50 protein-coding genes and 1 pseudogene are annotated in these 52,676 nt (G+C 37.5%); 33 read left to right on the top strand and 18 right to left on the bottom strand.

From position 1 onward, the window contains the following. Positions 1–117: 117 nt before the first annotated feature. The 4 genes from FFO06_RS14225 (at position 118) to wecB (ending at position 3,213) form a co-directional block, all read left to right on the top strand. Positions 118–384 (top strand): hypothetical protein, encoded by a 267-nt coding sequence (locus FFO06_RS14225; RefSeq protein ID WP_137908617.1) that lies wholly within the window; start codon positions 118–120, stop codon positions 382–384. A 113-nt stretch (positions 385–497) separates the two neighbouring features. Next, complete coding sequence (locus FFO06_RS14220) at positions 498–1,676, top strand: tetratricopeptide repeat protein (RefSeq protein WP_137908616.1); 1,179 nt, start codon at positions 498–500, stop codon at positions 1,674–1,676. An 81-nt stretch (positions 1,677–1,757) separates the two neighbouring features. Beyond that, the gene (locus FFO06_RS14215) at positions 1,758–2,036 is read left to right on the top strand and encodes a hypothetical protein (RefSeq protein ID WP_201275463.1); all 279 of its coding nucleotides are present in this window, start codon (positions 1,758–1,760) and stop codon (positions 2,034–2,036) included. Between the two features lie 52 nt (positions 2,037–2,088). Further along, positions 2,089–3,213, top strand: coding sequence for a non-hydrolyzing UDP-N-acetylglucosamine 2-epimerase (wecB, locus tag FFO06_RS14210; protein ID WP_137908615.1), 1,125 nt, complete (start codon positions 2,089–2,091; stop codon positions 3,211–3,213). Here the strand turns inward: wecB and FFO06_RS14205 are convergent. The 5 genes from FFO06_RS14205 to FFO06_RS14185 all read right to left on the bottom strand — a co-directional run bounded on the left by FFO06_RS14205 (position 3,202) and on the right by FFO06_RS14185 (position 7,672). Next, entirely contained in the window at positions 3,202–3,813 is a 612-nt protein-coding gene (locus tag FFO06_RS14205; RefSeq protein ID WP_028083254.1) for a peptidoglycan-binding domain-containing protein, read from the bottom strand. The genes wecB and FFO06_RS14205 overlap by 12 nt on opposite strands. Before the next feature lie 168 nt (positions 3,814–3,981). Further along, positions 3,982–4,830, bottom strand: coding sequence for a M23 family metallopeptidase (locus FFO06_RS14200; RefSeq protein WP_137908614.1), 849 nt, complete (start codon positions 4,828–4,830; stop codon positions 3,982–3,984). Between the two features lie 251 nt (positions 4,831–5,081). After that, on the bottom strand, positions 5,082–5,747 hold the full coding sequence (locus FFO06_RS14195; protein WP_137908613.1) for a DUF2834 domain-containing protein: 666 nt from the start codon (positions 5,745–5,747) through the stop codon (positions 5,082–5,084). A gap of 121 nt (positions 5,748–5,868) precedes the next feature. After that, on the bottom strand, positions 5,869–6,945 hold the full coding sequence (gene hrcA / locus FFO06_RS14190; RefSeq protein ID WP_137908612.1) for a heat-inducible transcriptional repressor HrcA: 1,077 nt from the start codon (positions 6,943–6,945) through the stop codon (positions 5,869–5,871). Positions 6,946–7,312: 367 nt separating this feature from the next. Further along, on the bottom strand, positions 7,313–7,672 hold the full coding sequence (locus FFO06_RS14185) for a rhodanese-like domain-containing protein (protein ID WP_137908611.1): 360 nt from the start codon (positions 7,670–7,672) through the stop codon (positions 7,313–7,315). A 76-nt stretch (positions 7,673–7,748) separates the two neighbouring features. Here FFO06_RS14185 and FFO06_RS14180 point away from each other — a divergent pair, with 76 nt between their 5' ends. Together FFO06_RS14180 and cysE are read left to right on the top strand one after the other, a co-directional pair. After that, a complete protein-coding gene (locus tag FFO06_RS14180; RefSeq protein ID WP_137908610.1) occupies positions 7,749–9,398 on the top strand; it encodes a DUF3352 domain-containing protein in 1,650 nt (549 codons plus the stop codon). Positions 9,399–9,699: 301 nt separating this feature from the next. After that, positions 9,700–10,452 carry a serine O-acetyltransferase gene (gene cysE, locus FFO06_RS14175; RefSeq protein WP_137908609.1) on the top strand — a complete coding sequence of 251 codons (753 nt, stop codon included), beginning with the start codon at positions 9,700–9,702 and terminating at the stop codon, positions 10,450–10,452. Positions 10,453–10,489: 37 nt separating this feature from the next. Here the strand turns inward: cysE and FFO06_RS14170 are convergent, their stop codons facing one another. Then, complete coding sequence (locus FFO06_RS14170) at positions 10,490–11,071, bottom strand: Npun_F5749 family FMN-dependent PPOX-type flavoprotein (protein ID WP_137908608.1); 582 nt, start codon at positions 11,069–11,071, stop codon at positions 10,490–10,492. A gap of 787 nt (positions 11,072–11,858) precedes the next feature. Here FFO06_RS14170 and nrdJ point away from each other — a divergent pair. Continuing rightward, positions 11,859–14,434: pseudogene (gene nrdJ / locus FFO06_RS22600) on the top strand (ribonucleoside-triphosphate reductase, adenosylcobalamin-dependent); the annotation flags it as partial. A gap of 147 nt (positions 14,435–14,581) precedes the next feature. On the opposite strand, the gene FFO06_RS14155 reads toward nrdJ, so the two are convergent. Then, complete coding sequence (locus FFO06_RS14155) at positions 14,582–15,409, bottom strand: DUF3598 family protein (protein ID WP_137908606.1); 828 nt, start codon at positions 15,407–15,409, stop codon at positions 14,582–14,584. A gap of 246 nt (positions 15,410–15,655) precedes the next feature. Between FFO06_RS14155 and FFO06_RS14150 the strand changes: the two genes are divergently transcribed. The 3 genes from FFO06_RS14150 (at position 15,656) to FFO06_RS14140 (ending at position 20,888) form a co-directional block, all read left to right on the top strand. Continuing rightward, positions 15,656–15,874, top strand: a complete 219-nt coding sequence (locus FFO06_RS14150) for a ssl0294 family protein (RefSeq protein ID WP_137908605.1) — start codon at positions 15,656–15,658, stop codon at positions 15,872–15,874. Between the two features lie 1,971 nt (positions 15,875–17,845). Beyond that, positions 17,846–20,398, top strand: coding sequence for a cell division protein HetF (gene hetF, locus FFO06_RS14145; protein WP_137908604.1), 2,553 nt, complete (start codon positions 17,846–17,848; stop codon positions 20,396–20,398). Between the two features lie 151 nt (positions 20,399–20,549). Beyond that, the gene (locus FFO06_RS14140; RefSeq protein ID WP_028084597.1) at positions 20,550–20,888 is read left to right on the top strand and encodes a P-II family nitrogen regulator; all 339 of its coding nucleotides are present in this window, start codon (positions 20,550–20,552) and stop codon (positions 20,886–20,888) included. A gap of 231 nt (positions 20,889–21,119) precedes the next feature. Here FFO06_RS14140 and FFO06_RS14135 read toward each other — a convergent pair whose 3' ends face one another. Together FFO06_RS14135 and FFO06_RS14130 are read right to left on the bottom strand one after the other, a co-directional pair. After that, positions 21,120–22,025, bottom strand: coding sequence for an alpha/beta fold hydrolase (locus FFO06_RS14135; RefSeq protein ID WP_137908603.1), 906 nt, complete (start codon positions 22,023–22,025; stop codon positions 21,120–21,122). An 11-nt stretch (positions 22,026–22,036) separates the two neighbouring features. Further along, on the bottom strand, positions 22,037–22,525 hold the full coding sequence (locus FFO06_RS14130) for a HugZ family pyridoxamine 5'-phosphate oxidase (protein WP_137908619.1): 489 nt from the start codon (positions 22,523–22,525) through the stop codon (positions 22,037–22,039). Between the two features lie 167 nt (positions 22,526–22,692). On the opposite strand from FFO06_RS14130, the gene FFO06_RS14125 reads away from it, so the two are divergent. The 5 genes from FFO06_RS14125 (at position 22,693) to FFO06_RS14105 (ending at position 26,124) form a co-directional block, all read left to right on the top strand. After that, entirely contained in the window at positions 22,693–24,177 is a 1,485-nt protein-coding gene (locus FFO06_RS14125) for a CIA30 family protein (RefSeq protein WP_137908602.1), read from the top strand. A gap of 126 nt (positions 24,178–24,303) precedes the next feature. Beyond that, a complete protein-coding gene (locus FFO06_RS14120; RefSeq protein ID WP_236097150.1) occupies positions 24,304–24,612 on the top strand; it encodes a hypothetical protein in 309 nt (102 codons plus the stop codon). After that, positions 24,602–24,994, top strand: coding sequence for a GFA family protein (locus tag FFO06_RS14115; protein ID WP_137908600.1), 393 nt, complete (start codon positions 24,602–24,604; stop codon positions 24,992–24,994). The genes FFO06_RS14120 and FFO06_RS14115 overlap by 11 nt, the downstream gene beginning before the upstream one ends. A 113-nt stretch (positions 24,995–25,107) precedes the next feature. Further along, on the top strand, positions 25,108–25,542 hold the full coding sequence (locus FFO06_RS14110) for a CAAD domain-containing protein (RefSeq protein ID WP_306420229.1): 435 nt from the start codon (positions 25,108–25,110) through the stop codon (positions 25,540–25,542). 207 nt (positions 25,543–25,749) lie between these two features. Then, complete coding sequence (locus tag FFO06_RS14105; RefSeq protein WP_137908598.1) at positions 25,750–26,124, top strand: hypothetical protein; 375 nt, start codon at positions 25,750–25,752, stop codon at positions 26,122–26,124. Here the strand turns inward: FFO06_RS14105 and FFO06_RS14100 are convergent. Beyond that, positions 26,121–26,729 (bottom strand): Uma2 family endonuclease, encoded by a 609-nt coding sequence (locus FFO06_RS14100; protein WP_137908597.1) that lies wholly within the window; start codon positions 26,727–26,729, stop codon positions 26,121–26,123. The two genes, FFO06_RS14105 and FFO06_RS14100, sit on opposite strands and share 4 nt — an antisense overlap. A gap of 224 nt (positions 26,730–26,953) precedes the next feature. Here FFO06_RS14100 and hemC point away from each other — a divergent pair, with 224 nt between their 5' ends. The 9 genes from hemC to FFO06_RS14055 all read left to right on the top strand — a co-directional run bounded on the left by hemC (position 26,954) and on the right by FFO06_RS14055 (position 32,925). Continuing rightward, a complete protein-coding gene (hemC, locus tag FFO06_RS14095; RefSeq protein WP_137908596.1) occupies positions 26,954–27,922 on the top strand; it encodes a hydroxymethylbilane synthase in 969 nt (322 codons plus the stop codon). A gap of 44 nt (positions 27,923–27,966) precedes the next feature. Beyond that, entirely contained in the window at positions 27,967–29,382 is a 1,416-nt protein-coding gene (glgA, locus tag FFO06_RS14090; protein WP_137908595.1) for a glycogen synthase GlgA, read from the top strand. Between the two features lie 94 nt (positions 29,383–29,476). After that, positions 29,477–29,869 (top strand): deaminase domain-containing protein, encoded by a 393-nt coding sequence (locus FFO06_RS14085; RefSeq protein ID WP_137908594.1) that lies wholly within the window; start codon positions 29,477–29,479, stop codon positions 29,867–29,869. Positions 29,870–29,883: 14 nt separating this feature from the next. Beyond that, positions 29,884–30,348 carry an SMI1/KNR4 family protein gene (locus FFO06_RS14080; RefSeq protein ID WP_236097149.1) on the top strand — a complete coding sequence of 155 codons (465 nt, stop codon included), beginning with the start codon at positions 29,884–29,886 and terminating at the stop codon, positions 30,346–30,348. Positions 30,349–30,535: 187 nt separating this feature from the next. After that, positions 30,536–30,745 (top strand): type II toxin-antitoxin system HicB family antitoxin, encoded by a 210-nt coding sequence (locus tag FFO06_RS14075; protein WP_137908593.1) that lies wholly within the window; start codon positions 30,536–30,538, stop codon positions 30,743–30,745. 73 nt (positions 30,746–30,818) lie between these two features. Beyond that, complete coding sequence (locus FFO06_RS14070; RefSeq protein ID WP_137908592.1) at positions 30,819–31,037, top strand: type II toxin-antitoxin system HicB family antitoxin; 219 nt, start codon at positions 30,819–30,821, stop codon at positions 31,035–31,037. Then, the gene (locus tag FFO06_RS14065) at positions 31,034–31,255 is read left to right on the top strand and encodes a type II toxin-antitoxin system HicA family toxin (RefSeq protein ID WP_137908591.1); all 222 of its coding nucleotides are present in this window, start codon (positions 31,034–31,036) and stop codon (positions 31,253–31,255) included. Before FFO06_RS14070 ends, FFO06_RS14065 begins: the two co-directional genes overlap by 4 nt. Positions 31,256–31,325: 70 nt before the next feature. Beyond that, a complete protein-coding gene (gene aroC, locus FFO06_RS14060) occupies positions 31,326–32,414 on the top strand; it encodes a chorismate synthase (protein WP_137908590.1) in 1,089 nt (362 codons plus the stop codon). Between the two features lie 214 nt (positions 32,415–32,628). Beyond that, the gene (locus FFO06_RS14055; RefSeq protein WP_137908589.1) at positions 32,629–32,925 is read left to right on the top strand and encodes a hypothetical protein; all 297 of its coding nucleotides are present in this window, start codon (positions 32,629–32,631) and stop codon (positions 32,923–32,925) included. A gap of 147 nt (positions 32,926–33,072) precedes the next feature. On the opposite strand, the gene FFO06_RS14050 is transcribed toward FFO06_RS14055, so the two are convergent. Beyond that, positions 33,073–33,411 (bottom strand): hypothetical protein, encoded by a 339-nt coding sequence (locus tag FFO06_RS14050; protein ID WP_028084615.1) that lies wholly within the window; start codon positions 33,409–33,411, stop codon positions 33,073–33,075. Positions 33,412–33,542: 131 nt separating this feature from the next. After that, complete coding sequence (gene msrB, locus FFO06_RS14045) at positions 33,543–34,037, bottom strand: peptide-methionine (R)-S-oxide reductase MsrB (protein WP_137908588.1); 495 nt, start codon at positions 34,035–34,037, stop codon at positions 33,543–33,545. Between the two features lie 278 nt (positions 34,038–34,315). Between msrB and FFO06_RS14040 the strand changes: the two genes are divergently transcribed. Genes FFO06_RS14040 through FFO06_RS14030 form a run of 3 tightly spaced genes read left to right on the top strand, consistent with a single transcriptional unit; the run spans position 34,316 to position 36,599 of the window. After that, positions 34,316–34,561: a DUF7219 family protein gene (locus FFO06_RS14040; RefSeq protein ID WP_028084617.1), complete on the top strand. Its 246-nt coding sequence runs from the start codon at positions 34,316–34,318 to the stop codon at positions 34,559–34,561. 29 nt (positions 34,562–34,590) lie between these two features. Further along, positions 34,591–35,772 carry an acyl-CoA dehydrogenase family protein gene (locus FFO06_RS14035; protein ID WP_137908587.1) on the top strand — a complete coding sequence of 394 codons (1,182 nt, stop codon included), beginning with the start codon at positions 34,591–34,593 and terminating at the stop codon, positions 35,770–35,772. A 53-nt stretch (positions 35,773–35,825) separates the two neighbouring features. After that, complete coding sequence (locus FFO06_RS14030) at positions 35,826–36,599, top strand: class II glutamine amidotransferase (protein WP_137908586.1); 774 nt, start codon at positions 35,826–35,828, stop codon at positions 36,597–36,599. Between the two features lie 141 nt (positions 36,600–36,740). Here FFO06_RS14030 and FFO06_RS14025 read toward each other — a convergent pair whose 3' ends face one another. Beyond that, complete coding sequence (locus FFO06_RS14025; RefSeq protein WP_137908585.1) at positions 36,741–37,805, bottom strand: sulfate ABC transporter substrate-binding protein; 1,065 nt, start codon at positions 37,803–37,805, stop codon at positions 36,741–36,743. 508 nt (positions 37,806–38,313) lie between these two features. On the opposite strand from FFO06_RS14025, the gene FFO06_RS14020 reads away from it, so the two are divergent. From FFO06_RS14020 to FFO06_RS14000, 5 genes are all read left to right on the top strand, one after another. Then, positions 38,314–39,408 carry a sulfate ABC transporter substrate-binding protein gene (locus FFO06_RS14020; protein ID WP_137908584.1) on the top strand — a complete coding sequence of 365 codons (1,095 nt, stop codon included), beginning with the start codon at positions 38,314–38,316 and terminating at the stop codon, positions 39,406–39,408. Positions 39,409–39,418: 10 nt separating this feature from the next. Beyond that, positions 39,419–40,282 carry a sulfate ABC transporter permease subunit CysT gene (gene cysT, locus FFO06_RS14015; RefSeq protein ID WP_137908583.1) on the top strand — a complete coding sequence of 288 codons (864 nt, stop codon included), beginning with the start codon at positions 39,419–39,421 and terminating at the stop codon, positions 40,280–40,282. Beyond that, positions 40,269–41,108 (top strand): sulfate ABC transporter permease subunit CysW, encoded by an 840-nt coding sequence (cysW, locus tag FFO06_RS14010; protein ID WP_137908582.1) that lies wholly within the window; start codon positions 40,269–40,271, stop codon positions 41,106–41,108. Before cysT ends, cysW begins: the two co-directional genes overlap by 14 nt. A gap of 140 nt (positions 41,109–41,248) precedes the next feature. Further along, entirely contained in the window at positions 41,249–41,515 is a 267-nt protein-coding gene (locus tag FFO06_RS14005; RefSeq protein ID WP_137908581.1) for an NIL domain-containing protein, read from the top strand. A 122-nt stretch (positions 41,516–41,637) separates the two neighbouring features. After that, positions 41,638–42,420: a Uma2 family endonuclease gene (locus FFO06_RS14000; RefSeq protein ID WP_137908580.1), complete on the top strand. Its 783-nt coding sequence runs from the start codon at positions 41,638–41,640 to the stop codon at positions 42,418–42,420. Between the two features lie 61 nt (positions 42,421–42,481). Here the strand turns inward: FFO06_RS14000 and FFO06_RS13995 are convergent, their stop codons facing one another. The 5 genes from FFO06_RS13995 to FFO06_RS13975 all read right to left on the bottom strand — a co-directional run bounded on the left by FFO06_RS13995 (position 42,482) and on the right by FFO06_RS13975 (position 48,624). Then, positions 42,482–44,566: a TonB-dependent receptor plug domain-containing protein gene (locus tag FFO06_RS13995; protein ID WP_137908579.1), complete on the bottom strand. Its 2,085-nt coding sequence runs from the start codon at positions 44,564–44,566 to the stop codon at positions 42,482–42,484. A 231-nt stretch (positions 44,567–44,797) separates the two neighbouring features. Beyond that, positions 44,798–46,078 carry an energy transducer TonB gene (locus FFO06_RS13990; RefSeq protein ID WP_137908578.1) on the bottom strand — a complete coding sequence of 427 codons (1,281 nt, stop codon included), beginning with the start codon at positions 46,076–46,078 and terminating at the stop codon, positions 44,798–44,800. Positions 46,079–46,305: 227 nt separating this feature from the next. After that, entirely contained in the window at positions 46,306–46,644 is a 339-nt protein-coding gene (petJ, locus tag FFO06_RS13985) for a cytochrome c6 PetJ (protein ID WP_137908577.1), read from the bottom strand. A 205-nt stretch (positions 46,645–46,849) separates the two neighbouring features. Next, positions 46,850–47,344, bottom strand: a complete 495-nt coding sequence (locus FFO06_RS13980; protein WP_137908576.1) for a GNAT family N-acetyltransferase — start codon at positions 47,342–47,344, stop codon at positions 46,850–46,852. A gap of 110 nt (positions 47,345–47,454) precedes the next feature. Beyond that, positions 47,455–48,624: an RpoD/SigA family RNA polymerase sigma factor gene (locus tag FFO06_RS13975; protein WP_137908575.1), complete on the bottom strand. Its 1,170-nt coding sequence runs from the start codon at positions 48,622–48,624 to the stop codon at positions 47,455–47,457. A gap of 1,054 nt (positions 48,625–49,678) precedes the next feature. On the opposite strand from FFO06_RS13975, the gene priA reads away from it, so the two are divergent. Next, on the top strand, positions 49,679–52,147 hold the full coding sequence (gene priA / locus FFO06_RS13970; RefSeq protein ID WP_137908574.1) for a primosomal protein N': 2,469 nt from the start codon (positions 49,679–49,681) through the stop codon (positions 52,145–52,147). Positions 52,148–52,676: the final 529 nt, after the last annotated feature.

Below are 52,676 nucleotides of genomic sequence, written 5' to 3'. Positions count from 1 at the left end.
ACGTTTTTGGTGATTTACTGTTTCTCAAATGCCTTTTTTCACTTTATATGTTTGTTTTGATGCTCTCTTTAATTTTTTCTCTACGTAATTTACCTCTGTGACAGTTTGGGGTGCGGAATGTGGGTTGTTATAGTTTCGCCAATCAATGATCGAAAATGTCCCCAATGTCAAAAATTTACGCTGAAACGGAATTATAAAATATTAGTTCCGGCAACTACTAGCTTTCAAGGAAAGCAAATAGTAACCCACCACTGCCAAAACTGCTCATATCATAACGAATTTGAAGAAGTAATTCCAGTACGCAGCAGTGGCGGTGGCGGCGGTGGCGGCGGTGGTGGCGGTGGTGGCGGCGGTGGCGGTGGTGGCGGCGGTGGTGGCGGTTGATAGCCAGAATTTACACTTCATTACAAGTCCCGTTAGTAGCAATTCTCATGTTTTGCACCATAGCGAAGGTATTGATAAATCTGAAAAGTTCTTAATTGAAGAAGGAAAACAAAATGAAATTATCAAAATTAACAACTTTAGTTTTTGTACTAGGAGCAATATTATATAGCTCTAAAGTTGATGCTCAAAATGTGCCGAATATTTTAGAGTCAGCAAGAGAATCAAGATTACTGTTAGTACAAGTTAACCTTGAAAATGCAGAATCATACCATGACCAAGGTGTTGCTCGCTATGAATCAGGAGATTTGCAAGGGGCAATTGAAGATTACAACCAAGCACTGCGTATTAATCCTAACCATGTAGGAGCTTACATCAACAGAGGGAATGCCCGCCGTGAATTGGGAGATTTTAAAGAAGCGATTGAAAATTACAATCAAGCTCTACGTATTAATCCTAACCTTGCAGAAGCATACTATAACCGAGGTGTTGTCCGGTATGAATCAAGAGATATAAAAGGGGCAATCGAAGATTATAACCAAGCCATACGTCTGAATCCCAATCTTGCACTAGCCTACCTGAACCGAGGCGGTGTCCGCGCTCAATTAGGAGATATAAACGAGGCAATTGAAGATTTCAACCAAGCCTTACGTCTTGATTCTAACCTTGCACTAGCTCACTATAATAGAGGTCTTACCCGTGGGATGTTGGGAGATGTAAAAGGAGCGATTGAAGATTACAATCAAGCCATACGTCTGAATCCTAATGATGCAGATATCTACAATAATCGAGGTTTTGCCCGCCTACTATCAGGAGATTTAAAAGAGGCGATTGAAAATTTTACCCAAGCCTTGCGTATTGATCCTAGTCTTGCAATAACTCACAATAATAGAGGTCTTGCCCGTTTTAAAATAGGAGATTTAAAAGGAGCAATTGAAGATTTTACCCAAGCCTTGCGTATTGATCCTAGCCTTGCACTAGCTCAGAATAGCCAAGATTCTAACCCTGGTCAATTGGAAGATGTGAAAGGAACTATTGCCAAGTTACAAAAAGTAGCTAAACTATTTAAAGAAGAAGGAAAAATAGCTGAATATCAATATACTCTTGATTTAATTAAGAAGATAAACATTGAGCAATCAGGATTATATGAAAATGGCCAGCCATTTTTAGAAGTTCAAGCCAGAGAACAAGGAGATAATTACATTAAATTAAAATTTTGTGCTGAAATGGGTGAAAAATTCCAAATCCGGGTTACTCTAAATAATGCAACCATTACAGAAAAGTTTGTCATTTAACCAATACGGTTTAGTTAAGAAAATTGTTGGTTGGGTTTCATTCTTCAACCCAACCAATTCGCGTAGATGTTGGGTTTCACGTTGTTCAACCCAACCTACATAGACTATTATAAAAAGTTTGTCGATGCTACTAAAACAGTAGCTATTGCTATGGAAAAAAATGGTAATACTAAAATAGGTATTCAACAAGCTTTAAGTCATAATTTTGCTTTTTCAGGTGTGACAGGGACAATCAAATTTTTATCATGGGGCGATCGCATCAGTAAAGCTGTGTTATTTAAAATACGATTAGATACTCAAGCACTTACAGGCTATAATTTTGTTCGCAAATACTATAAACAATTTGGTATAATTAGGTAAAAAATTAATTACCGTCTAGGAAAATTAAAAGTAAATTGTAATTATTTGACTAATGACTAATCAACACCGCATTGGCATTATTTTAGGAACTCGTCCCGAAGCTATTAAACTAGCACCAGTAATTCAAGTTTTTCAAAATTCTCCAGATTTTGAATTGCAGGTAATTCTCACAGGACAACATCGAGAAATGGTTGAACAAGTAATGAAGTTGTTCAAACTCAAAGCTGATTGGAATTTGGAGATTATGCAGCGTCAGCAATCTCTTAGTGAGATTACCTGTCGAAGTCTACAAGGTTTAGAAGCATTATTTCAGGAACAAACTTTAGATTTTGTGATTGTTCAAGGAGATACGACAACTGCTTTTGCTGCAACTTTGGCCGCTTTTTATCAAAAAATTCCTGTTGGTCATGTGGAAGCTGGGTTAAGAACTGATGATTTATTTAATCCTTTTCCAGAAGAAGCTAATAGAAGATTAATTTCTCAGCTTACACAATTGCATTTTGCCCCGACAACTTTAGCGATGGAAAATTTACAAAGTTCTGGAGTGTTGGGAGAAATTCACCTCACAGGAAATACAGTAATTGACGCTTTGTTAAATGTGGCTGCAACTAAACCAGTTTGTCATATACCGGGTTTAGATTGGCATCAATATCGGACAATTTTAGCAACGGTTCATAGACGGGAAAACTGGGGAGAACCGCTGCAAGATATCGCTGAAAGTTTTTTACAGATTTTAGAGCAATTTCCCGATACAGCTTTATTATTACCATTACATAAAAATCCGATAGTTAGAGAACCATTACAAAAATTGTTGGGGAATCATCCCCGGATTTTCTTGACAGAACCTTTAGATTATGCAGAATTAGTGGGGGCTATTGAGCGATCGCATTTAATCTTAACAGATTCTGGTGGTTTACAAGAAGAAGCCCCCAGCTTGGGTAAACCAGTGTTAGTTCTCAGAGATACCACAGAGAGGCCAGAAGCTGTCACCGCAGGTACAGCCAAACTTGTAGGTACACAAACGGAAAATATTGTTGCAGCCGCTAGTGAACTACTCAGCAACCCAGCCGCTTATACCAAAATGGCCACCGCCATTAATCCCTTTGGCGATGGCCATGCAGCAGAACGCATTTTACAACTTGTCAAAAATTACTTGTCACCGCAGCTAAATACCTAAAGCCCTCCGAGTTTGATAACCAACAACACCATCTACACGCAGTCCGTTACGTCTTTGAAAGTGACGCACTGCATTAATGGTTCTTGAACCGTAAACACCATCAACCCTAATCCCTAAAGCCCTTTGGATTTCTCGCACTCGTTCGCCCCTTGTGCCATATCCTACAGTTACCCTACCGCCAACACCGTATCCAGAACGGTGTCTACGGGAAGAATAGCCAGGAGTGTTACCAATCCATCTTTCAGCAGCATAGTATCCCCGGTAACGTCCCGAGGAAATTCTTGCAAATCCATTTCTGACATTCCCAGTATCACCAATGTATGACCCATTTTGGACACAAGCTATGGATGAATTATCGGTGCTAGGTCCTGTACGAATATTCATACAACTACCATTAGTCCTGACATATTCTGCCGAAGCAAACTGCATTTGAGCAACTGTAGCTAGTAATATACTCACACCAGCCAAAGTTAACCATGCAGAAGATTTAAAAAACTGTCGCCAATTCAATACCTGCGCCAATTTAGGTAAATTTAATGGCAAATTTCCATTTGTTTCTTCATCTTCTATATACATATAGGAATAAGCCAAATATTCCATGATCATCTGCTCCTTTATGTGAAGTTTTGCAATACTTTTGTTTAGATCTAATCTTCATTGATTTTATAATTCTTTGCTGAAACACATTGGCTGCTATATTCCGCCATTTGAACTGTCACATCAGGTATTTGTAATGAAATCATCAATTACATAAAGTCATTAGTAGTTTTAGTTTCCCACACCATTAGCAGTGAGAAAATTATCGGCACGAATTGGATTACCATTACGCCAAATTTCTATTTTTTCTGGGCTAATTAAGTAGGAAAAAGTGCCATTATCTGCTCTATATCTGTTATTATTAACTTTCCAAGCTCGGATTTTTAAAATTTGATTTGGTGCTTGTTTTAATTTCCCCAAATAAAATAACTGATTATTTTCCTCACAAACTTTAATAGTCGCTGTTGCTGTCTCTCCAGTTATAACTGGAGTCCCATTACATTCAGTATTATTACTAATAGGTAAAACAGGCTTTGGAGTCAGGGAAATCGGTTCATTTATCGGTGTTTTTACCATAGTAGTTGACGGTAATAAACTAATAGGATTACTAGCTAAACGACCATCGGGGTAAAATTCAAAATGCAGATGAGGGGCGGTGCTATTGCCTGTTGAACCCATTTCGGCAATAATTTGCCCTTGTTTGACCTGTTGACCTTTATTGACCAGTAGACGGCTATTATGTCCATAAACGGTCACAATACCATGAAGATGTTTAATTTCGATAAAATTGCCTAATCCCCAATTGTCCCAACTAGCTTTTACCACTGTACCAGCAGCAGCAGCCAAAATCGGTGTACCTTTTGCTCCCGCAATATCAATTCCTTCATGTTCGTATTTACGAAAACCTTGAGAAATAATTCCTTGGGTCGGCCAAATCAAGCTAGTATCAGGTGCGGGTGCGGAGTTAATTAGAGAAACTGTCTGAGTCAAGGCCGGGGAAACCCTATTTAACACCAAACAGCAGGATATTAAACCTATTAAAGTATAATTGCAAAAGCGGTAAATATTAACTTTTTTCATCAGTTTCTAGCCTAGTAATTGCTATAGCAGCGAAAAGGAAGTCAGAGCCGACTGCTGTAAATGAAAAAATGCTATAGTTATTTCCTAGTTCAATCTCAAATGTGTCACATCAGGACAATTATTACAATTATTTGGTTAAATTTACAACTTATGCAACATCCCATTGGTAATCCGCTGTAAAATGTTGACAACCGGATATTTACCTTTTTAATTCCCACATCTTGATTAAGTAAAAATTGAACAATTAGGAATTAGTTAAATATTGTATTTTCAACTCCTTTCTTATTTTCTATTTCTATAGGTGGCCGGACACACAAATATATCAAAGATCCAAATAAAGGCATTGCAAATAACCAAAATAATTGATTATTTTGCCAACCCCGTCGCGTCATATCATCTCCTAATAACGTTGGAAATAATAAACTCAACATGATAAAGTCTAAACTCATGACATGAATAAACCTGTTATTTTGCCACTGTTCGACAAAATTACTCCAATTTCCTTGTAAACTAAAGGTAAATAAAACCGTTGCAGCTAAAGTTAATAAAATTCCCAAAATCCGGGAATCCAGTATTTTCAAAAATGATTTTTTTTCACCTATAAACTTTTGATTAGGTTCTCTTAAAGCCAAGTATGGTAAAAGTGCAAATGCACCTAAAGCAAAAGTACCAATAGCAAAAGGCCAAGCGGGGATTTTTTGACCTCTACCATCAAAAAAGACTACTGCACTATATATAAAAGGCCAAATCCCCATGATATTAAATAAACATATAATCAGGGGATTAATTTCTTGCCAATTTCCTGTAGAGAGATTTTTTATTAACTCAAAAGTATCAGGTTGTTCGGGAGGAGCAAAGAAAAAGGCATAGGAAATAAATCCTAGCCATAATAGACCAAAAGTAATTTTTCTCATCATGATTGAAATATAAAACCTTGAAAAAGCAAAAGCATTTAAAAATAGCTAAAGTCACCAAAAAACCAGTTCCCTATTCCCTTGTGATCATGGCAATTTTTCAGGCCAATTTCATGGAAATTAACTAACTAAAAGCTTCTGAGAGATAATCTGCTGCTGCTGCGACCACAGCGATCGCACTTTCATAGTCTAACCTAGTTGGACCCAAAACCCCCACACTTCCCACCGGCACAGAACCCCGACGATAAATAGCAGAAATCAAAGTACAAGTGCGAATAGGTTTGAGAGGATTTTCTGCACCAATTCTTACCGTTACCTTAGATTTACTAGTATCATCTATTTCCGGCTCTTCACAAATTAAATGCCAAAGTTGGTCTTGTTCCTCTTCCAACAATTGCATAATTGTTTGTACCTGTTGTACCTGAGAAAATTCTGGTTGTCGTAAAACCTCTCCGATACCCTTTACCATAATTTGTGTAGCTGTCGGTGCAAGAGCGCGATTAGTTAATTCTACCAGAGAACTTTTCAATAATTCGCCATAAACTCGAAATTCTTGATCTAATTCATTCCAATCAAGATAGCCTATTTCTAATAAACTTTGTCCTCGTAAGTGACTATTTAAAAAATTAGAAACAATCTGCAATTGATGATCAATCACCTCCTCATTCGGTTTAATTACTGATGATTCTGAAAATAAATCCATCACTTTAGAATGGGTTTCATAACTATCGGTAACCACAATTAACATAATCCTACCAGCTTCAATTTGCACCAATTGTAAATGGCGTAACTTTGCTATTGTAGTTTGCGGCATCGTAATTAAGCTAATACAGCCGCTTAATGTTGCTAAAATTTGTCCCGCACCTTGTAACAAAGCTTCTAAACTCCAATCTTCCCAGTGTAGACGTTTTTGTAATACCGCTTCTACTTCTTTCACTAACGTCTCTGATGGTACAATTAATTGATCCACATAAATCCGATAACCAGAATCAGAAGGAATTCTCCCCGCAGAGGTATGTGGTTGGTAAAGTAACCCTGATTTTTCTAAGCCCCCCATGACATTGCGAATAGTAGCCGAGCTAACACCTAAATCGAAACCATCAATTAGGGCTTTAGATCCTACTGGCTCTGCTGTAGCAATATAATGACGTACAGTGGCCGAAAGTATATTTTGTTGGCGATTAGTCAAATGGACTTGCATAGTTGATATTTTTACTGTAGGCAAATTTTAATCAAAAGTTGAAAAAATGCGTGGTTTGCACCACCAAAACCCCAAAAAAGAATTAATTATTAATTAATATAAGATAGCAAATTATATACACATATTGTGTTCATTAAACACAAAATTTACCTTAGGCATTTATTGGCTGTATTTGTTATCAACATATAGCTGAAAACAGAACATCAGGTAAATTCCCAACTTTTTCAGTAGTATCTCATAGTACTCTAACACAAGCTGTGGTTTTAGTTACAAAATATTAATATTTCTTTGTGAATATACAAACTGATAAACTGGAGGAATAGAAGGAAAGAATCTTCCCTCTTCCCTCTTCCCTCTTCCCTCTTCCCTAATATTGCGGAACTGAAGGATCAACTAAAATTGAGTAAGCATCAATACCACCCATAATGTTTTTAACATTTGTAAATCCTTGACCAACTAACCATTGACACATCTGAGCGGATCGCATACCATGATGGCAAAGAACCAGAGTTTCAATATGCGGATTAAAGCGAGTAGAGATTTGTTGACTCCATTGCTCATATTCACTCAAAGGAAGATTGACAAATCCCTCTATTCGTGATATGGCAAGTTCTTGGGGTTCACGCACATCTATTAACTGAATCGTGCCTTTATCCGCACTAAGGCATTGTGCTATGTATTCAACACTAATTTGAGTAAAGGGTTGAGCAAATGATTTATCCGTCATGCAGTTTCTCTAAAAAATCCTATACTATTTATGTTGGCAGAAAAAACTGGAAAATATAACTAGTGTGAATAATAATGTGAATAATAAACCCTCACCTTTAAATTTACTTGTAGTTGCTTTCGTAACACTATCACTGGTTAGTATTGCGGTATTTTACTGGGTCTTTGGTAAAAATTCCCCCACCCTTGTAGTTCCCAATTCTCAACCCAGGGCGGCTATATTCGTCCCGAAATTCTCACCAGCAATGGTTTCATTATTGGTAAATCCCGACGCTTTACAAAAAATAGCACAAAAAAGGGAATTGTCTCAAATTAAAAATAGTCTATTAGCCAAAAGTAATATAGATTACCAAAATGATATTAAACCCTGGCTGAATAATGAAATTACCCTAGCTGTCACAACCCTAGATATAGACCGTGACCCAGACAACGGACTACAAACAGGGTACTTAATGGCACTTGCAACCAAAAACCCAGTAAAAAGCCGCGAATTTTTAGAATTATTATTTTCTAAACGAGCTTTTGCAGGAAATGATTTAGAGGTCGAACGATATAAAGGTGTCAAAGTTATTTATGATCGTCAAGAATATTCACCATCCCAAATATCAAATAGTTTAGCTGGTGCAATTGTTAATAATTTTGTTTTATTTGCAAATCATTCCCAAGTCATCAAAGCAGCAATTAATAATTTACAAGCACCAGATTTAAACTTAGTTAGTTCTCTTGAATATCAAAAAGCTAGTCAACAAATACCCAAAAATTCTCTAGCTGTCACCTTCTTTAATTTACCCGAAATTGGCAAATGGCAGAAATTAGAATTAGCAGAAGCAACTTATCATAGCCAAATTCTATCTTTAGCCTTAAATTCTCAAGGATTGTTAGCAGAAAGTACCTTTTTAACAAACTCCCAAATTGTACCTCCATCTTTGCCATTATCTGAACCCGTCGCAGCATTACAGTACATTCCCGAATCAACAACTTTGGCAATTTCTGGAGCGAACTTGAGTAATTTAGGTAATAGTGATTTAGCAAAACTGTGGAAACAAGGAACAGCAACTATTTACGGTTCTAGTGAAGATGGTATTTCTCGACTAATACAACCTTTGATAAAAATCCAGCAAAACTTGAATTTAAACTTTAGTCAAAATATTTTCAGTTGGGTAACAGGAGAATATGCTTTAGCTTTATTACCCAATTCAGAAAACACAACTCCTAATTGGGTATTTGTGGTCGAAAAAAACCCACAATTAGCAGCAGGTATAGCACATTTAGATAATATTGCTAGTACCAGTAGTTTTAATGTTATTTCCCTGATTTTAAATGGACAGAAAGTATCAGCCTGGACACAAGTTATAACCACAGATGAGAATAATAAACCTATTAATGTTGACACGAAAGTCAAAGGAGTACATACAACTTTAAATAATTACGAGATTTTCACTTCCGACTTAAACATACTAAAAGAAATTTTGAGTCAAAAGCAAAAATCTTTACTGGAAAATCCCAAATTTAAAAGTAGTCTTGGTGTAATTCCCCAGCCAAATCAAGGATATATTTACTTAGACTGGGAAACTAGTAGAAATATTCTTGAACGTCAAATACCTGTGCTTAAATTCGTGGAACTACTAGATAAACCACTATTTGATAATTTGCAATCGCTTACATTCAGCAGTTATCATACTCAGCCAGGAATACTCACAGGTGGGGTACTACTGAAACTGCATTAGAGAATTAAATCCTAAAAATTTGAATTTGCACTAACTAATATGAGAGGCGGCACAGAATCATAAAATTTATAAACTCATCCATCTTCATCTGCGTTCATCTGCGGTTAATTATTCATTCCTTTTTGCTGAATATGAAATATCCTCAATTTTTGCAACACTCATGAAACAACTTGAGATTTGGGATTTTAAATTGATTTTCCCGTTTAAATTCATTTATTCCGAATAACCACCCCATTTTCCATCACCAAATCACGATACTATGGGAGAGTAGCTTGTTGTGCTATCTAAGGGTACTATTTTCATGTTCTCTAGACTCCATGCCGATTTTCGTATTATCTTTGAACGTGACCCTGCAGCCCGGAATTGGTTGGAGGTTTTATTCTGCTATCCTGGTTTGCAAGCCTTAATTTTCCACCGCTTTGCACACGGGTTGCGTGGTATTGGTATTCCTTTTTTCCCTCGCTTAATTTCTCATATCGCTCGGTTTCTAACTGGTATTGAAATTCACCCAGGTGCTGTAATTGGTGAAGGTGTATTTATTGACCACGGAATGGGAGTGGTGATTGGAGAAACAGCTATTATCGGTAATTACGCACTGATTTACCAAGGTGTTACTCTAGGAGGAACAGGTAAACAAAGCGGTAAACGTCACCCCACATTAGGTGAAAATGTCGTGGTTGGTGCTGGGGCAAAAGTTTTAGGAAACATTGAAATTGGTGATCATGTCCGTATTGGTGCTGGTTCAGTGGTGTTGAGAAATGTACCATCTAGTTGCACAGTGGTCGGTGTTCCTGGACGCATTATTTACCGTTCTGGAGTGCGGGTTGCACCTCTAGAACATAGTAACTTACCTGACTCAGAAGCCCAAGTAATTCGCACTTTAGTAGACCGCATTGAAGCACTAGAAGCACAAATTCAATCTCTCCAAAATCCTGCAAAAACCCCCATTTTAATTGGTAAATTCCCCCAAGAAGATGAGTTACCAAAAGAACACAATTTCTGTAATATTCGAGATAAACAGATTCAGGAATTTTTTGATGGTGCAGGAATCTAGAAATGCTGAAATCAGAATCTTAAAATTATAGATAAAATTACGGGTTTATTGCTTCAGTTAACCATTCCTGGTTTTCATTGCGGTGATAAACCCATCTATTTTGCGGTTCACCTCTCAATTCTAAATGATCTACTTGTATCGGCGCAAGTAATAATAAACAAAAATTTTCTACTGGTTCTATAGGGTTTGGTGCTGGTGGTGTAAAGGCTGTTGCTGTTGTTATTCTCATTTTACCAGGATGTGGCCAACAAAATTGTAGTCTGGCTGCATTACTCAATTCTTGCCACATTTTGATTCTCACTGGTTGTAAATTGGTGTGAGAATCATCACTTATTAATATTAATTCTCCAGTAATACGAAATTGTTCTCTAGTTTTGGGAAAATACCAGCAAACTTCCGCTATAGGTTGTTTTGATATTTGTTCGGCTTTTGCACTACGAATATCGGTAATGAATTTTAATTCGTTAGTATCTTCTAGAAAACCACGAAAAACGACAGTACGATTTGCAGGAAAACCATTTTCTTTTATTGTTGCTAGTTGTAAATAACGAGAATAAGCAAGGCTACGGTTATGATGTAAAGCACGAGTAATCAGACTTTTCCAGGGTGCTAGTGGCATTTTGTAATTTATTTTCCAATTTATGCGTTAATTAAAATTATTATATACATATTATAAAGTTGTAAATATTTAAATTTTTTACTTTACGGCAAATTTTCAGTAAATAAAATACTTAATATAAATAGGTATTTAAACATACTTTTAAAAGTAAGATATTTAAAATTAAAGGATGAATAAAATAAAAAGAGTAAACATTAAAATATATTTATTACATAAATATTATTTATAGCAATTGTTAAAAAAACTATAATTAAATATTTAATCACATCTTACAAGTTTTTGTAACAATAGCAAAGTTTATTTATAAAGAAGTTTCTATTTAAAATCAAATTTAATTTCGTATAAAAAATAACTAAAAGATTAAAATCATGAACTAAAAGATTACGATCATGAAAAATATAAACTTATTCAAAAATTAAAAGATTAAGATCATAAACTAAAAGATTACGATCATGAACAATATAAACGTATTCAAAAATTAAAAGATGAAGTTAAAATCTATCAATCAAAAGCTGATGTATATTCGTCTAAGTGTAGTATTATATGCAGCTATAGAGAATATGAAAATTACTAAATTACACAGATTACCTATTTTGAGAAAAATGGTAGGTAAAACTTTACAAATTGACAATTCTAGACCCCACTCAGGTTTTTTTACTGAAAAGAAAATAAAGTTACAATTGACACAAAAATAGATAGATCACAAAGTGGCGATTTTAGCAATCTTTGATCATATAACTACTTGGCGTTATAGTCTTAATTTGTGAGTCAGAAACAAAATCTTATTATGGTCAGAGAACTTGAATGCAAATATCAGCCTGTATTTCCAGAATCCGCCCCAGCAGCTAATCCGGTGTTTTTTAGAACCTACAGCAGACGCACAGATGCGGGTTTGAGAGAAACATGGGGTCAGGTGTGCGATCGCACTTTACGCGGTTTGATGGAATTAGGAAGGCTCACCCATGAAGAGGCTGTTATCTTGGATAAGATGCAGCGAAGCATGAAATCTCTCCCTAGCGGGCGCTGGTTGTGGGTTGGTGGCACAAATTGGTTATCTAAGGCGAAAAACTATTCTGGTGCTTATAACTGCACCTCTACGAACCTTGTGGACTGGGAAGCCTTTGGGTTGATGATGGATTTAGCTATGATGGGCTGTGGTACGGGAGCAGTGATCGAGCCACAGTATATTAATCAACTTCCTTCTATACGTAATCATCTTCATGTCACTATTCGCGGCGAAGTTGGTAGTACACCCAAGGAACAGCGTCGTGAACTTACACAAATCCTTTTGGATGGTGACAGTGTTATTATTTACGTTGGGGATAGTCGAGAAGGTTGGGTAAAATCCTACCAAAGTGTTTTAGAACTATCCTCCGATCAGCGTTTTAGTGGTAATGTACAAGTAGTTGTAGATATTTCCGATGTCCGTAAATCTGGTGAATCTCTCAGAGGATTTGGTGGTGTTGCCAACCCCGTGAAACTATCAGGACTCTATCAGCGTATTGCCTCAATTCTTAACAAAGCTGTAGGTAGAAAATTAAACTCTGTTGAATGTTGCTTACTCATTGACGAAGCAGCAGTCACCGTAGTTGCTGGTAATGTCCGCCGTAGCGCGGGTATGCGTCAATTTATATCAGAAGATGAAAAAGGCGCAATGTCAAAAGATGACCTATGGCAACAGGACACAGAAGGTAACTGGCGTATTGATCCAGAACGTGACGCTTTACGAATGGCTAACCATACAAGAGTATTTCATCGTAAGCCCACTTTAGAGGAATCTATCGCATCTGTACGCAAACAGTATTATAGCGGTGAAGGAGCAATTCAGTGGGCAGGTGAAGCGGTTGCTAGGGCTAATGCAGATTTATTAAATACACCAGAAATTAAAAGAGATTTTTTACGTGCCTATGACCAAGGTAAGGGTAAAGGATGGATACAAGAGAATTATCCTGAAATCAGTCCTGATGAATTAGAACATAGGATGGGTAGGTTTGGATTGAATCCGTGTGGTATTTTATAACACTTGCCTCACGTAAAAAACCCCGCAAATACGGGGAAAGCTGAGAAGCTAATCCCGTGGTAATCAATGGAAATAAAAGGCTATTGACACCGTACAGCGTAGGGAGTGAAACTAGATGACAACGAAATTGTTTTCTAGAATATAAGCTCTCCAAGAGTGTGGGGGTACGTATAACTAGCAGTTTTTATGGTGTTATAGTCATACGTATAAAAGGTACGCGGAGCTACAGGGAATATAGAACCTGTAGAACTAGAGGATAAAAAGCCTTTAGGGTAACAAAACTGGAGATTATCGGTAGCAACTTCCACTGTAATTTGTCCGAGGTACACTTAAACCAACTAGATCCCGACAACTATAGAGAACAAGAAGAAGTATTTACCGCTGGTGCGCTCTCTGTTGTTGCATTATTAAACCACCAATTCCTTGAACCCCGCTATCAATACAGCCGGGAACTTGACCCCATTGTCGGTGTATCCTTTACCGGATTATTTGACTTCTTTGTTCATGCCTTTGGTACAGACTGGTTGCGTTGGTGGGAAACCGGAAGACCAGAAACTCCCCAAGGATTGATGTTTAAACGTAGTGAGCAAAAATATCTTAACTTCTGGAAAGATGTAGTTCATAAGGTAGTATGGGAATATTGCGATCGCCATCAGATAAAACGCCCTAACCGTTGTACTACAGTTCAACCAGCCGGCACTAAATCCCTTTTAACCGGTGCTTCACCGGGTTGGCATCCCCCCAAAGCCCAAAGATTCATCCGTCGTATCACCTTCCGCAAAAACGACCCTGTAGCCCTGGCCTGTATAGATTATGGTTACAATGTTATCCCCTCTCAATCTGACAAGGATGAAAATGGTAACTTGCTTAATGATCCTTTTGATCCACGGTGTACAGAGTGGTTGGTAGAAATACCAGTGGCTGTATCTTGGGCGGACTTACCCGGTGCTGACAAAATAGAGGTTTCTAGGTTTTCTGTATTAGCGCAATTAGATTTTGTCATGCAAGTTCAAAACCATTATGTCACACATAACACTTCAGCTACTCTGGAACTTCGTTCTGAAGAAATAGAAGCATTGGGAACACGCATATATGAAGCTATCCAAAATGACGAAGGATATGTTTCCGCTGCATTGTTAGCAAGATTTGATGATATCCAAACATTTCCCCGTTTACCCTTCGAGCCTATAGATAAGCTCACTTTTGAGAGTTTATGTAGAGAGGTCAAGGTTCGACGCAAGACGGATGACTTCTGTGGTGCTTTAAGTCGCTACGATTTGGGTGAGTTATTAGAGTCGGGTCCTAGTGGTTGCGACTCTGATAAATGTATGTTCCCAAGCCAATTAATCACTCCTTAAGATTCCTGCGTAGGGGCGAATATCTGTTCGCCCGTACTCGGCTTAACTGTTCTGGGACGGGCTGCCAGTCCACCCATAGATTTCTGCTAACACAAAAATATTTTATTAAAAAATATTTTACTAAAGCCAAGCCTATTTATGTTCAATAACATGAGTTGAGCTAATCCATTCACCTTTGTCACTATAATTACGAATTAACCGTTGACGTTCATTTTCTCTAACTAACCAACCTGCTTCGACAAAAAAAGATTTTCTCAATTGTAGTTGCAAAGGAACATTACTAGAACTTCCATCAGGCAATAATAAAATCCGTCGAGCAATTCCTTCCGTTTCTGAGATGATTTTATTTCCTTCTATCCTAGCTTTTACAGTCATAATTTGCGATTGAAAAGATAATTTTTGTTCTAAATATCCATCACCTATTTTTTGAATTTCTAAATAAGTGGCATAGGTTTCTGATGGTCTCAAATCCGCGTAAACTGTATGAGCTTTACCTTGCCAATTACCAATCAACTGTTCTACCGTCAGTTGCGGACGTTCATAAGCATCTGTAAAACTGCGAAATTCTCTAATCAGAGTTAAACTAATAAAGTTGCCTCTTTGATCATATAATTGTACTAAACGTAACCGACGATCATGATCAACAAAACCGTATTCGGCTCCAAATTCAGAAAAAGGAGCTAATTGCAATGTTCCTTTAGAAAAAGCTCCCGTAGCAAAAAAGATATTCTGTCTTCCTAAAGAACGATATTCCTGTTGATAATCCTGAATAGGAGGACTATCATAATTACCAGAATTAAAACGGCGTAATCTAAAAAGTACAGATTGATTATGATCATCAGCTTCTAAATTTAGAATACTAGGAGTAGAATCTAATATTTCACCATGGGGGGATATTTTAGTAAATGAACCACGCCATTCACCCAAATTTTTTAGAAAGTTTTCCCAGTTGCTTGCCATAATTTAATTTTTAATTTTAATTTAGATAGCTTATTTTAATTAAATACGGGTTAAAAATCAAGATTAATCATGGTAGTTCTTGTGTGATCATACAGGTTGAGATTCGTCCTCAGTCCATTCTCAATCACTAAAAAGCAGAGGACCTATCACCTTCGACTTCACGGCCTTACTAGTTGCTTTCTCGCCCAGATATGTTAAGATTAATGAAGAATTAATAATTTTTGACAGCAATACTTGGAGAGTATAATGTTTATTAGTGAATTATCCCCCCTGTTTCAAGAATTTGCCCAGAATCCAGTTTCATTTATGGGTGGGTTCGTTTCTGGTGTCCTCCGACTCAACCTGAATGAAGAACCCGTCAAAAGTTGGCTAGATAAAAAATGTTGTGCAAAAAGTACCAGTAACCTGAGTACAGAAACCCAAAACGGTAAAGCGAACGCACCTCAACAAATCACAATTGACTAAATCACAAGAAAATCGCAAAAAAGGCACGGAAGCCACTTGGCTTTAGACAGTGGAGGAAGTGCCAACGGCGAATTTATTCATTTATTTATTCGCCGAGCATAAGATATAATTGGACTGCAAGTAAGAACAACCATCTACACGAAGAAGTATTTTAATAAGGAGAAACCCCTGATTTATCTCGTCTGGGCATTTGACCGTAGCCTGGGTAAACAAGTAAAGGTAAAATATGGAGTGTAATACCGCCAAAATTTGATGGACTCGGAAAGCAAAAAAACATAAAAGTAAGCGCAACTGCAATACCTGTCGGACTGGTAGTTGTTTTAAGCGTGTACCGGGATAATTGACTATTCCTTTTAAGCAAGTCTTAAAGAATCTGTGTGTCTTTAGACCGCAGAATGTCAATTAATTTGTTAGCGGGCTAAATTTAGGGTAATTTAGGCTGGTAATGGGTAATGGGTAACTAATCAAAATCTCACCTATTACCTATTTCTTTATCGGTAAAATAACTGAATTTGGTCAGGGGTATTGATATATCAATCTAGAATATGTTATAAAAAAATCACAGGTTGCTCAATGGCTGTTTGTTCAGATAATTATAAAGAAATAATTAAGAGTGCCATTAACTATCGCGGTAATCATTCTGAATTCGGCCATAAGGATCACAATACAATGAAAGTAATTGCTAGAAAATTTTCAGGTTGGCATATCCATGAGTCTAGTAGTATATTTCGCCACTGTGTAAGTTAAAGGAAGTAGTTCGTGGGTGAAAATGACCAGAAACTTATTTGTTTGGGGATATTGCCAGAGAATAGTTTTAATGATAGGGTAGGTTAAGATTATGTTTTTGAGAAAAAACCCCCAGTGGATTTTAGCCGGGGGAGTTTAGTTATCAGGGTGCATCTACCAATTAGATGTTCTCAGGTGTATAACGATCTTCCGGATAAATTTATTGTTAACAAATTCGATTTGTGTTGATTTCAGGAGTCAACTACCTAGCGGTTTTGAGAAAGAGTAGGAACAGAAAAAACCCCCAGTGGTGTTAGCCGGCTAGGGGAAGTTAGTTATCAGGGTGCATCTACTTGTTAACTGTTCTAGGGTGGTGTATGATATTCCGGAAAAAATGATTATATGGTAATGATTGTGTGGTGCTAATCATAAACAAGAAAAAACCCCCAGTGGTGTTAGCCGACTAGGGGAAGTTAGTTATCAGGGTGCATCTACTTGTTAACTGTTCTAGGGTGGTGTATGATGTTCCGGAAAAAATGATTATATGGTAATGTATATGGTAATGATTGTGTGGTGCTAATCATAAACAAGAAAAAACCCCCAGTGGTGTTAGCCGACTAGGGGAAGTTAGTTATCAGGGTGCATCTACTTGTTAACTGTTCTAGGGTGGTGTATGATATTCCGGAAAAAATAATTATATGGTAATGATTGTGTGGTGCTAATCATAAACAAGAAAAAACCCCCAGTGGTGTTAGCCGACTAGGGGAAGTTAGTTATCAGGGTGCATCTACTTGTTAACTGTTCATTGTTTTTAACTTATGATCCGGAAAAAATTACCCAAATATTGCTGTAGGTCTCATACCGAAAAAATTCCTGTGGCTGGTCGCTGGGTAGGGGAGTTAGTTATCAGAATTTCATCTACTAAATAACTGATTTACAAATGTTTACAAACGCTCTTGCTAACCAAGAGCGTTTTTTATTTGCCAGAATTAAAAAAAGAAAACCCCTAGTGAGTTTTAGCCAACTAGGGGAATTGAAGATCAAGGTGCATCTACCAACAAAGAGTTCTCGACCGGGATCAACCAATCCGGATCAACTTTTTGAAGAGAAATAGGCAGAAAACCGTGTTAAAAACTAGATTAGGATCAATGTCTCAACAACGCGCATCTGAAACATTAGAATGGCAAAATACATCTACACCACCCTGCGTGATCAAGATTGTCTAAGTTTTATGGAGCAGAAGTTGTGACCCAGGAATTTCACCTTTCCGCAACACCAGTAGGGCAAAATGACTATCTGGTGCGGACTGAACAAGTAGCATCTGGGGTACCGTTGGCAGAAGAACTGGTACATTGGCCTGTGACTGAGTGGTTAGTGGCCGCCGGATATTTAATGGATGACCCTTTGCAGTTAGTCTTGCAGGGGGAGATGACGACTAAAAAGGCTGTTAACTTGGTGGACTTGGGGCAGGAGTTGTATAACGCGCTATTTCAGGGAACTCTCAGAGATAGTTGGATCACCGCTCAAGGTATTGCCCAAAATCACCAACAGGTGCTGCGGCTAAGATTGGGATTCAAAGATGCCAGATTAGCACGGTTGCCATGGGAAGTGATGCACGCAGGCGATCGCCCTTTAGCCACAGGACCTGATATTACATTTGCGCGTTACCAAAGTGGTATGGCCTCAGTCAATGCCTACTGGTTGCGTGCCTATGGCGAGCGGAAGCTATCGCCCAGCCATTTACAGAATCATAATCTCCCGACACCGGCGGCAGAACGGGGGCTGAAAGTGTTGATGGTGATTTCTTCTCCAAGGGACTTGGTGCAGTTGCATTTACTCAAGCAAGAAGCTATCAATCTGAAAGCAGAACTGCACCGCCAAGCATTAAAATTGGCAGATGGTAATCATCATCTACCGGAAATTGAATTGACTGTTCTTGACGAGCCAGGTAGGGAAGAACTCACCCAAGCTTTAGAACAGGGACATTACGATATTCTCCACTATTCCGGTCATAGCAACTTGGGCGCGAATGGTGGGCAAATTTATCTAGTCAGTAAAAAAACTGGTTTAACAGAAACTCTCAGCGGGGATGATTTAGCTGGGTTACTGATTAATAATCATATTCAAATGGTAGTGTTTAATTCCTGCTTTGGGGCATATCGGGCTAAGGCCGGGACTGGAGAAGACTCAGGAGAGCGGAATTTAACAGAAAGCTTGGTCAAACGGGGAATTAGAAGTGTACTGGCGATGTCAGAACGCATACCTGATGAGGTGGCACTGACGCTGACACAACTATTTTACCGAAACTTAAGTCAGGGCTATGCTTTAGATTTGTGTGTGAGTCGGGTTCGTCAAGGCTTAATTTCTGCTTATGGTTCTCAACAAATGTACTGGGCTTTGCCGATTTTGTACCTCCAGCGAGAATTTGATGGTTGTTTGACACCACAAGTTAATTTATCGGGCTATATGGCTACTTCACGCGGGCTGTCAGAGTTACTAAACGAATATCAGCCGCCTCAGCGGACTAATCATGATCATTATTCCGGTGTAGCAAATAATCCAGAAAGCTTGATGGCTATTGATGATATCCTGAATCCCGATTTGGGAGAGGAGACAACGGGCGTAGATTGGCTTTTGGGAGATACTTGGGGTGATCTTGTAGATGAAATTGAATATGATGACCCCAACTATGATCAGGATTCGGCAATAGTTTCTGATTTGTTTCGTCAGCTTGATAACCGGGCAACTACAAGCGAGGGACAAAGTATGAAAGCGGAACTGATCCAAGGATCTAACGAATTATCGGAAATGCAGGTTTCTGAGGTCGAGGAACATTTAGACTGGGGAAATGTACCGACCTCGATAACACCAACTTCCTTAAATATTCAAAAGCGACAGGTAAATCCCCCTTTATCACAGTCTCCTTTAGCGACCCCAGGTAATCGCTATCACAGATCAAAATCATCATTGCTGTTGGGTCTTTTCGGTGCAAGTGCGATTACCATGATCGTTGGTGTTGCTTGGTGGTGGCATCAACGACAGTCTCAGAAGCTACCCAATATCCCGCCCCTTCCCGGACAAAATATCACCAGTAATCAGTATCCAAGTATTAATTTAGCTAACTCCGCTACAGGGATTGTCACTGCTACAGCTACGGCACAATTGAGTCAAGGCAATTTAAAGGATGGATTGAGTGCTATTCATGAATTATTAAATCGTGGTGCCTTCACGGCTGCGGAAACAGCTTTAAATTTAATTCCTGTTCAGGATACCCAAAATCCATCTGTGAATTTTGTCTGGGGGCGATTAGCTTGGCAGTCTGTACAAACGGGAAATAATAAGTACAGTATTGATGATGCACGCCGTTACTGGGCTAGGGCTGTACAGAATCAGCCGGATTCTATTTTGTATAATAATGCTTTGGGATTTGCCTATTATGCGGAGAATAATCTCAATTATGCTAATGATGCTTGGTTCAAGTCTCTGAGTTTAGCATTAAAACCCCAGCAGAATGGAGGTGGAAATTTTGGACAAACAAAATATCCGGAAATATCTGGAGAACCGGAGGCTTTGACGGCTTATGCTGGGTTAGCTTTGGGGTTATATAAAAGCGCTCAGAGTCAACCCGCTGATAAACGTCAACAATATTTACAGGAAGCGATTAAACTTCGACAAATGGTGATTCAAAATGCACCCGCAGATTTTACTATGGAGAAATTATCACGAAATTGGCTGTGGACCCAACAGGCGATCGCAGATTGGCAAAGCCTGGGACAAACAAAGCTACCGCTTTTGTAATAAAATTGTCGATCATCCCATGAGGATGACAAAAAGTGTGAAATCCAATACATCAATCTCAAGTTAAATAACTAGCGCTATACTTACAGCGTGAGACAAGGAATCTGGTTAGATATATAAACGACGCTATTAGAAGTCAGGAATCAAAAAAATGAAAAAAGTAGAAGCCATTATCCGTCCATTTAAGCTTGATGAAGTGAAAATTGCCTTGGTTAATGCGGGTATTGTGGGGATGACAGTTTCTGAAGTCCGGGGTTTTGGAAGACAAAAGGGTCAAACTGAACGCTATCGAGGTTCGGAATATACTGTAGAGTTTCTCCAAAAACTCAAGGTGGAAATTGTCGTTGAAGATTCCCAAGTTGACACGGTTGTGGATAAAATTATCTCCGCAGCCCGTACTGGTGAAATCGGTGATGGTAAAATTTTTATCTCTCCTATTGAACAAGTTGTACGAATTCGGACAGGAGAAAAAAATACAGAAGCAGTATAAATACTAGATATTGAATACTACGTATCTACAAGAGGTGCGTTGCTGAGTCTGTGAAGATAAAAACAGTCAGCAACGCGCCCTTCAGGAAGTCAAAAATCAAAAGTCAAAAGTCAAAAAGTACAGAAGTTGTATTCTATTTTTACTTTAGAGATCACCCAGAGTAGACGCAAAAGAGTAAAATTGAAGATATTTAATCTTCTAATTCTCACAATGAAATCTTTGTTTTTAAATTTAGATTTTTAATTCTCCAGTTGTGTTGTATTTTTGCAAAATTCCAATTACAACTGCTGGTATTTCTAAATGGGGAATAATTCCTGTATCGAGTATTTCCTCAAAACCTTTAATTACCGCAGGATTTAAACTAGCTAAACGTCTTCCTAATTCAATATTTGTAAATTGTGCTTTTTCACCCCATAAAATGATACTGGGAACTTGAAGTTCCTGAATATATAAGCTCAAATCAAAATAAAGATTCCCCCTTAAAAAGGACAAAGCCGCAAATTTAGCGTTATATTGTTGTGCAGAAGTTAAATAAGCTGATACCATTTCTTGTGTCACTCTTTCTGGTTTAGCAAAAAGAAAACTTTGCAAAAAATTCCTAACTGCAATTTCATTTTCTGCACCCAAAGCATAAATTAGATTATCTACTAAAGGTGTATTAAGCAAAGAAACTGGTAATCTTCGTCCCGCACCTTGTCCAAAATCATCGAACCCCGAAGGACAAACTAAAAACAAAGCTTTGAATAAATGGGGATAAGTAATAGCGAGACGAATAGCAAAAGCCGCAGTTAAAGAAGATGCTATTACAGTTACACTTTGGTGACAAGTTTGATTAATAAACTCAATAATTGTGGTTAAATAATCTTCAATTTGATAATCTCGCACAGGGTGAGCAGATTTTCCCCAGCCAATTAAATCTGGGGCTAAAATTCGATATTTTGCAGCATAAGCTGGGTAAATTTTAGACCATTCATAAGCGGACGCACCACCACCAAAATTATGTAAAAATAACAATGGTGGTAAATCTTGATCTTTTGCATTTTCCCAAGGGGCGCTAATTTGGGTATAGTAAACCATTGTCCCCAAAGATGTATGAATGAACTTACTACCAAAACCCGGAGGTTGAAACTGAATCATAACTATGAAACTCAATCTTTACTAAGGACAAGTTGATTTATATTGTCACTACTAATATTATAAGCAGCACCAAACCCAATTACAAAACGTCCGTTTTTGGGTGTGAGTTGAAAAATCCGAAAATCTGGTAAACTGCGTAATGTGGAAATCAATTCTCCAAAACGAATCTCAAATTTATCAACAATTTGTTGCCATTTTTCAGTTTCTCTCTCTACCAGATTTGCGGTACAATTAAAATTCAAACGCCGACGAGCGAAAATTTGTTTAGTTTTAACTTCGTCTTCAATAAATAAAACACTCACAAAAGGATGATTATGAATATTTTGGGTGTGAGTAGCTAGTCCACTAACATAAATATAGATGTTTTTATCATCGTCTATGACAAAAGGAGCGTAACTAGCGTCAGGAATTCCCTCTTGACTAACTGTACTCATCATAATGCTGATAAATTCTGTGGGAAATTTCTCGTATTCGGCTTGGGCTTTTTTAAGTTGATCGATCATGATTGATAATTATTTATTTTAACGAACCACTCCGGGCACAGAGGACACGGAGGAAAAAATTTATTTGGGGACTTTTATATTATATCAAGAATTTGATATTTTATCTACTATATACACAAAAAGTTGATACAATAAAACTAAAATATGGTGGTTACATAGTATTTATGAATAACAACAACCGTTCACAATGGGATTTATGCAGGTTCATTAAAACTCTCACCTACTTTGAAGTATTTCCGGTTCTGAACTGGATACAAAAACTTTTTCAAGGTGGTTATAAAGATAATCAAAATCTATCAAAAGCAGGAATAAATATGGGTGTAATTCTGGTAGCTGGTGCGACTGGTGGTGTAGGTAAACGAGTTGTGAAAAAATTGGTAGCGCAGGGTTATCATATCCGTTGTTTGGTTCGAGATATTGACAAAGCACGGCCAATTCTCGGTAATGATATTGATTTGGTGATTGGAGATATTACAAAACCAGAAACTTTGACAAATTTAGTTTTGGCTAATATTCAAGCTGTAATTTGTTGTACAGCAGTTCGTGTACAACCAGTGGAAGGAGATACACCAGATAGAGCAAAATATAATCAAGGTGTGAAATTTTATCTACCGGAAATTGTTGGAGATACACCAGAAAATGTTGAATATCAAGGTGTGAAAAATTTAGTTGCAGCAGCAAAAAAATATCTGGTTACTGTTGGTGAGAAACCAATATTTGATTTTACTAAACCATCAGATGAAATCAAAAATGTCTGGGGTGCTTTGGATGATGTTGTTATGGGTGGTGTTAGTTCTAGCAGTTTCCAAATTAGGGAAAATACAGCAGTATTTACAGGTAATGTTTCTACTGCTAATTCTGGGGGTTTTGCTTCAGTAAGAACTAAGAATTTTTCACATTTACTTGATTTGTCAGGTTATCAAGGTGTGAAATTACGGGTGAAAGGTGATGGTCAACGTTATAAAATATTTTTACGCACAGAGTCAACTTGGGACGGAATTGGTTATAGCTATTCTTTTGATACCGTTGCTAATAATTGGCTAGATATTCAGATCCCTTTTACAGATTTGTTCGGTGTATTTCGCGCCAAAGTTGTTAAAGATTGTCCACCAATTGATGTTAGTAAAATTTGTTCTTTACAACTAATGTTGAGTAAGTTTGAATATGATGGTGCTTTAAATCCTAAGTTTAATCCTGGCGTTTTCGCGCTGGAAGTTTCATCAATTCAAGCTTATGGTGGGGAAATTTTACCTCAATTTATATTAATTAGTTCTGCTGGGGTGACTCGTCCCGGAAGACCAGGAATTAATTTAGATGAAGAACCACCCGCAGTCAGATTAAATGACCAATTAGGAGGTATTTTGACCTGGAAATTACGAGGTGAAGAATGTTTGAAAGCTAGTGGAATACCTTATACAATTATCAGACCTTGTGCTTTAACAGAAACAGCGGGAGGAAAGGAATTAATATTTGCACAGGGTGATAATATCAGAGGAAAAGTTAGTCGTGATGATGTTGCGGAAATTTGTGTACAAGCAATTAAAGAACCAAAAGCGAAAAATCTAACTTTTGAAGTTAAGGAAAGCGAAATGGTTGCTAATAATCCAAATTGGCAAAGTCTATTTTCTTCCTTACAAGTTGATCAATAAGACTTTAAATAATTAACAAGTTTGTTGGGTTGGTTTGGTTTGGTTTGATCAACCCAACCTACGGGTTTCATTTAATTAGTTGATAATATTATGTTCAGAAAGTTGTTAATAACTACGGTATGTGTGATGATTGTGTGCAGTGGTGTGTTTTTAAAACCTGCTTTACCACAGCAAGTTGATTTCCGTGTTAATAATTTAGAAAATGATGTTCGGAGTTTACAACTACGCTTACAACAACTTGAGTTAATGGTTAGTAAAAATAATCAATTACCTACTACCAATAATTCTCAAGTTGTACCTCCTAATTTGAAAAAGTATTTATCGCAACAGGAAAAAATGTTAAATAATTTAGCAACTTTAGTGGTTGAATTAAACCAGAAAGTGAATAAATTAACTATTCGAGTTAATCAACGGTCGAACCTTAATGTTAAATAGAGATGAATTTGTTACTTATGAAGGTGGTTGTCACTGTGGTGCTGTGCGATTTCGTGTGTTAGTTAATAATCATCAAGTTGATGATTGTAATTGTTCAATATGTTCTAAAAAAGGATTTTTGCATTTAATTATCCCGCGAGAACAATTTACTTTACTCGCAGGGGAAGATGTATTAAAAACTTACACATTTAATACAGGAGTAGCACAACATAAATTTTGCGGAACTTGTGGTATTCATTCTTTTTATGTTCCCCGTAGTCACCCTGATTGTATTGATGTTAATGTGCGGTGTTTAGATGGTAATGTCATTGACAATTTTCAAATCGTGCCTTTTGATGGTATAAACTGGGAGGAGAATATTCATAACCTTAAGAGAGGTTAAATATCTTATTTTTTATGTTATTTCTTCAGAATTGATGATCTAGCACCTAAACTATGGTATTTTAATGATGTCCATTCACTTTTCACAAATGTTGTAATTTCTAAATAACAAATATGATGGAAAATCAATCACAGCAACCCCAACCAGTAAATTCTCCTTCCCCACAAGATGTTTTGTCTTTTTTAGGTGGAGAAAATCGCAATGTACCAAAAATACCTGATGCTGATAAATCTGTGTCTCAATGGCAGGAAATTCTTAAACAAATTATTGAATTTTTAGAAAAACTGCCAGATTATTTAAGCGGAATTTTTAATAACAATAAAAGAGGGTTAATTAACTTACTCTTAATCTTATCGGCTTTGGTGACAGTTAAGGTAGTAATTGCATTATTAGACGCGGTGAATGATATACCATTACTACAACCAATTTTTGAGTTAATTGGACTATTTTACTCTCTCTGGTTTGCTTTCCGTTATCTCCTTAAATTCGACACCAGACAAGAATTATTTCAGAAATTTAATGCTTTTAAACAACGATCTTTTGGATGAATATTTTATTTTTTTTGATTTCTTGAGTTCCTAAGATGTAGGATAGGCTATAACTAACCTACATTTTATCTCTTGCCTCTTGTCTCTTTAGATAGAGAGTTTTAATAAAAATATTTTTGGTAATTATTCCCGCAGATAGTCTATTTATCCGCTAGAAAATTCTAATCTAGTTCTGGCAATACTCGAAAAGTAAACAGGACTAATTGTATGAATGAAAAGATTACCGCAGATACCTATGATAGAGGCATAATTCCCGCCGAAACAGCCGCACGAATGAAAAGAGAAGGAAAAAATTATAAACACATACCGACGGAGGAGGATCTTGCAAGTGCGTCCACTGATCATCAAACTGATATTAACAGTATTCGCACAACAGATGGTTATACTGTGGATCAAGAAGGTTTGTTGAATAATTATCCAGTTGAACCGGAAATGTATTATCAAGTTCCTGGTGACGCGCGGGAAATAGCCGAACAAGAAAAAGCCGAACGAATACGGGAATTACGAGAAGTTAATGAAGATAAAACAGGTCTATTAACAGAGGATTTTGATAAAAGAGGTAGAGGTCCAGGAATGATTTAATTTACCATTTCTTTGATTTTTTCCCGAAAGGCTATGGCCGCATCTAAAGCATCTTCTGCTATTACATATTCCGCCAAAATTGATAAATCTAAGTTGGGTAATAATTCACTTTTTGCCACCAATTCATAATTTTCATCCCCCAAATGATCAACGGCAAATTGATTTTTTTGAAAAAACCAAACTTCTGCCACAGCTAATCTTTTGTAAACTTCTAATTTATCAATTCCCTCAATGGTGACTACAACTTCAATGGCAAGATCAGGAACTTCTTTTTCTATGCCTATACAGTAGGATTCATCTGGTTCTACTCCTCCTCTTTTCGCTTCTTTACGGAAGGTGGTAGAACCAAGGGGAAAATAGCGAATGCGTTTTTCTTGAAAGTAAATTTCCAGCGAAGATCCAATAATTGTTTTGCGAATTTCATGGCGAAGACTTGGTGACATTAATTCTATGACTCCATCTAAATATGTAACTCTATATTGGAGGCTATCACCCAAATCATTGAGTAAAGCTTCATAATTGTTCCAATTAACACCAGTGATAGTTTGCCGTTCTTCTGGATCTTCGGCTTGTAATAGTTCAGATAATTCTGGAAGTAAAGGCATAGAATTTCCTAAAACCGAATTATTGCTAACTTGATTATATTCTAATTTCTAAATTCCCGACTTCTTTGAGAAGTCGGGGATCTATATTCAAAAATTGTAAATAAATGTAAAGCTACTAGCAAATAAAATCTTTCTGAGAATTAGTTTGATCTAATCCGGTAAGTCACTCCCTGCGGTAGTCTAGATAAATGTTAATTTATCGCCTGGTTTGACAAAATAGTTTTATGACCTCAGTTTCTAGTCCTCCGCGCACTATTCGCATTGGTTCACGTAAAAGCCAATTAGCTCTAGTTCAAACATACTGGGTACAAGCCCAACTCCAGAAAAGCTTTCCCGACATTACTTTTGAAGTTCATACCATGTCTACCCAAGGAGACAAAATCCTCGACGTAGCATTGGCTAAAATTGGCGATAAAGGACTATTTACCAAAGAACTGGAATTGGGCATGATCAATAAAGAGATTGATTTTGCTGTCCATTCTCTCAAAGACCTCCCAACCAATTTACCACCAGGTTTGACACTGGCCGCAATTACAGAGCGGGAAAACCCCGCAGACGCGGTGGTACTGCACGAAAAGCATAAAGGTGAAAAACTTGAGACTTTACGCGCAGGTGCGGTAATTGGCACTTCTTCCCTGCGACGGTTGGCACAATTGCGCCATAAATTCCCCCATTTTACATTTAGGGATATTCGGGGTAATTTGATTACACGCATGGCAAAACTGGATGCTGGTGAATATGATGCTCTAATTTTAGCAGTAGCCGGTTTAGAAAGACTGGAAATGAGCGATCGCATTCATCAAATTCTCTCACCAGAAATCTCCCTCCATGCCGTCGGACAAGGTGCTTTGGGGATAGAATGCCGCGCGGATGATACGGAAGTAATTACCTTACTTAAAGCTATTGAACACCCGCAAACACGCGATCGCTGTTTAGCGGAAAGATCATTTTTACGAGTTTTAGAAGGCGGCTGTCAAGTCCCTATTGGTGTAAATACTGAAATAATTAATGATAAATTAACATTAAAAGGACTTGTCGCCAGCGTTGATGGTCAGAAAATTGTTCAGAATATAGTCACTGGTGCGGCGACTGATGCTGAAAAATTAGGGGCCGAATTAGCCGATATTTTGCGACAACATGGGGCTACAGAAATCTTGGAACAAATCTTTACCGAGATTCAACGAGGCTCATAAGATAATTGACAATTGACAACTGACAACTGATAACTGACAAAAATATGCGAATTTTATTTGTAGCAGCAGAAGCTGCTCCCATTGCCAAAGTTGGTGGCATGGGGGATGTTGTAGGTGCATTACCCAAGTTCTTGAGACAAATGGGTCATGATGTACGGATATTCTTGCCTTATTATGGCTTTGTTCCTGATAAAATGGTCGTTCCTGAAGAACCTATCTGGAAAGGCTCTGCCATGTTTCAGGATTTTTCAGTTTACGAAAGTGTACTCCCTGGAACTGATATTCCTTTGTATTTATTCGGACATCCAGTTTTTCTACCTCGGCGGATTTATGGTGGGGAAGATGAAGATTGGAGATTTACCTTCTTTGCCAATGGTGCGGCGGAATTTTGCTGGAATTATTGGAAACCGGAAATTGTCCACTGTCATGATTGGCACACAGGAATGTTACCCGTGTGGTTAAATCAATCTCCAGATATAACCAGTGTTTTCACCATTCATAACCTGGCTTATCAAGGACCATGGCGGTGGTATTTAGAGAAAATTACTTGGTGTCCCTGGTATATGCAAGGACATAACACCATGGCCGCAGCCGTCCAGTTTGCTGATAAAGTAAATACAGTTTCTCCTACCTATGCTGAACAGATAAAAACCCCTGCCTATGGTGAAGAAATAGAAGGGTTATTATCTTTTATTAGTGGTAAATTATCAGGGATAATCAACGGCATAGATACCGATATTTATGATCCCGCTAATGATAAATACATTCCTCAAAACTTTACCATAGATACCCTTGATCAACGTAAAGCTAATAAAATATCCCTGCAAGAAGAAATGGGTTTAGAAGTTAATTCTAATGCCTTTTTAATTGGTATGGTGACAAGGTTGGTAGAACAAAAAGGCATGGATTTAGTATTACAAATCCTTGACCGATTTATGGCTTATACGGATGCTCAGTTTGTCTTATTGGGAACAGGCGATCGCTATTATGAAACCCAAATGTGGCAACTTGCATCCCGCTATTCTGGACGTATGTCCACTTACCTACTGTATAATGATGCCCTTTCTCGTCGCATTTACGCTGGTACAGATGCCTTCTTAATGCCTAGTCGCTTTGAACCCTGCGGTATCAGTCAAATGATGGCTTTGCGTTACGGTTGTGTTCCTATTGTTCGTCGTACAGGGGGATTAGTTGATACCGTCAGCCACTATGATCCAGTCAACGAAGCAGGTACAGGTTATTGCTTTGACAGGTATGAACCACTAGACCTATTTACTTGTATGATACGCGCTTGGGAAGGTTTCCGTTTCAAACCCCAATGGAGGGAATTACAAAAACGGGGAATGAGTCAAAACTTCAGTTGGTATCAATCTGCTAAAGAGTATGATAAACTCTATCGTTCTATCTATGGTTTACCAGACATAGAACCAGAAGCGGAAATAACAGCAGAAAATGTTTAAGGTGTTGTAGAAAGTTGGAATTTTAAATAATTTTAATGGGGTATTTATCTGGAATGCCCCTTTTTAATACACGATAGTATAGAATTGAAAAAAGATGGATTGGTTAGAGCGCGTCGCAGAAATTCGCAAAATTTGTAACGTGCCAGCACCAGCCCGAAATGTTGCTATTGCTAGAGTATGGGTAGATGAGACGTTTTCTGAGCTATTTGCTTTTAGTGGTAAGCTGTTGCGAGAAGGAGCAGTTGGTTTACCTAATCAACCGATGTTTCAAGCCTTTGATGTTGGTGGACACCGAAGAGACTTAGACTCGGAGTACAAAATATTAGAAGCGATAGCCGAAAAATATACAAATAATAGAGAAGTAAAGGGTAAAATTGAATTATTTACAGAAAGAGAGTCATGTGATTCGTGTGAGTATGTCATGAAGCAATTTAGGCAAACTTTCCCGAACATTCAGCTAAATGTATATCACGGAAACATTGCATAAAGGAGTCGGTAGAAATGTCAATTTGCAATTTACCCGAACAATTTAAGCTTATTTTTAACGAGAATCATCCTTTGTCATGTTCAGATTTGGAAATAATTCAACTTGAACGACAACAAGGTATTAATCTACCCAGCACTTACAAAGACTTTCTCAAGATAATGGGACATGGGGCAGGTAAGTTTTTACGTGGTTCAGATTGCTTTTATCAGCATTTGTCACAAATTCAAGAATGGGCTAAACAACTTTTAGTAGAAAATGATTTTCCTCAGACTTTACCAGAGGATGCTTTTGTATTTTTCATGCACCAGGGATATCAGTTCAGCTTTTTCAGACTTTCAGAAGGTGATAACCCGCCAACTTATTCATATTGTGAAGGACAAGAAGAGGCTTATTTTATCAAAAGTCATGATCAGTTTAGTGACTTTCTATCTGTGGAAATCAATCTTTATTTAAAGTCTTTGATGCTTTTAGCAAGTTAGATATTAGCTAGATAAACAAAATTATGGTTCAAAGTTTTTTTGTCAGAATCAGGATGTCCAGGATTTAAGGATTTCCCGGATGGAAATTTTTATAGTTTTGCAAGCAAGATAGAGGTGAATCTATACTATTATTTATGAATAAATATGATATAATAGCCAATTATTAATCAACAAACGAAACTTACTTATGTCCTATAAAGTTAGTATTGTTATTGAAAAAGATGAACATGAGTATTATGCTTATTGTCCTGAACTTCCTGGGTGTCAATCTGAAGGTGATTCTTTAGAATCAGTACAGGCAAATATCAAGGAAGCTGTTGAATTATATATAGAAACATTATCAGAGTTTGAGAAACAAGCACTTCAGCAAAAAGAAATATTAACTATGATTTCATGATGATTTCATGTTGATAATCCAAAGATATTAGGTTCTACTAGGTTTGTTATTTCATGGAGAAAAAGCTTGAACTATGGTAACAATAAAATCTCAACGGAAAGTGCTGTTATCTCATGGTGAAGATGGGTATTTTGTTGTCGAAGTACCAAGTTTACCTGGTTGTATCAGTCAGGGTAAAACCCGTGAGGAAGCTTTAGCTAATATAGAAGAGGCAATATCTCTCTACATTGAAGTTTTGCAAGATAGGGGTGAACCTATTCCAGACGATACGGTTGAGGTAGTGCTGGTGTGAGTAAATTACCTATTATCTCAGGTTTAGAGTGTGTGAAAGCGCTAGAAAAAATCGGCTTTGTTGTGGATAGACAAAGAGGAAGTCACATTATACTGGTTCGTGAAGAACCAAGAACCACTATATCCGTACCAGATCACAAAGAACTAGATAGAGGTACTTTACGTGGAATTATTCGACAAGCGGGTTTAAGTGTAGATGAATTTATTGAATTATTGTGATGTACTAACAAAGATATTCTGGTGCAACTCCGTGTAAAATACAGATTCCAGTCTGTATTTCCTCAACATCATGGGTAACACTTTTGGTCATCTTTTCCGAATTACGACTTTTGGCGAATCTCACGGCGGCGGTGTGGGCGTTATAATTGATGGTTGTCCCCCACAACTGGAAATTTCCCCAGAGGAAATTCAATTTGAACTCGATAGAAGACGGCCAGGACAAAGTAAAATCACCACCCCCCGCAAAGAAGCAGACACCTGTGAGATATTATCTGGGGTGTTTGAGGGGAAAACGCTGGGAACACCCATAGCTATCTTAGTCAGAAATAAAGATACCCGTTCCCAAGACTACGATGAAATGGCGCAAAAATACCGCCCTTCTCATGCAGATGCTACCTATGATGCTAAATATGGCTTGAGAAATTGGCAAGGTGGCGGAAGGTCGTCAGCCCGTGAGACAATAGGTAGAGTGGCTGCTGGTGCGATCGCTAAAAAGATTTTACATCAAGTTGCAAATGTAGAAGTTATCGCCTATGTCAAGCGCATTAAAGATTTACAAGGCGTAGTAGATACGAATACGGTCACTTTAGCGGATGTAGAAAGCAATATTGTCCGTTGTCCAGATAGAGAAATTGCTAATACCATGATTTCATTAATAGAACAAACCGGTCGAGATGGTAATTCTATTGGTGGTGTGGTTGAATGTGTAGTGCGAAATGTTCCCAAAGGTTTAGGAGAACCAGTTTTTGATAAATTAGAAGCAGATTTAGCAAAAGCAGTCATGTCACTTCCTGCTAGTAAAGGTTTTGAAATCGGTTCAGGTTTTGACGGAACTTTGTTAACAGGTTTTGAACATAACGACGAATTTTATATTGATGAAAATGGGGAAATTAGAACAGTAACTAATCGTTCTGGAGGGATTCAAGGGGGAATTTCTAACGGCGAAAATATCATTATCAGAGTGGCTTTTAAACCAACAGCCACTATTAGAAAAGAACAAAAAACCGTCACAAAAGAAGGTGAAGAAACAGTTTTAGCAGGAAAAGGTAGACATGATCCTTGTGTTTTACCTCGCGCTGTACCTATGGTTGATGCTATGGTGGCCTTAGTTTTATGTGATCATCTCTTACGTCATTATGGACAATGTAAAGTATTGTAATAGATCATAAGAATTTCTTTTGAAAAAGATTCATACCGTTATGCTTGGACTAAAAATTATCTGAAAAAACAGAACAATAAAAAATAACATTCTTGTGGGGTGGGCATCCCTGCCCGCCCCAATATGTAAATTAGGTGGATTTTAGTTTATGATAATATCACAGTGTGGCTTTATCTATATTCTGTGGCTTTATCTATATTCCTATATTGTATCTATGAGATCGAGAATTGAAAATAACATTTTATTTATTCACAAGGAAGATGTACCAGAATTTAAAAAAGGCGGTTCGGTAGTTAGAAATTCCTACTTTTGGGCGTTACGTTCCATTGCTGGTCGTGCTAAACGTTATCATGATTGGGAATACGAATCAGAAGTTTGGCTGGCACTAGAAAGAATGCTTTTATCTTTTACTGAATCAGGATATTTGGGTTATCGAGAAACAATTTTAGAGTTTCCTTTATCACAGGGTGAAATTCCTAATTTGCTGCGAAATGTAGCTACCTGGGAATAATCCATTTTCATCCTTTCAAGGATGTTTTAAAAGGGAGAAACTTTAAATCATATTTTGATTGGATTTTATTCTCACAGGAAAATTCAGATAATACACGGAAATCCAGTAAGTTAAGCTCAAACATGACAATGTTTAAGCTAAAACCCCCTACAATTCAACCAATTTAAAACCCCAAATTTTCAAAACAGTAGTTGCTAATTCTGGATCTATACCATCATAAGCCTCCCATTCCGAATGCGGGTCTTTAGGATGTCCCTCACCCACATGACCTGCAATTTTTATGACCGGGATATTCACTACGTAATCACGTTCCATTCCCTTGGGAATAGCTAATTGGATTCTCCGGCCTACAAATTTCGCCCCGCTGGATTTAGCTACGGTTTCACGAACTAAACAAATATCACCAGCAGTTCCCCAAGTAGTTTGGTAGGTGTACAGAAATGATATATAGCTTTCTGGCTTGATTGATCTTTTGAGAACTTGCATTATTTAATCCTTACTGATTTCGGTTCAAGAATTTCATCTAAATACTACCTGCTATATTATAATTTCCTGCTTTTGATAGAATCACACAAGGGGTTTTATCTATGGAATTACCCCTTGCGAAAATTCCTAACCTACGCAGGTGTAAACTGTAATGATACACCATTCATACAGTAGCGCAAGCCGGTTGGTTTAGGACCATCATTGAATACATGGCCTAAATGTCCACCACAATTACTGCAATGCACCTCAGTTCTGGTCATAAAAAATGACCTGTCTGTAGTCGTAGCAATTGCTCCCTCAATTGGCTTAAAAAAGCTCGGCCAACCAGTACCACTATTAAATTTAGTCTCTGAAGTAAACAAAGCTTGTCCACAACCAGCACAGACATAAGTACCAGGTTCATATTGCTTATCCAAGGGACTGGTATGGGGAGGTTCTGTACCATGTTTCCGCAACACCCGAAACTGTTCTGGTGTCAGGATACTCTTCCACTCTTCCTCAGTCTTAGTAACTGCAAACTCTGTATTAGAAAGTGCCATTGTTTCTGAACTCCAATTGATATAACGGGAAAAAAAGGCTGTACCGACTAATACGGCACCCATTTGCAAAAAATAACGTTTGTCCATAAACCTATTATTTGCTATTATTTGCTATTTTTCTTTTCCTACCCTAACCAACTCTAGCAAGTTTCTTAATTCTCCCCGATAAATTGCCAAATATTCCCTAAAAATGTCTTGCCTAATTCAGAAAAATATGTAATGCTCGTAAAATAAATTTTCAAACTACTCTATCTCTATCGGATTATCGGGCTTTACAACCCAAAGTCCGTAAAATGTCAAGTTTGTATCTCTACCTAATCACGACTACTGATAATCGAATATTGATTACAAATCAAGAAATTACCATGAGACAAGAATCTGATTTACTATCTGAGATATGTGATTTTCTTTACCCTCGCAGTTCCTATTACGGTCAGTTTAAACCGGAATATTTAGTTTTTAATGCTAATCTCCAAGAATTTGCTCAACGGGTAAATTATATTTGTAATTTACAAACAGGTGGTAAAATATCTCCACAGGAGGCTTACAAACAAATTCATAGTTTGTGGAAACAATTAAAACAGGCTAAAAAACAGTTAGAAATTGAATAAAGATTTTTCATAAGTAGGTTTTGAGATTAATGGGAAATGATTTTGAATTAGAAGTCAAAGATTACATTGTTTTAGCTCAGTCTTTAGCAGCGGAATTTGCCCAAACTGCCATAGAAAGAGATGCTCAAGGAGGTACACCAAAACAAGAACGGGATAGTTTGCGACAAAGTAACCTACTCAAGCTGATTATCCCTAAAGAATATGGAGGAATTGGCGCAAACTGGATAACTACATTCAAAATAATTCGGGAATTTGCTAAAGTTGATAGCTCCTTAGCTCATGTTTTCTCATATCACCAAATTGGGGTAGTTATTCCCCATATCTTTGGTACAATTGAGCAGAAACAATATTACTATAGCGAAACCGTTAATCATAATTGGTTTTGGTGTAATGCTCTTAACCCTAGAGACAAAAGAGCAGTTATTACAGCACAGGAAAATCATTTTTTACTTAATGGTAGTAAAAGCTTTTGTTCCGGTTCCGTAGATTCTGATATTTTACCACTTTCAGCTATTGATCAAACAACGGGAGAATTAATTATTTTAGTCATTCCCAGTCGGAGACAAGGAGTAAAAATTCATACTGATTGGGATAGCATGGGACAACGCCAAACTGATAGCGGTAATATCAACTTTGACAATGTGATTGTTTATCCCCAGGAAATAATTGGTGCTAGATACAACCAAAATTCTATTTTTACTACTATTCGTTCTTGTATAACTCAACTCAACCTGGCTAATATTTACTTAGGTATTGCTGAGGGTGCTTTTGCATCAGCTAAAAATTATACTCAAAATTGTAAAAAACCTTGGTTGACATCAGAGGTGGAATGTGTTAATAAAGATCCTTTTATTCTTCACCACTATGGTACTATGTGGGTAGACTTACAAGGAGTAAAGGCCTTAGTTAACCAAGCCATAGAATTACTACAAGCAGCTTGGGAAAAAGAACACAACCTCACCCCAACACAAAGGGGAGAATGTATGATAGCTGTGAATACTGCTAAAGTTGCAGCAACCAAAGTAGGTTTAGACATTACCAACCGCATTTTTGAAGTTATGGGCGCATCCTCTACGGGTCAAAAATATGGCTTTGATCGTTATTGGCGAAATATGCGTACTTTTACACTTCATGATCCGGTTGATTATAGACTGCGGGAAATTGGTAAATGGGCTTTGAATGATGAATTTCCCCAAACTGGTGCTTATTAATTTTAATTTTTTTTAATGTTATTCTTGAGTTTACAATCAGAAGTACAACGCTAATGTGCCAACTTCTAGGAATGAACTGCAACGTACCCACAGACATTTGCTTTTCCTTTGAAGGATTCTCCGCACGGGGGGGAAAAACAGATGAACATAGCGACGGTTGGGGAATTGCTTTTTTTGAAGGGAAAGGATGTCGGATTTTTCTAGATGCTGAAGCTTCTATAGCCTCACCAATTGCTGAGTTTATCCGTCAGTATCCCATTCATTCTACTCATGTTATCGCCCATATTCGTAAAGCTACTCAAGGGGAAATAGCCCTAGAAAACTGTCACCCTTTCCGTCGAGAACTTTGGGGAAGATATTGGGTATTTGCTCATAATGGTAATTTACCAGATTTTTACCCAGAAAACAACGGTATTTTTCAACCTGTGGGTACTACTGACAGTGAAAGAGCGTTTTGCTTAATCCTTAATACTTTGCGATCGCATTACCCCCAAGGAAAACCACCCTTAGGAGAACTTTACCACACATTACAGACAATTACCAAGGAAATAGCAGCTTGTGGATCTTTTAACTATATACTCTCAGATGGGGATCACTTTTTTACCCATTGTTCAACTAAACTTTGTTACATTATTAGACAAGCACCCTTTGCGGCCGCTCACTTAATTGACGAAGAAATGACTGTAGATTTTAGTGAATTGACTACACCAAGCGATCGCGTTGCTGTGATTGTAACTACACCACTTACGGATAATGAAGTTTGGACACCCATTCAACCGGGAGAATTACTAGTATTTGAGGATGGTTTACCACTACGAAATATCTAGATTTAACTCGATATTTCTCAATAATGCTGATTTATCCCCTATATATGTGATTTTCATTTTGAGAACATGGACAAGAAGAGGGATAAACGAAAACAGCAACCCCTCTTTTTGATTCCGGCATTAAATTACAATCTGGTATATTTAGCGTCGTCCACTTTGAATTTTGTCAAAGATAGCACTATCTGCAAAGAACTTCTTCTGGACACCATTCCAACCCCCTAGACTATCTATAGTATATAGTTTGACAATCTTAGGGAATTTATTCTGTACTTCTTTGGAAACAGTTGGGTCAACTGGACGAAAACCAACCTTAGTAAATTCCCTCTGTGCTTGAGGAGTAAATAAGAACTTAACAAAAGCTTCAGCAACTTCACGATTTCCATGTTTATCCACATTTTTGTCCACAACTGCCACAGGTGCATCTATAGAAATATTTACTGGAGGAATTGTGTAAGTTGTATCTGTTTTTCCCTGTTGTGCGGCTAAAATGACTTCGTTTTCATAGTTTAATAATACATCACCCTGCCCTTTTTTGTAAAAAGCATCACTAGATTCTCGTGCGTCTTTGGGTAATACAATCACATTCTTAAACACATTTGTCACGAATTTTAAAGCCTGGCTTTCATTTCCGCCATTTTTCACCACAGCACCCCATAAAGCTAGAAAGTTCCATTTAGCACCACCAGATGTTTTTGGATTTGCAGTGACAATTTTAACATCAGGTTTGATTAAATCAGCCCAAGTCTTGATATTTTTCGGATTACCGTTACGAGTTTCCAAAGCTACCACCGAACGAGTAACAATGGCATTATTTGGAGCTTCCTTCTCCCAACCTGGTTGAATTAAACCGGCTTGTTCAATTTTTTTAATGTCCCCAGCCAATGCTAATGCTACCACATCTGCACCTAAACCATCAATGACAGCGCGGGTTTGAGAACCCGAACCACCGTAACTTTCACGAATGATCACATCTTGGCCTTTTTCTCTTTTCCATTTTGCTACAAAATCGGGAATAATTTTCGAGTAAGCAGCCTTGGTAACAGCATAGGTGACTAAGGTAATTTCTACTTTTTTACCACTTTGACTGATTATTTGCGTTTTCTGGGTTGTATTTGCGAATACAGGTAAAATTGTCCTGATACTTAAACCAGTTGCTAAGAATAAAGCGGGAAATAATGGCTTTGTTGTTACAGAATTATTTGTCATGGTGTCCTTAACTGAGTGTTAACTGGGTATTAATATAATCTGCGATATCCCTGTCGGAATATCGTATTTGTTTCTCAGGAAAGAGCATATCAGATACAATAAATAAAATCAATAGTTTTTACACTTAAAAATAATCATTTTCCTATCGGGTATTGTATGTATTATATATTGCAAATAATTTTAATAAGTTATAATAATAATTAAATTGCTTAAATATTTCTAAGCAATTTAAACTCTAAATATATTTTCGAGTATTTATTAGTCATAAGTGTTTAAAATAAAAACTTATTAAGCAATTCTGATTGATAAATCAGAATCAAGATGATCAGAAATTGATACCTGACAATTAAAGATGTTGTCATTTGTCCCACATACTGCTAAAATCTCCCTATTCCCTATCGTCAATATGCAGTTTTACCTGGTATTGATTACTAAATACCTGCAAAGGGCTTGTAATTAAAATCTTGCGCTTTAGCAAAATTCAAAGAGATTAATTAAAGGAGAAAAGATGAATTTGTGGTATAAATTACTAAAAATACAGCAACAGACCTGGAGAGCAAATTCCCTCAAAGGCTTTGTATCACTTTTTTTAGTAGGAACTGTATTGAGTGTATCTCTCGCTGCTTGCTCTGGGATAAAAAGCAGTAATTCAGCAAATAAAAAAGGCAATGTAGAACTAACCATTGTATCATTTGCTGTTACTAAAGCTGCTCATGAGGCAATTATTCCCAAATTTGTGGAAAAATGGCAAAAAGAACATAATCAAACTGTGGTTTTTAAGCAAAGCTACGGTGGTTCAGGTTCGCAAACTAGGGCTGTAGTTGATGGGTTAGAAGCCGATATTGTTCATCTAGCACTAGCTTTAGATACGCAAAAAATTGAAAAAGCGGGATTAATTCAGCCTGGGTGGGAAAAAGAATTTCCTAATGACAGTATTGTGACTAAATCTGTTGCAGCTTTAGTAACTCGTGAAGGTAATCCCAAAGCTATCAATAACTGGGCTGATTTAGCGAGAAATGATGTTAAATTAATTACCGCCGATCCTAAAACTTCTGGAGTAGCGCGGTGGAATTTTTTAGCACTTTGGAATTCAGTAATTAAAACAGGTGGAGACGAAGCAAAAGCAACGGAGTTTGTGACTAAAGTTTATAAAAATGTCCCTGTCTTAACTAAAGATGCTCGTGAAGCTACAGACGCATTTTTTAAACAAGGCCAAGGTGATGCTTTAATCAATTATGAGAATGAAATTGTTTTAGCCCAAGACAAGGGTGAAAAAACTAATTATATTCTTCCTGATGTGAATATTTCCATTGATAATCCCGTTGCTATTGTTGATAAAAATGTTGATAAACACGATAATCGTGAAGTAGCAGAAGCTTTTGTTAAATACTTGTTTACTCCCGAAGCACAAGAGGAATTTGCAAAAGTGGGATTTCGTCCTGTAAATGAAACAGTGGCTAAAAATAAGGCGTTTGCGGACAAATATCCGCCCATAAAAACTTTGAGTACAGTTCAAGAATTAGGTGGTTGGGAAGCCATTCAGAAAAAATTCTTTGCTGAAGGAGCTATTTTTGATAAAATTCAAGCTAAGAATAAACAATAATTTTTGAGTTATGAACCTATCTTCTGGTGTAACAACTAATATTCAACCTGGGAAGGTGTTTTTAAATAATTTAATTCATCTTCCCTGGACTTGGCGAATTACTTTGGGATATTTAACTATCATGTTATTTATTCCCATTGTCGCTATGTTTCTCAAGGCCAGTACAGAGTCACCAGCAAAGTTTTGGGAAATTGCCACTAGTGACTTAGCATTGGCTACCTATAATGTAACTTTTGTTACGTCTTTATTAGCTGCTTTACTTAATGGCGTGTTTGGAACTTTGATTGCTTGGGTATTAGTGCGGTACGATTTTCCTTTTAAACGGATTATTGATGCTACAGTAGATTTACCTTTTGCATTACCAACATCCGTAGCAGGTTTAACACTGGCAACAGTTTATAGTGATAATGGCTGGTTGGGTTCACTGTTAGCACCAATGGGCATTAAAGTATCCTTTACCCGTTTGGGTGTAGCAGTAGCCATGGTATTTATATCCTTACCTTTTGTGGTGCGGACTGTACAACCTGTACTTCAGGAAATGGAGGCAGAAATTGAAGAAGCGGCTTGGAGCTTAGGTGCTTCTCAATGGCAAACTTTCTGGAAAGTGATTTTACCTCCTTTATTACCGACAATTTTAACTGGTGTCGCTTTGGGTTTTTCCCGTGCAGTTGGGGAATACGGTTCAACAGTAATTATTTCTTCTAATACACCCTATAAAGATTTGATTGCACCTGTGTTAATTTTTCAACGTTTGGAACAGTATGACTATGCTGGTGCAACTGTAATTGGTGTGGTTTTATTAGGAATTTCTTTGGTTTTGTTATTAGCAATTAATTTCTTACAAGCTTGGGCAAGAAGATATGACAATAGATAAAGTTAAACAGGGAAAAAAACAAAGTTGGGTACCAACAATTTTAATTGGTGTAGCAATTTCCTACTTATTTCTGGTTCAATATATTCCCGCCATTAATGTTTTTTTTGAAGCCTTCAAAAAGGGATCTGGACCATTTTTATCTAACCTGGCAAAACCGGAATTTCTCCACGCAGCTTGGTTAACTTTATTATTAGCTGTAATTTCTATTCCTCTAAATGCAGTTTTCGGTTTATGTGCGGCATGGGCGATCGCTCGGCACAAATTCCCAGGACGTGCTATAGTTCTCAGTATCATTGACTTACCTTTTTCTATCTCCCCAGTTGTCGCCGGTTTAATGATAGTTTTATTGTACGGGAAACAGGGTTGGTTTGGACCTTGGTTAGAAGCATTAGATATTAAAATCATCTTTGCTTTTCCGGGAATGGCAATGGCTACGGCTTTTGTGAGTATGCCTTTTGTGGCCAGAGAAGTAATTCCTATTTTAGAGGAATTTGGTAAAGACCAAGAAGAAGCCGCCAGAACATTAGGTGCAAATGATTGGCAAATTTTTTGGCGAGTCACTTTACCCAGTATTCGTTGGGGTTTACTCTACGGTTTAATCTTAACAAATGCTAGAGCAATGGGCGAATTTGGTGCAGTTTCTGTAGTCTCTGGTAACATTGCTAATACAACCCAGAGTTTACCATTATTTGTGGAAGACGCTTACAAACAATATGAAACCGAAGCGGCTTTTTCTGCGGCTGTGATTTTAGCACTTTTGGCGGTTGTTACTTTGATACTCAAGGAAATTATAGAACGAAAAACCCGTATTAAAGAAGTTGAATAACCGGTAATGAGTAATGGGTAATGGGTAATGGGTAATGGGTAATGGGTAATGGGTAATTGGTAATGGGTAATGGGTAATGGGTAATGGGTAATGGGTAATGGGTAATAACTCAACTATTAAATTACATCTTAGGAGTTGTTATGAGTAGTGAAAATCCCTTGGTAAATAAGAGAATTAGAGTCAGAATTTCTCAAGATCATCATCAAGAACCCGTAATTTCTCGCCTAGTTTCCGAATATAACTTAACTGTCAATATCAAAGCCGCAATTCTTGGACAAAATGCTGTAGGTGACGGTTGGTTTGATTTAGACCTACAAGGAACAGAAGCACAAATTGAAAACGGGTTAAATTATTTGCAAGAATTGAAATTACAAGTTTGGGATGAAAATAGTATTAGTGATTGGTGAAAAAATTGGTGAAAAAATTGTAGGCTGGTAATAGTAATGAGAATTAATAGTAATGGCTCAACTTTGATATACTTTAATTAATTTGCACAAACATTTCTCATTTCGGGTTGAAGGTTAATACAATGGTACTCGAAGCCCCGTCTATCAAAGCTAAAACAACCATCACCTGGGAACCTCTACCAGCTAATTTTATATTACCCGACGATCCTGTAGAAAATATTCAACAACCCGCCCTCGCAGCGGCTTTAACCGATGCTTTGGGAGCTTCAGGATATATCCAGCCAGAAATGCTCATTGGCTCGAATTTGGGGCTGGTAGCAACAGTTAATAAAAAAATCGTCGTCAAAGCTCCAGACTGGTTTTATGTTCCTCAAGTACATTCCGTACCAGAGGAGGTAATTCGTCGTAGTTATACCCCTAATACAGATGGTGCGGCCGTCACAATTGTGATGGAATTTCTCTCAGAAGCAGAGGGAGGAGAACTATCCATTAGATCAACGCCTCCCTATGGTAAACTGCATTTTTACGAGCAGATTCTCCAAATACCCACTTATGTGACTTATGATCCCTATGATAGTAGTCTAGAAGTCCGTTATTTGCAAGATGGCAGATATATTTTACACCCAGTAGATAATCAAGGGCGGCTATGGATTCCACAATTGGAATTATACCTGGGAATCTGGTCTGGGGAAAGGTTGGGACAAACCATGAACTGGCTACGTTGGTGGGATAAATCAGGTAATTTACTACTGTGGAGTTCAGAACAAGCAGAACAAGAACGCCAAAGAGCAGAACAGGAAAGACAAAGAGCGGAGGAGGAAAGACAAAGAGCAGATAGAGAACATCAAAGAGCAGAAAGACTAGCTGCTAAATTGCGGGAATTGGGAATTGAGCCAGAACCGTAGAACCCTGTAAAATCGTAGGTTGGGTTAAGCAACAGCGCAACCCAACAAAATCAACAAAATCTTATAAATTGGAACTTAAACCCACACGGAAAGTAAAACCAGGACTATAAATTCGATTAACTCGTTCGTACTGTTCACCTAATATATTTTCTAGGTAAAAAGTTAGTCCCAAATTTTTATTTACAGGAATGCGGCCACTAAAATCTAAATTAAAGAAAGATGGCGCAAAATCTGTATTTTTTTGTCCAGCACTACTGTTATTAAAAATAGAACGACGAGAACCACTATTATAAGTAGCATATAAATTACCCTCCCATCCATCTTTTTGATAACCAATGCCAGTTTGTAGCCAAGAATAGGGAATTAACCCTAATTGTAATCCTGTTTCTGTACCAGTTTTGATTTGAGCATCTGTATAAGTGTAGTTGAGAAAAGTTGACCAATTACGATTAACTTTTAATTGCAATGCTGTTTCTAAACCATTGGTATCAACTAAACCAATATTTTGCCATTTTCCACTAATTATTCCCAAACGATTATCTAAACTATTTCCAAAATAAGTAAATTGTCCTAACAGTTTTTCCGAGAATTTGACATCTACTCCCGCAGTCCAAGTAGAACCAGTTTCTGGTTTTAAATCCGGGTTAGGATTCCAATTATGAACCGTATCAAAAACATATAATTGATCTAACCCAGGATTGCGCTGCGCCCCAGACCAACTACCACGAAATGCTACCGTTGGATTAACAGTATAACGTAAACCTCCACTGGGATTAAAATAACTACCAAATTGACTATCAAAGCTTTGTCTTAACCCTAAATCTATTTGGAAAGTATCGCTAATTTTCCAGGTATTAACAGCGAATAAAGCTGTATTTAAAACGCTTCTATCTTCTCTTTCATTTTTAGGAATTAGGACAGGATTTGTACTCAAAACATTGCCAATTAAATCGGTATTTTTTAGGTCTAAACCCCAGCGCAATTGATTATTTTCATGGAGTTTCCATTCATGATCTATCCTGGTTTTAAATTGTTGTGTATCTAAAACTCCAGTTCTGTAAAATGTCGCTCCCGTTGGTCCATAGGTGCTAAAATAATCTCGGTTGTAGCCTAATGTAGTTGTTAAATTGGAATCTTCCCCTTCACCCAATTTAGTTTTCCAAGATAAACCAACATTTAAACCATCATGATCTAATCTATCTTTTTGCAAGGGGAAACCGAAATAAATCAAACCCCGACGACTACTGAGGGTAGTTACATCTAAATTTAAAGAATTTTTAGCATCTAAATCTATACCCACACTACCAAAATAAGTGCTGGTAGCTGTATCTGCATTAAATAACTTTCCTTCATTATCTCTATTTGCAGCCCCGACAGGAACAGGATAACGGTTATCTATAAAGAACCTTTCAAAACTAAAATTGTATTTTACCTTATTAGTTGAACCACCATAAGTTAACTGTTGATTATTTAGATTTAATGAGCCAAATTCTAAACTTCCAGTTAATTTAGGTTTACCATAACCTGCTTTTGTGATAATATTCACAACTCCACCAAAAGCTGAAGAACCATATAAAGAAGATGCTGTACCACTATATAATTCGACCCTTTCAATAGCCTCCACAGGAATGCTATTTAAATCTGTTGCACCATGATAGGTACTAATATTTGTATTAATGGGTCTACCATTAATTAGAAATACAGATTGTTCAATGGAAGCTCCTCGATAATATGTTCCTGTGTGAATATCTGCACCATGTCCCACATTATTAATTGCAAAACCGGGCATTTTTTTCAAAACATCAGCAACACTAGTTGCACCCTGTTTTTTAATTTCTTCTTTCTCAATTACATAAGTAGGAGTAGATTCAGGAAGAATGTCTTTTTCTCCAATCGTTTCTAGAGATATATCTGGATCATTTGTAGGTGTTAAATCTCCTGCTGAATTGGGTTCTGTCTTAACTTCATTCTCTCCTGGTTGTTGAGTTAATAATTTAGCATTTGTGCTGGGTAATTCAATTTCATTTAAATTAGGAATATCTGACTTGACTGTATTTTTATTATGCTCATGATCAGCAGCTATAGAGGGAAATGCTACTAATAAGCTCAATAAAGATACTGGTAAAACAAAGAATTTTCTATTCATATTTCTCGACTCACACCCGGTAATAACAATCACTAATTGGAATTTTCCCTATTAATAGCAACAGTGTCAAAAGACAAGCTGTCATAGTTGAATTAATCTAGCAAATAAGAAGGTGACTAGAAGTCACTGCTACACAAACCAAGTCCGCCTACGCGGACTAATAGAAAATTACAGCACACAGGTGGTAACTGAAATTATCGAAGTGTCGGCTTGCTTTTGTGGCCGGGACTTCTAGTTACCCACGCTAGGTTTTTCTCTTTGACGTTCTTGACGTTTACGGTAAAGTTGCGATCCTTTCATGACAAAATTAACATCCGTTGTCACTCCTTTTCTTCCTCCCTCTTTAGGTGTTAACTTCCAGTCTTGTGCATATTTTTCGGCTGCTTCGTCTAGTTCGCTATCACCACTGGAACGAATTAACCGCACCTGCGTAACAGTACCATTGTCATCTGTATCAATAGCAATTAATGGAGTACCTTCTGCACCACGCCTCCTGGCTCTATCTGGGTACTTAATTTGACACAAAATACATTCTGCTGCACGATTTAACTTAGAACTATTTTCTATCGTGGGTTTTGGTGGGGTAGCTATTGGGTTACTTTCTGCTTCAGCACCATTACCAGCACCATTACCCGTACCATTACCAGCACCATTACCCGTACCATTACCAGCACCATTACCCGTACCATTACCAGCACCATTACCCGTACCATTACCCGTACTATTCCCATTCTGGGGTAACTGTGTGAAAACGGTGGGGTTTGTTGAGGGGATATTGTAGGGACTAATATTGGTTGGAGTTTCTGAATTTAATGGTGGGATATCTATTGGTTTTGTATCTGCTTGGGGTTGAGTAGACGGGAAGTTATTTGAGTTTTGATCTAATTTCTGTATTGGATTGATTTTTGGTAATTTCAATATGGTCTCAGGTTGAAAATTCGTGTTTTCAATTGGGTCTATTTTTACAGGGTTTTCTATAGTCTCAGGTTGAAAATTCGTGTTTTCAATTGGGTCTATTTTTACAGGGTTTTCTATGGTCTCAGGTTGAAAATTCCTGTTTTTAATTGGGTTACTTTTTGGTAGTTTTGCTATTATTCTGGGTTCAAAATTGGTAACTGTTTGGGATGGTTTAGTGATAAAGTGATTGGTGATTTTTGGTTGGTACTGTTTAGCTATAGGTGGTACAAATGAATTGATTAGACTACTACCTTTTTCTATTGGTATGGAAATTTCTTCGCTGTTATTTCCACCACCGCTACTACCAGAATTGATCTTGACTGGAGATTTTATTTCTGTTGCTGGTTGAACAACTTTTTGGGGTATGGTTTCCAAAATTGTCAGTTCAATTGGTTCTTCTCTAATTTCCCTGACTCTGTGAAAAAACTTATTAATACTTAAAGCTAGTACCCCAATATGCAATGCTACTGAAACAATGAGACTATAGAAAAGAAAAGTTTTCAATGCTTCAGCTTCTTTTTCGCGCTGTTCTATGATAAAACCTGATAACCCCATATTTTATTACTAATTTTGATAATTATTTATTTGATTGAGAATAGAGTCAAAAATGAAATCAATATGATTACTAGTCCATACAGGTAAACTTTGTTTGTGTAGTTGCGATTGATAATCGATGTATACTTTGAAAACAAAGAATATACTAAATTAAGTTCAATTCAGTATAAATATTTAGCGGGACAAAAAGTCCCGCATATTGTTAAGCCATCAAATCCGATGTAAACTTACTTTTTCCAGTCTTTATCAGCCTGTTCTAGTACATAAGCAGCTACATCTTCTATTTGATCTTCTTTTAACTTTTTGCCAAAAGCTGGCATAGCTCCTTTACCATTAGTAACCTGGGCAATAATTGCTTCAGCAGAGTACATACCGTACTTTTCCAAAGCGCCCTTTTTCAAGGTTTTAGCAGCATTAACTAAATTTCTACCACCAGCGTGACAAGAAGCACAATTAGCACTAAATACTGCTGCTCCCCTGGCTGCATCTGCCGCTAAAGCGGGACTACTAAAGGCAAATGTGAAGATAGTTACGCTTAATAGTAATACGGAGATAATCTTTTTCATCAGGTGTTCTCTCTACAATAATGTCTGAGTCAGTGCCAATATCCTCTATAATTCTCATTGGATTTCGTTGCATTAGTCAAACGACAGACTGTCGAACTTGGCTCTAATAATTGAGAATTGGAGATTAATTGGTTGATATTTTCAGGGTTTTGGCAAAATGTAAAATTATGTAAATGGAAATTGAAGACTGGCTAAAAGAATCTGTTTATTTTTGATTTGCTAATTGGGTCAGACCTGTTTCTGTCACTCGACAAATCCGCCAATCTTCTAAAATATCTGCTCCCATATTGCGGTAAAATTCTTGGGCTGATACATTCCAATCTAAAACACTCCATTCTAAACGCCCACAATCCCTTTCTACAGCTATTTGGGCTACTTTGGTTAAAAGTGCTTTACCAATGCCTTGGCGGCGATATTCTGGGGAAACAAAGATATCTTCTAAGTAAATGCCTGGCTTAGTCAGAAAGGTTGAATAATTATGAAAAAATATGGCAAAACCTACAGCCTGACCGTCAATTTCGGCTATAATCGCATCTACATATTTTGGTGAACCAAATAAGTGATCTTTAAGTGCTTCTGCATTACCAATTACAGCATGAGATAGTTTTTCATATTCTGCAAGTCCTTGAATTAATTTAAAAAGCGTTTTTACATCACTAACTTGAGCAAATCGAACAATTAAATTAGTATTAGCAGTCATTAGTCTGTAGTCTCTAGTCTCTAGTCCACAGTTCGTAGTTTATATCCAAATGGACAAATTTTTTTAACCACTGACCACTGACCACTGACCACTGACTAATGACTAATAACTTATACCAACCATCCTTTTAAACGCTTGGCTATGTGGGGACGGCGTAACTTTCGCATGGCCTTACTTTGGATTTGACGGACTCGTTCACGGGAAAGATTAAACATATTACCCACCTCTTCTAAGGTACAGGGTTCGCTGCTGGTGAGTCCATAGCGCAGGGAAATGACATCTTTTTCCCTGGGGGTGAGTACGTCCCCTAAAACTTCCCAAATCTCCTGACGCATCATGTTTTCGTTCATTTTTGCTTCGGGAGACTGGTTGTCTTCATCTTCCAGCAAATCCATTAACTCAGTGTCTTCTTCTTTACCAACACGGTGGTTAAGGGAAAGCGCCTGTCGTCGTAGTTGCTGAAGTTGACGCAGTTGGTGAACCGTAATTTCCAAAGCTTCGGCCATTTCCGACTCCGTTGGGTTACGAGAGAGCTTTTGTTTCAGTTCCCGTTGTGCTTTTTTAAGTTTGTTAAGTTTTTCAACAATATGGATTGGTAAGCGAATAGTTCTGGCATCATTTGCGATCGCTCTTGTAATCGCTTGTCTAATCCACCAATAAGCATACGTAGAAAACTTATATCCTTTATCCGGGTCAAATTTTTCCGCAGCGCGGTTTAAACCCATTGCTCCCTCCTGAATTAAATCTAGAAAAGGGACACCACGATTTAGATATCGTTTCGCAATAGATACTACTAACCTCAGATTAGAACGAATCATTTTCCGTTTAGCCACTCTCCCCTGATACAGGCGGCTTTCCAGTTGTTTTTCCGTCATTTCTAGCTGGGAAGCTAATTCACCTTTACTGGGCTGCGCTCCTGATTCTAATTCTAAAGCGGCTTGTAATTCTTTAACTTCTTCTAAAAATCTCACCCGTCGCGCCAATTCCACTTCCTCATCAGGTTTAAGTAGTGGATAACGCGCCATTTCCTTAAAAAATGCGCCTACAGCATCATCATTTTCGGTTTTATTATATCCCGAAGGACGGGCCGCGGCCATGTCATCACCATTGCGTTCTTCTAATTCCAAGTTTTCGACAATTGAGGTATCTTCATATACTACTTGCTCTAAACTCTCCAGTGATGGTTCTTCATGATCGGTAATATTCTCCAATATTTCCATTGTTCCCAATTCAGCAAGATTCATAGTTTCCTTTAGGGATTGTTGCTTAGTTTGGTACATAATTTTATGACAATGACCTCTTTCAGGCTTGATAGTTTTCCCCTTAGGACAAAATACACCTTATCACTAGCAAAATGATCTCTTTTTGATCATTCCAGATTAGGAATGCAAATCAGTATTTGTCCATGATTTTATCTGTGGCTCGATACAACGTATAATCATTAATGGCTTTAGCATTCATAAGAAATATCTATTTTGTGAATACCAATAGACATATACTCCTTTCTTGTCTCAATTATTAAATATGTTAGCCCCCCCTTGATTATAACTTTAACAAATATCGAGGATGTAAATTAATCAGATCCTATACCCATCCTAAATGATTTGTGAAAAATTTTGTTGGTTGTTGCCTGTAGATATCCTCTGCGTAAAGCTCATAAATCAAGAAGAAATCATATATATTAAATTTTCGTGGCTTTTTGGCAAAGTTTACATTTTTTTCCGGTTTCAGTGAAGAGGGTAATTGAATAAATCGCCATTTTGGTACTAGAGTTATTTCTCTCTACGAATATTTACTAAATGATCCAAAATACAAAAATGGCAACTTAAAATCCGGACAATATTTACTATCTAAAAGCATCTCATCTCGAAAAAAAATTTAATATCTATCAACAGATGGAAAAACCCTATACCTGATTTGGTAAATTCATCTCTGGTTAATTAATAAGAGAATTTATCAGTTACTAACTATTTTCTAGACTATCAAGAAATTAAACTGTTTAATTAGCTAATTACCTCTTATCTATTACCTATTTATTATCATCTAATCCTATATCTAGCGATAGGTTTTAAAAAGAATTATCAACTTACACTTAATTGTTACTAAGCTAATGTAGATAACTTTATTTGCATACTTGACATCAAATACCTGTTGCAGGTATGCTACCAAATAATTGGTCTAGTAAACTACATAAGTTAAAGATTATCAAGTATTATCAATAATTTAAGTATTGTAAAATACTATTTACTTGTAGTCAAACCAAGGGATATAATCAATCAAGCCCGAAAAGAGCCAAGTGCATGAACAAAATATTTGTTTATAAATTCAGAAATTATGTATACTATTAATGCAAAATCATTTGTTATCGCTGTAGCTGAACCTGGAGGATCATATCAGTCTCAAACAACATTATCTCAATGGGTTGAAGTCCTTGTAGACTGTCCAGGATGTTCAGATTTATTTACCTATAAAATACCAGAACATTTACAAATCAAACCAGGGGATATTTTAAGTGTTCCCTTCGGTGGGACACAGGTAGGTGGTGTCGCTATTCGCTTATTAACTCAAACACCCGCAGACTTACCACCAGAGAAAATTCGTGAAGTAGAAGATGTTGTTAGTGAAGGGTTTTTTCCTAGTGGTTATTGGACACTACTCAATCGTGTTGCATCTTATTACTACACACCCCTAATTCAAGTCATTCGCGTCGCTTTACCACCAGGCTTGTTAGGAAAATCACAACGTCGTCTGCGCTTAACTCCCTTGGGTAAAGAAAATATTCCTGTTTACATAAGCCCTACAGCCCAGCAAATAATCACCCTCTTAAACAAAACCCCGACAGCAGACTATAGCTATCACTACATTCAGCAAAAAATTAAAGCCGCGTATCGGGGAATTAGGGAATTAATTCGTTTAGGACTAGCAGAAAACTATTTAGAACCGCCACGACTCACCCAACCGAAATTACAAAAAGCTGTCATATTATTAGATAATAATGATCACGATTTAACACCCCGTCAAAAAGAAATTGTCGAAGTTTTAAGACGACAGGGGGGAGAAATGTGGCAAAATGAGCTATTACAACTTTGTAGTACCAGCACTTCCACACTCAAAGCCTTATTAGATAAAGGTTATATAATAATTGAAGAAAAAGAAATATTACGTAGAGAAACAGGACCCGCAATAGCCGGAGATTGGGCGAAATCCTTAACACCAGCGCAAAATCACGCCTTAGAAACTATTACTTCCTTAACTGGATTTAGTAAAGTATTGTTACACGGGATAACAGGTTCAGGCAAAACGGAAGTATACTTACAAGCCATATCACCCCTACTTGAACAAGGAAAATCCGCCCTCGTCTTAGTTCCCGAAATTGGACTCACACCCCAACTCACAGACAGATTCCGCGCTAGATTTGGGAACAAAGTCCACGTTTATCATAGCGCCCTTTCCGACGGTGAACGTTACGACACCTGGAGACAAATGCTCACAGGAGAACCACAAATCATCATTGGGACTCGCAGCGCCATTTTCGCACCTTTACCCAACTTAGGCTTAATTATCCTGGACGAAGAACACGACAGCAGCTTTAAACAAGATGCTCCCATTCCCACCTATCACGCTCGCACCGTCGCCCAATGGCGAGCCGAATTAGAACATTGTACATTGATTTTAGGTTCAGCAACTCCCTCTTTAGAAAGTTGGGTAAGCAGAAATCAACAATATCTATCATTACCAGAACGCATTCACTCCCGGCCATTACCCCCCGTGGAAATCGTAGATATGCGTCAGGAATTGAAAGAGGGAAACCGGTCTATTTTTAGTAGAAAGCTGCAAGATGCTTTACAACAATTAGAAGCAAAGCAACAACAGGGAATATTATTTATTCATCGGCGGGGACATAGTACATTTGTATCTTGTCGTAGTTGTGGATATGTGTTAGAGTGTCCCCACTGTGATGTATCCTTGGCTTATCATCATGTAGAAGAGGGAGCGCCAGAATTATTACGTTGTCATTATTGTAATTATGGGCGCTTACATCCTCCCCATTGTCCCGAATGCAGTTCCCCTTATTTAAAATTTTTCGGAAGTGGTACTCAAAGGGTAGCGCAGGAATTAACCAAACAATTTCCCCACCTGAAAATAATTCGTTTTGACAGTGATACCACTAGTACCAAAGGTTCACACCGTCAACTCCTCACGAAATTCGCTAATGGTGAAGCCCATTTATTAGTAGGAACACAAATGCTCACCAAAGGCTTAGACTTACCTCAAGTTACCTTAGTGGGTGTAGTTGCTGCGGACGGACTATTGCATTTATCAGATTATCGCGCCAATGAGCGCACATTTCAAACCCTCACCCAAGTTGCGGGGAGAGCGGGAAGAGGAGAAGATCCAGGTAGAGTAATTATCCAAACCTACACCCCAGAACATCCTATCATTGCAGCAGTGCAAAAACATGATTATCAATCTTTTGCTGAAGAAGAATTAAAACAAAGACAAACCCTTAATTATCCTCCTTATGGGAGATTAATCTTATTGCGGTTAAGCAGTTTAGATCCCATTCAAGTACAAAACACAGCGCAAATTATCGCCACATTTTTGCAAGACAAAGCAGAATTTGAGATATTAGGACCTGCACCAGCTAACATATTACGAGTAGCCAACCGTTATCGTTGGCAGATATTACTTAAGTTTGCCGCTGACACATTACCAAACCTACCAGACTGGATAGAAGTGCGATCGCTTTGTCCAAATTCGGTTAGTCTAACAATTGATGTAGATCCGATTAATATAATGTAAACTTGAACCTCTTACCTCCGTGTCCTCAGTGCCTCTTTTGTAGGGTGTGTTAGCGACAGCGTATAGTTATATAAGATTTAATTTATTTTGTCTCAGGATGTGATTGGATGATTTTTGGTGGGAACTTGGGGATTTTTCAGGATGTTTTTGAATGATTGTTTTTGAATAATTTAAACGATCTATAAACTACCATCCTGTTAATCCTTTAATCCTGGATATTATCTCGACTTACTTCGACAAGCTCAGTACAAGTCGCTCGATAACCACCTGATTTGTGACAATTAACCCATTCCTAACAAATTCTACGCACTTAAACTTACAACATCTATAAAACGTGCAACTGCAAGATTTTTGCGATTGAGTTTAATTTTTTCAATTTTATGTAATGTTTCTGCTGTTATATACAGCAGTTTCCGAAGTTATGAGGTACAGTTAGTAATAATAAAGATAATACTGTCATGAAAGCATATTCAGTGGATCTCCGAGAAAAAATAGTTGCAGCCCATATTGAGGAAAAAATATCAATTCG

The sequence above is a fragment of the Dolichospermum planctonicum genome (genome assembly GCF_005402965.1).
Lineage (GTDB): Bacteria > Cyanobacteriota > Cyanobacteriia > Cyanobacteriales > Nostocaceae > Dolichospermum > Dolichospermum planctonicum.
Note: the sequence above shows the minus strand (reverse complement) of the source record. Positions and strands in the feature narration are given on the sequence as shown.

What these genes read in the sequence shown, in the direction of transcription:
- FFO06_RS14070 (WP_137908592.1), top strand. Translation starts at nt 30,819, where the DNA reads ATGGTAACAATAAAATCTCAACGGAAAGTGCTGTTATCTCATGGTGAA.
- FFO06_RS14125 (WP_137908602.1), top strand. Translation starts at nt 22,693, where the DNA reads ATGAATAACAACAACCGTTCACAATGGGATTTATGCAGGTTCATTAAA.
- FFO06_RS14120 (WP_236097150.1), top strand. Translation starts at nt 24,304, where the DNA reads ATGATTGTGTGCAGTGGTGTGTTTTTAAAACCTGCTTTACCACAGCAA.
- FFO06_RS14025 (WP_137908585.1), bottom strand. Translation starts at nt 37,805, where the DNA reads ATGACAAATAATTCTGTAACAACAAAGCCATTATTTCCCGCTTTATTC.
- FFO06_RS13980 (WP_137908576.1), bottom strand. Translation starts at nt 47,344, where the DNA reads ATGACTGCTAATACTAATTTAATTGTTCGATTTGCTCAAGTTAGTGAT.
- FFO06_RS14155 (WP_137908606.1), bottom strand. Translation starts at nt 15,409, where the DNA reads ATGGCAAGCAACTGGGAAAACTTTCTAAAAAATTTGGGTGAATGGCGT.
- FFO06_RS14040 (WP_028084617.1), top strand. Translation starts at nt 34,316, where the DNA reads ATGAGACAAGAATCTGATTTACTATCTGAGATATGTGATTTTCTTTAC.
- cysT (WP_137908583.1), top strand. Translation starts at nt 39,419, where the DNA reads ATGAACCTATCTTCTGGTGTAACAACTAATATTCAACCTGGGAAGGTG.
- FFO06_RS14050 (WP_028084615.1), bottom strand. Translation starts at nt 33,411, where the DNA reads ATGCAAGTTCTCAAAAGATCAATCAAGCCAGAAAGCTATATATCATTT.
- FFO06_RS14150 (WP_137908605.1), top strand. Translation starts at nt 15,656, where the DNA reads ATGTTTATTAGTGAATTATCCCCCCTGTTTCAAGAATTTGCCCAGAAT.
- FFO06_RS14085 (WP_137908594.1), top strand. Translation starts at nt 29,477, where the DNA reads ATGGATTGGTTAGAGCGCGTCGCAGAAATTCGCAAAATTTGTAACGTG.
- cysE (WP_137908609.1), top strand. Translation starts at nt 9,700, where the DNA reads ATGTTCTCTAGACTCCATGCCGATTTTCGTATTATCTTTGAACGTGAC.
- FFO06_RS14000 (WP_137908580.1), top strand. Translation starts at nt 41,638, where the DNA reads ATGGTACTCGAAGCCCCGTCTATCAAAGCTAAAACAACCATCACCTGG.
- FFO06_RS14220 (WP_137908616.1), top strand. Translation starts at nt 498, where the DNA reads ATGAAATTATCAAAATTAACAACTTTAGTTTTTGTACTAGGAGCAATA.
- FFO06_RS14195 (WP_137908613.1), bottom strand. Translation starts at nt 5,747, where the DNA reads ATGATGAGAAAAATTACTTTTGGTCTATTATGGCTAGGATTTATTTCC.
- cysW (WP_137908582.1), top strand. Translation starts at nt 40,269, where the DNA reads ATGACAATAGATAAAGTTAAACAGGGAAAAAAACAAAGTTGGGTACCA.
- FFO06_RS14080 (WP_236097149.1), top strand. Translation starts at nt 29,884, where the DNA reads ATGTCAATTTGCAATTTACCCGAACAATTTAAGCTTATTTTTAACGAG.
- priA (WP_137908574.1), top strand. Translation starts at nt 49,679, where the DNA reads ATGTATACTATTAATGCAAAATCATTTGTTATCGCTGTAGCTGAACCT.
- FFO06_RS13995 (WP_137908579.1), bottom strand. Translation starts at nt 44,566, where the DNA reads ATGAATAGAAAATTCTTTGTTTTACCAGTATCTTTATTGAGCTTATTA.
- FFO06_RS14135 (WP_137908603.1), bottom strand. Translation starts at nt 22,025, where the DNA reads ATGATTCAGTTTCAACCTCCGGGTTTTGGTAGTAAGTTCATTCATACA.
- FFO06_RS14005 (WP_137908581.1), top strand. Translation starts at nt 41,249, where the DNA reads ATGAGTAGTGAAAATCCCTTGGTAAATAAGAGAATTAGAGTCAGAATT.
- FFO06_RS13975 (WP_137908575.1), bottom strand. Translation starts at nt 48,624, where the DNA reads ATGTACCAAACTAAGCAACAATCCCTAAAGGAAACTATGAATCTTGCT.
- FFO06_RS14115 (WP_137908600.1), top strand. Translation starts at nt 24,602, where the DNA reads ATGTTAAATAGAGATGAATTTGTTACTTATGAAGGTGGTTGTCACTGT.
- FFO06_RS14030 (WP_137908586.1), top strand. Translation starts at nt 35,826, where the DNA reads ATGTGCCAACTTCTAGGAATGAACTGCAACGTACCCACAGACATTTGC.
- hrcA (WP_137908612.1), bottom strand. Translation starts at nt 6,945, where the DNA reads ATGCAAGTCCATTTGACTAATCGCCAACAAAATATACTTTCGGCCACT.
- hemC (WP_137908596.1), top strand. Translation starts at nt 26,954, where the DNA reads ATGACCTCAGTTTCTAGTCCTCCGCGCACTATTCGCATTGGTTCACGT.
- FFO06_RS14185 (WP_137908611.1), bottom strand. Translation starts at nt 7,672, where the DNA reads ATGACGGATAAATCATTTGCTCAACCCTTTACTCAAATTAGTGTTGAA.
- FFO06_RS14055 (WP_137908589.1), top strand. Translation starts at nt 32,629, where the DNA reads ATGAGATCGAGAATTGAAAATAACATTTTATTTATTCACAAGGAAGAT.
- FFO06_RS14225 (WP_137908617.1), top strand. Translation starts at nt 118, where the DNA reads ATGTGGGTTGTTATAGTTTCGCCAATCAATGATCGAAAATGTCCCCAA.
- FFO06_RS14105 (WP_137908598.1), top strand. Translation starts at nt 25,750, where the DNA reads ATGAATGAAAAGATTACCGCAGATACCTATGATAGAGGCATAATTCCC.
- FFO06_RS14110 (WP_306420229.1), top strand. Translation starts at nt 25,108, where the DNA reads ATGATGGAAAATCAATCACAGCAACCCCAACCAGTAAATTCTCCTTCC.
- FFO06_RS14075 (WP_137908593.1), top strand. Translation starts at nt 30,536, where the DNA reads ATGTCCTATAAAGTTAGTATTGTTATTGAAAAAGATGAACATGAGTAT.
- FFO06_RS13990 (WP_137908578.1), bottom strand. Translation starts at nt 46,078, where the DNA reads ATGGGGTTATCAGGTTTTATCATAGAACAGCGCGAAAAAGAAGCTGAA.
- aroC (WP_137908590.1), top strand. Translation starts at nt 31,326, where the DNA reads ATGGGTAACACTTTTGGTCATCTTTTCCGAATTACGACTTTTGGCGAA.
- FFO06_RS14170 (WP_137908608.1), bottom strand. Translation starts at nt 11,071, where the DNA reads ATGCCACTAGCACCCTGGAAAAGTCTGATTACTCGTGCTTTACATCAT.
- FFO06_RS14100 (WP_137908597.1), bottom strand. Translation starts at nt 26,729, where the DNA reads ATGCCTTTACTTCCAGAATTATCTGAACTATTACAAGCCGAAGATCCA.
- msrB (WP_137908588.1), bottom strand. Translation starts at nt 34,037, where the DNA reads ATGGACAAACGTTATTTTTTGCAAATGGGTGCCGTATTAGTCGGTACA.
- FFO06_RS14035 (WP_137908587.1), top strand. Translation starts at nt 34,591, where the DNA reads ATGGGAAATGATTTTGAATTAGAAGTCAAAGATTACATTGTTTTAGCT.
- glgA (WP_137908595.1), top strand. Translation starts at nt 27,967, where the DNA reads ATGCGAATTTTATTTGTAGCAGCAGAAGCTGCTCCCATTGCCAAAGTT.
- FFO06_RS14205 (WP_028083254.1), bottom strand. Translation starts at nt 3,813, where the DNA reads ATGGAATATTTGGCTTATTCCTATATGTATATAGAAGATGAAGAAACA.
- FFO06_RS14020 (WP_137908584.1), top strand. Translation starts at nt 38,314, where the DNA reads ATGAATTTGTGGTATAAATTACTAAAAATACAGCAACAGACCTGGAGA.
- wecB (WP_137908615.1), top strand. Translation starts at nt 2,089, where the DNA reads ATGACTAATCAACACCGCATTGGCATTATTTTAGGAACTCGTCCCGAA.
- FFO06_RS14140 (WP_028084597.1), top strand. Translation starts at nt 20,550, where the DNA reads ATGAAAAAAGTAGAAGCCATTATCCGTCCATTTAAGCTTGATGAAGTG.
- FFO06_RS14200 (WP_137908614.1), bottom strand. Translation starts at nt 4,830, where the DNA reads ATGAAAAAAGTTAATATTTACCGCTTTTGCAATTATACTTTAATAGGT.
- petJ (WP_137908577.1), bottom strand. Translation starts at nt 46,644, where the DNA reads ATGAAAAAGATTATCTCCGTATTACTATTAAGCGTAACTATCTTCACA.